Raw genomic sequence first — 51354 nt, forward strand, 5'->3', positions numbered from 1 at the left:
AGGTTTTTATTACTTCTTAAAGTTACGGATTACACGGATTCTTTCTCCATAAAAATGTTTTCTCGTGGAGATGATCATGCGGAGATGTTTAAGCATGTAAAACAAGGTCTGTGGATTAAGGCACGGGGAAGTATTCAAACAGATAATTTCACAAGCGAACTCACCATGATGGCTAATGACATTAACGAAATTAAACCGATCCTGCGCAAAGACGAAGCTCCAGAAGGAGAAAAACGAATTGAGCTTCATTCTCATACGACTATGAGTCAAATGGACGCTCCGGTTTCTCCAGGGAGACTTATCGCTAAGGCGGCAGAATGGGGACATGAGGCAATCGCGATTACAGACCATGCTGTGGTCCAGGCTTATCCGGATGCTCATGCAGCTGGTGAAAAAAACGGGATTAAAGTTATTTATGGTCTTGAGGCAAATCTGGTCGATGATGGGGTTCCGATTGCATATGAAGAACAGGACCGGGATCTTGAGTCTGATGTTTATGTCGTCTTTGACGTAGAAACAACGGGTCTATCAGCTGTTTATGATAAAATCATTGAGCTTGCTGCTGTTAAAGTGAGGGGCGGAGAAATTATTGATCGGTTCGAATCCTTTGCAAATCCTCACCAGGCTCTGTCTCAAACGACGGTGGATTTAACTGGAATTACAGATGACATGGTCAAAGATGCTCCTGAGATTGAAGAGGTATTAAAAGACTTTCATCAATGGATGGAAAACGATATTCTCGTTGCTCACAATGCAAGCTTTGACATGGGATTCCTAAATGCAGGCTTCACGACGATTGGATATGAGAAAGCTCAAAATCCGGTTATTGATACGCTTGAACTGGCGAGGTTTCTTGTACCAGAGCTTAAGAACCATCGATTAAATACGCTGTGTAAAAAGTTCGATATTGAATTAACCCAACACCACAGGGCTATTTATGATGCAGAAGCTACCGGTTATCTATTGTGGAAGCTCCTTAAACGAGCGATGGAGCGTGGTATTACCAATCATAAGAACTTAAATGATTATATGGGCGAAGGAAAAGCATATCAGCGGTCACGTCCTTCTCACTGCACTCTCCTCGCTACAAACAGCACCGGTCTTAAAAACATTTATAAATTAGTTTCAGAGGCGCATGTGGATTACTTTTATCGTGTGCCAAGGATACCAAGGTCACGCTTAGCTAAACTGAGAGAGGGCATTCTTGTAGGCTCTGGGTGCGATAAGGGTGAAGTGTTCGAAACGATCATGCAAAAGTCAGAGGAAGAAGCAGAAAAGGTTGCTGACTTTTATGACTATATCGAAATTCAGCCCCCTGGTAATTACTATCATCTACTCGAGAAAGATCTGGTTCAGAACGAAGCTCAAATCTATGACATTCTGAAAAGACTGGTTGCAATGGGAGAACGGCTTGGAAAAACAGTGGTTGCCACGGGGAATACCCACTATGTCGAGCCTCATGAAAAGCAATACCGGCAAATTATGATTGCTTCACAAAGCGGAAACCCGCTTAATCGACAAACTCTGCCTGACGTTCACTTCAAAACCACAAATGAGATGGTGGGAGAGCTGTCATTTTTCGGTGACGCCAAGGCTAAAGAGCTCGTAGTAACGAATACCCGCAAAATCATGTCTCAAATTGGGGAAGTAACTCCAGTGAAAGAAGATCTTTTCACCCCTAATATTGAAGGTGCAGATCAGGAAATTCGAGAGATGTCCTATAATAAAGCAAAAAGCCTATATGGCGATCCAATACCGGAGCTTGTTGAAAAAAGACTGGAAAAAGAGCTGGAGAGTATAATTGGGCATGGTTTCGCTGTCATCTATTTAATCTCCCAGAAGCTCGTAACCAAATCTCTGGAAGACGGATATCTCGTAGGTTCACGTGGTTCTGTAGGATCTTCGTTTGTGGCAACGATGACGGACATTACCGAAGTAAACCCTTTACCGCCTCATTACGTATGTCCAGCATGTCAGTACCATGAATTTTTTACTGACGGATCTGTGGGAAGTGGGTTTGATCTCCCAGAGAAAGATTGTCCTGAGTGTGGTACAGCTTTCCGTAAAGATGGACAGGACATCCCTTTTGAAACATTCTTAGGATTTAAAGGGGACAAAGTACCGGATATCGATCTGAACTTCTCAGGTGAATACCAGCCTCAAGCTCACAATTATACGAAATATCTATTTGGTGAAGACAATGTGTTTCGTGCAGGAACCATAGGAACTATAGCTGAAAAAACCGCTTATGGTTATGTGAAAGGGTATGCGGGCGATCATCAGCTGCAGTATAAAAATGCAGAAATTGACCGTTTGGTGCAAGGGTGTACAGGCGTTAAGCGTACCACTGGTCAGCACCCTGGAGGAATTATCGTAGTACCGGATGATATGGAGATTTATGATTTTTCTCCCATTCAGTTTCCAGCCGACGATACAAAGTCGGAATGGAGGACCACACACTTTGACTTCCACTCGATTCACGATAACCTCCTGAAGCTTGATATACTTGGGCACGATGATCCCACGGTTATTCGTATGCTTCAGGATCTAAGTGGAATTGATCAGAAGGAAATCCCTGTGGACGATCCAGAAGTGATGAAAATATTCAGTGGCCCGGAAGCACTGGGGGTTAATGCTGAACAGATTATGTGCAAGACAGGGACGCTTGGCGTACCAGAATTTGGAACAAGATTTGTGCGGCAGATGCTAGAGGATACGAAGCCTAGTACGTTTGCTGAATTAGTCATTATATCGGGTCTGTCTCATGGTACGGATGTTTGGCTTGGAAACGCGGAACAGCTGATCAATGATGGGATTTGTACGCTTCCTGAAGTTATAGGCTGTCGTGATGACATTATGGTATATCTCATGCATAAAGGTCTTGAGCCTTCTCTGGCTTTTAAGATTATGGAATTTGTTCGTAAGGGCCGGGGGCTACAGGACGAATGGATTGAAGAAATGAAGAAACATGGTGTACCAGATTGGTACATTGATTCTTGTAAAAAGATCAAGTACATGTTCCCTAAAGCTCACGCTGCTGCTTACGTACTGATGGCTGTACGTATTGCTTACTTTAAAGTTCATTATCCTATCTATTTTTATGCGGCTTATTTTACAGTAAGAGCCAGTGACTTTGAGTTAGATACTATGGTTAAAGGATCAGAAGCCATCCGAAAGCGCATAGAGGAAATTCAGGCTAAAGGGCTGGATGCAACACCAAAGGAAAAAAACTTAATGACTGTATTAGAACTTTCCCTGGAAATGTGTGAAAGAGGATATGGCTTTAAGAATGTGGACCTGTATGAATCAAGTGCAACTGACTTTATTGTGGAAGGCAACCAATTGATTCCGCCGTTTAATGCGGTTGATGGATTGGGCACGAATGCGGCTATTAATATTGTTAAAGCGAGAAAAGAAGGAGAATTCTTATCTAAACAGGATCTAAGAGAAAGAAGCCGAATTTCAAAAACTGTCCTTGAATATTTGGACAACTTCGGTTGTTTGGAAGGAATGCCGGACGAGAACCAGCTCTCCCTCTTTTAAGTGAAAGCAAAGGAAGTGTGTACACCTCTAAAGAGTGGTGTCGCTCTTCCTCTATTGCATATTTTAAGCATCTATGGTATATTTTTTTATGGTGAGAAGAGCGATATGAACGACCAGAAGAGTGGGGCAACCCACTCTTTCGTCATATTTAACGCTGATGACTGTCAAGAAACCGGAACCATTAGAGGCTTCAAGCCCGTTTGACTCGACCGCTATGATTTAATTCATAGCGGTTTCTCGTGGACCTTCTTTAGTCTTCACCGCTTAAGCAGAATTGAAATGAAATCAATGATTGAATGCCATACTAAATTAAAATGTATGAAAGTGTTTTTAAAGGAGGGAAGATCATGAGTCATCATCATGTAACATCCGTTACAGAAAAGCTCGTGCAGCCAATTTTGGAAGATATGAACCTGGAGTTGGTAGAGGTCGAGTATAAACAGGAAGGGAAGAACTGGTACCTTCGTGTCTTTATCGATAAACCTGAAGGCGTAGATATTGAAGAGTGTGGTCAGGTTTCTGAAAAACTGAGTGAAAAACTTGATGAAGAAGACCCTATTGAGTTTCCATACTTTTTAGAAGTAGCCTCACCCGGAGCTGAGAGACCTTTAAAAACTCAAGAAGATTTTAAAAAGTATGTAGGCGAACATGTATATATGAAACTATACGAACCCATTGATCAAGAAAAAGAGTTCGAAGGAACGCTCGTTTCTTTTGAAAATGAAACAGCAATAGTAGAAATTCGAATAAAAACAAAAAAGAAACAGCTGGAAGTACCATTCAGCAAAATTGCTAAGGCGAATCTGGCTGTCACGTTTAACTAAGGGGGAGAAAACTGTTGAGTAGTGAACTATTTGATGCCATGAATTATTTAGAAAAGGAAAAGGGCATCGACAAAGGTTTGTTGTTGGAAGCACTTGAAGCTGCGTTAATTTCTGCTTATAAGAAGAACTTTAATTCAGCCACTAATGTTCGGGTAGATATTAATGAAGATGAAGGCAGCATGAAAGTATTTGCCAGAAAAACAATTGTGGATGAAGTAATGGATCCCCAGCAGGAAATTTCTTTAGAAAGCGCGAAAGAAATTGATCCTAACTATGAAGAAGAAGATGTCATTGAAGTTGAAGTTACACCTATGGACTTCGGACGTATTGCAGCTCAGGCAGCGAAACAAGTAGTGACTCAGCGTGTCCGCGAAGCTGAGCGCGGTATTATTTATGGTGAATATGTGGATCGTGAGGAAGATGTCATGACAGGCATTATTCAGCGGAAAGATCCACGATTCGTGTATGTTAACCTTGGAAAAATTGAAGCTAGGCTGCCTGAAGGGGAACAAATGCCAACGGAAACTTATGAAGTTCATGATCGTTTAAAAGTATTCGTTACGAAGGTGGAAAATAGTAACAAGGGTCCTCACATCTATGTCTCCCGCACACATCCTGGACTATTGAAGCGGTTATTTGAAATGGAAGTTCCTGAAATTTATGATGGCACCGTAGAAGTACGATCTGTGGCACGTGAAGCTGGGGACCGCTCAAAAATCTCTGTTTACGCTGAAGACCAGGAAATTGACCCCGTCGGCTCTTGCGTTGGTCAACGAGGACAGCGTGTACAGGCTATCGTTAATGAACTAAAGGGTGAGAAAATTGACATTGTTCAGTGGTCGGAAGACCCGGTTGAATATGTTTCTAACGCCCTGAGTCCTTCCAAAGTTGTGGAAGTTCTTGTCGACGAAGATGAAAAAGCTACAACGGTTATCGTTCCTGATTATCAACTATCACTCGCAATAGGTAAACGTGGACAGAATGCACGTCTTGCAGCGAAGTTAACTGGCTGGAAGATTGACATTAAGAGTGAAAGTGAAGCACGTGATCAGGGTCTGCTTGATGAAAGTGACCATACTGATGTTGACGAAGAAATAGAAGATGAATTGTTTGATGAGTAAGGAGGGGTACTTATGGCCCGTTCTAAAAAACAACCACTCAGAAAGTGTATAGTTACTCAGGAAATGTACCCAAAGAAACAGTTGATCAGGGTCGTCCGAAATAAAGAAGGAGAAGTCTTTGTGGATGAATCCGGTAAAAAAAACGGACGAGGAGCATACCTCTCAAGAGACCTTGATGTTATAGAAAAAGCAGAAAAACACCAGGTGTTAAATCGACATTTGAATACATCCGTAGACGCAGCCGTTTATGAAGAACTAAAAGCTACAATTAAGGCAGACGAAAAATGAACAAACGTTATTTGAATTTATTAGGTTTAGCTTTCGGAGCCGGAAAGTGTACACTTGGAGAAGAAGCGATTGTTCGTGATATCCAAAAAAACAGAGCAAAAATCGTTCTTATCGCTTCTGACACAGGAAAACAAACAAAAAAAAAGCTGACAGACAAATGCAGCTTTTATGATATACCTTGCTATATGGTGGATGATCGGGAAACACTATCACATGCCATCGGAAAGGCAGGGAGAGTCGCGATCGCAGTTCTTGACCAAGGATTTGCGAAAAAGTTGCAATCGCTACTCGATGAATCTATTCGGGGGTGAAGATATATATGACTAAAATGCGCGTATATGAATATGCCAAGAAAAATGAATTAGCTAGCAAACAAGTAATTGAGCAATTGAAAAAGATGAATGTTGAAGTTTCCAACCACATGTCAACCGTAGAGGATGATGTGGCGAAACAATTGGATCAGGCTTTTGGCAAGAATCAGCCAAATACTGAAGCCAAAAAGACAGATAGCCAGAAGAATAATAAATCTTCTAACAAGCAGCAAAAACCAAATCAGAAAAACCAGAAAAACAATAAGAATAAAAACCAGAAAAATCAAAAGCCTTCCAACCAGCAGCAGACTCCGCAGAAAAAGCAGAAGAAACAAACTCCAGAAAAAGTTACCTTTTCTGGGAGCTTAACTGTAGGAGAACTGGCTGAAAAGCTAAACAAAGATTCTTCTGAAATCATCAAAAAATTAATGTTTCTCGGTGTAATGGCTACAAAAAATCAGGAGCTTGAGGCTGATTCCATTGAATTGATCTGTGATGAATTTAATGTGGAAGTAGAAGAAGAAGTGATCGTTGACGAAACGGACATTGAAAACATGACATTTGATGATAATCCTGAAGACTTGAAAGAACGTCCAGCTGTCGTAACCATTATGGGTCACGTAGACCATGGTAAAACTACGTTGCTCGATCAAATTCGTCATACGAAAGTAACTGAAGGAGAAGCTGGCGGAATTACACAGCATATCGGTGCTTATCAAATCGAACATGATGAGAAACAAATTACCTTCCTTGATACACCAGGTCACGCTGCCTTTACCAGCATGCGTTCCCGTGGGGCGCAGGTTACGGATATTGCCATCTTAGTAGTAGCAGCGGATGACGGCGTTATGCCGCAGACGAAGGAAGCCATCAGCCATGCAAAAGCGGCTGGAGTTCCTATTATCGTTGCGGTTAATAAGATGGATAAAGAAGGGGCAAACCCTGATCGTGTCATGCAGGAATTAATGGAATATGAGTTAATTGCTGAAGACTACGGTGGAGAAACCATTTTTGTGAAAATGTCTGCCGTTCAAGGAGAAGGAATCGACGAGTTAGTTGAAATGATTGTCCTCGTTTCTGAAATGGAAGAATTGAAAGCTAATCCTGACCGTCTTGCATATGGAACGGTTATTGAAGCAGAGCTAGACAAAGGTCGTGGCCCTGTTGCAACCCTTCTCGTACAAAATGGAACGCTTAATGTAAGTGACTCCGTAGTTGTTGGAAATACTTACGGACGTGTACGTGCCATGGTTAATGACATCGGACGCCGTGTGAAAGTGGCAGGCCCGTCAACTCCTGTAGAAATAACTGGCTTAAATAATGTACCTCAAGCAGGCGATCGCTTCCTCGTATATGAAGATGAGAAGAAAGCACGCTCCATCGGCGAAGCACGCGCTCAGAAGGCTCTTGAACAAAATCGGAGCTCTACAGCTAAAGTCAGCCTGGACGATTTGTTTGAACAAATCAAACAAGGAGATATTAAAGATATTAACCTGATTGTTAAAGGTGATGTTCAAGGTTCCGTAGAAGCTCTTGCAGGTTCTCTTGAGAAAATTGATGTTGAAGGCGTTAAAGTTAAAATCATCCATACTGGGGTGGGCGCTATAACAGAATCGGACGTTGCCCTGGCCGCTGCTTCTAATGGTATCATTATCGGATTTAATGTTCGTCCAGATGGAAATGCCCGAAAAGCTGCTGAATCCGAAGATGTACAGATTCGTCTTCATAACATTATCTATAAAGTAATGGAAGAGATTGAAGCAGCCATGAAAGGAATGCTTGATCCTGAATATGAAGAAAAGATCATAGGTCAAGTTGAAGTTCGTGAAATCTTCAAAGTTTCCAAGGTGGGCACAATAGCCGGTTCTTATGTAACCGATGGAAAGATATCCCGTAACTCCGGAGTACGTATTATCCGCGATGGAGTCGTTATATTCGATGGGGAAATCGATGCTCTTAAACGTTACAAAGATGATACGAAGGAAGTCCAGCAAGGATACGAGTGTGGAATTACGATTAAGAACTTTAACGATATTAAAGTAGGAGATATTATTGAGCCATATGAAATGCAGGAAATCGAACGCACATGATTTTGAGTGCTGAGATCGAGTGCATCATTTATGATGCTCAGTCGCTGAAGGAAAAAAGGTCGGTCCTCAAGCGTGTGAAAACAAGGATTCAAAACGAATTCAATGTAGCTGTAAGTGAACTTGATTATCAAGATCTCTGGCAGCGCACATGTATCGGTTTAGTTACGATAGCCAGTGATAAGGTTATAGCCGAACAAACCATTCAAAGGACCCTGTCCTTCATCGATTCTTTTCCAGAATTGGAAAGAACGGAAACCGTTCTGGAATGGCTATAACGTTCGTTCAGAAGAGGTGAAGAAGTTATGAATGATTTACGTGCTAATCGTGTCGGAGAACAAATGAAAAAAGAATTAAGCGATATTATCGGCAAAAAAATCAAGGACCCTCGTGTGGGCTTTGTGACAGTGACGGAAGTAAAAGTCACTGGCGATTTGCAACAAGCTAAAATTTACATTTCTGTATTAGGAGATGAAAAACAAAAACATGATACCCTTGTTGGGTTAGCCAAAGCTAAAGGGTTCATACGCTCTGAGATCGGTCAGCGTATTCGTCTTCGTAAGACTCCGGAAATTATGTTTGAGTTTGATGAGGCGATTGAACATGGGAATCGTATTGAAACGATTCTTCGCGATTTAAATGACACAGATAGCTGAAATTATGACGAATCCGTGCTCCTGCAGCACGGATTCTATGTGTATAAAAAACTTACTTTGAGGTGGTTTCATGGATGGGATTCTTCCATTATGGAAGCCTAAAGGATTTACTTCCCATGATTGTGTAAGTAAAGCTAGAGGGATGTTAAAAACTAAAAAAATTGGTCATACGGGAACGCTTGACCCAGAAGTAGAAGGAGTATTACCTTTATGTGTAGGAAAAGCTACTAAGATCGTTCCATTTTTGACAGATACGATCAAGGTATATGAAGCTACGGTGAGGATTGGGTACTCCACAGCAACAGAAGATTCTGAAGGTGAAATAATCGAGAGAAAAGCAGTAAGTCCTTCACTAAGCTTAGAAAAAATTAAAGAAGAAATACCTTCTTTCCAGGGGGATATTATTCAGATTCCTCCTATGTATTCAGCTGTTAAAGTAAAAGGGAAGAAGTTATACGAGTATGCTAGAGAAGGCATTGAAGTCGAAAGACCTAAGCGTCAGGTTAGAATTGAACAAATAGACGTCACGAGTCGTGATTTAGTATTTGAAGAAGAAACCGCTTCCTTTTCTATTCGGGTTGTATGTTCAAAAGGAACCTATATCCGAACGCTTTGCGCGGATTTGGGACGAGCACTTGGGTATCCTTCTCATATGTCTTCCCTTGTGCGTACTCAAACAGCTGATATTTCTGAGCAAGAGTGTTATCGATTTGAAGAAATTCAACGTAAAGTGGATGAAAATAAACATCACGAGCTGCTATTACCCATTAAAAGAGGGCTTTCTCATATGCCATCTTGGGAGGTAACGAAAGATATGAAGACGCTGATTCAACATGGGAGGGTATTAGACAAACCTGAACATCTTGATGCGGATAACTTTTTAGTACTGTGTGGAGAAGAAGCGTTAGCCATATATCAGCAGCATCCAACCAAGGCTGGATATATCAAGCCCTTACGAGTCTTTTAATAATAAGTAATAAAGCAGGTGAGTGAATTGAAAACGTTTCGTCTGTCGCAATCGTCATCGGACTCAATAGATTTGGAACCAAACGTGACAGCTGTAGGTTTCTTTGACGGGATCCATAAGGGGCATCAGCAGGTGATTAGTACGGCTATAAAGAAAGCCCATGAATTAAGCTTAAAAAGTGCAGTGATGACCTTTGACCCACATCCTTCTGTAGTTTTAAAAAAAGAAAAACAGCATGCCCACTACATTACTCCCCTTAAAGAAAAAGAGGAGATTCTTGAAAATATGGGAGTAGATTATTTATTTGTTATCCATTTTGATAAAGATCTTGCTGCATTATCTCCTCAATCATTTGTAGATGAATATTTTGCTAGTTTAAAAGTGGAGCACGTCGTAGCAGGATATGACTTCAGTTATGGCCATAAGGGGAAGGGATCGATGGAAACGCTACCTGAACATGCTAAGGGACGGTTCACTCATACAGTAGTTAGAAAAGTTGCCCAGGATGAGGATAAAGTCAGTTCTACAAGAATTCGTGCCTTACTTGATGAAGGAAATGTTTCTGAAGTTCAGAAGCTTTTAGGACGAAAGTTTTCGGTTAGAGGAGAAAGAAGTGAAAAGACTTCGAAAACGTGTTTTTCCATCGATATCAGCTCCTCTTATTACCTTCCTCACCCCGGCATTTATGCTGTAACGATCTCGAATGATCAAAGGGACTACAAAGGAATGGCGATTATCGAGCATGATCAGCTTACAAGAAGTGAAACAACGAATCAGAAAATTTGTCTTCACTTCCTTGAAAGTTCAGACTCTAATGTCCCTGCAGAGTTTATCGTTTATTTTCATCAATTGATTAGAGAAGAAAATCTCTCTGATCAATTGAGTGAACGAAGCAGCCAAAGGGAAAAAGCCAAAGAGGATATCCGACAGTTTTTTCGCATAGGTTAAAGGTTATCCTTGCATTTTGCCTTCAAAAATTGTACTCTTTACTATGGAACCTTCGCTTGGCGGCACGTAACTCCGACGTCCGCTCGGGGAATGGGAATTTTAAATTTTTTCAGGAGGTGTAGCTATAATGGCTATCACACAAGAACGTAAACAAGAACTAATCAATGAGTACAAGACTCATGACAATGACACAGGATCTTCTGATGTACAGATTGCTGTACTTACAGCTAAGATTAATGCATTGAATGAGCATTTACGTACTCACAAGCAGGACCACCACTCTCGTCGTGGCTTGCTTAAAATGGTAGGTAGACGCCGTAACCTATTGAACTACCTGCGTAATAATGACATTACACGTTACCGTGATTTAATTAAAAGTCTTGGCTTGCGTCGTTAATGATGGTAGAAAAAGCGGGAGTATTCCCGCTTTTTCTGTATGTTTACATACATAAGGGTGTAAACTGAGTTTAAACCCTTACTTGTACTAATGAGTTATTTTTGAGAGGAGTTAAGTTTTATATGGCAGATGAAAAGCAAGTGTTTTCAATTGATGTGGCCGGCCGTACTTTTTCTGTGGAAGTAGGCGAATTAGCGAAACAAGCTAATGGTGCCGCACTTATCCATTATGGAGATACAACCGTTCTTTCTACAGCAACGGGGTCCAAAGAACCGAAGGACCTTCCATTTTTCCCGTTAACAATTAATTATGAAGAGCGTTTATACGCGGTTGGTAAAATCCCAGGAGGTTTTATTAAGCGAGAAGGGCGTCCAAGTGATAAAGCTGTCTTGGCTTCCCGTTTGATCGACCGTCCAATTCGTCCTCTTTTTCCTGAAGGTTTCCGTAATGATGTTCAAGTCATCAGCTCGGTAATGAGTGTGGATCAGAATTGTTCGTCAGAAATGGCAGCGATGCTTGGTTCGTCTATCTCCCTGGGCATATCTAACATTCCTTTTGAAGGACCTATCGCCGGGGTTATTGTTGGCCGAGTAGATGGAGAATTTGTTATTAATCCGACTGTTGAAGAACAAGAGAAAAGTGATATTGACTTAACAGTAGCCGGAACGAAAGATGCGATCAACATGGTAGAAGCAGGGGCTCAGGAAGTTCCGGAAGCAGACATGTTAGAAGCGATTATGTTTGGGCATGAAGAGATTAAACGACTAGTTGAGTTTCAGGAAGAAATCATTGCAGCTGTTGGCCGTGAAAAAATGGAAGTCCATTTGTTCGATCTTGAATCTGAACTGAAACAAAAAGTTGAAGAAGAAGCAACAGCTTCGATCGTTTCTGCTATTAAAACAGAAGAGAAAAAAGCCAGAGAAGATGCGATCGAGCAGGCTAAAAGCGACGTAATTGCTTCTTATGAAGAACAAGAAGCAGATGAGGAAACGATCAAACAAGTGGGAGCCATTCTGGAGAATATCGTGAAAACCGAAGTGCGCCGCTTAATCACGAAGGATAAAGTTCGTCCAGACGGAAGAGGCGTAGATGAAATTCGCTCCTTGACTTCCCGTGTAGGTTTACTCCCTCGGACGCATGGCTCAGGGTTGTTTACAAGAGGACAAACCCAGGCTCTTAGTGTATGTACCTTAGGTGCCTTAGGTGATGTTCAAATTCTAGATGGACTGGATTTAGAAGAATCCAAGCGTTTCATGCACCATTATAACTTTCCAAAATTCTCTGTGGGCGAAACTGGTCCTATCCGTGGACCTGGCCGCCGTGAAATTGGACATGGTGCTTTAGGTGAGCGTGCTCTAGAAGTAGTAATTCCATCAGAAACTGAATTTCCTTACACAATCCGTCTGGTATCAGAAGTTCTGGAATCTAATGGTTCTACATCACAAGCAAGTATTTGCGCTAGTACACTGGCCATGATGGATGCAGGTGTTCCTATTAAAGCTCCGGTAGCTGGAATTGCCATGGGCCTTGTAAAATCCGGCGATGATTATACGATATTGACGGATATCCAGGGAATGGAAGATGCACTTGGAGACATGGACTTTAAAGTAGCTGGTACTGAAAAAGGTGTAACCGCTCTTCAAATGGATATTAAAATTGAAGGGTTATCCCGTGAAATTCTTGAAGAAGCACTAGGTCAAGCTAAAAAAGGCCGTATGGAAATTCTGGGTCATATGCTTGAAACACTGCCAGAAACACGAAGCGGTCTTTCTCAGTATGCTCCGAAGATTATGACAATGAAAATCAATCCTGATAAAATCCGTGATGTTATTGGACCAAGCGGAAAACAAATTAATCAGATTATCGAAGACACTGGCGTTAAAATCGATATCGAGCAGGATGGAACCGTCTTTATATCTTCTACGGACGCTGATATGAACGCTAATGCACAGAAGATCATTGAAGACATCGTTCGCGAAGTAGAAGCAGGCGAAGTTTACGATGGTAAAGTTAAGCGCATTGAGAAATTCGGAGCCTTTGTAGAATTATTCAAAGGAAAAGAAGGTCTTGTGCACATTTCTGAAATGGCGGAAGAGCGTATCGGTAAAGTTGAGGATGTTGTCTCTATAGGTGATATTATTAAAGTGAAAGTCAAAGAAATTGACAATCAGGGACGAATCAATCTTTCTCGTAAAGCGATTCTTGTAGAAGAGAAGAAAAAACAGGAAGCTAACACAGAGCAGTAGCTCCAATTTAAATGAAAATAAAGATGCTGGCTTGCCAGTTTCTTTTTTTTCGTTGTAAGGGTCTAACTAGTTTTTTACTTTCATACACTTTTTTTAGGAGTGGATCTTATGAAAGTAAGAAAAGTTGGACTTTTTTTTATGGTTATTTTTTTCATTGCAGGAGTTGGACTGGCTTATCAGACAGCTGGAAGGACTGAAGTTCCGGTTTCAGGAAGTGATGCTCTTTATCAGAAGATCGAAGAACAAAAAAGTAATTTTGAATGGAAAGCTGAAGATGCACGAATTGACTCTGTATGGAAGAAAACCCCTGGTATTATTGGTCGTTCTGTGGATGTGGAAGCTTCATATTTAAAGATGAAAGAAAAAGGGAAGTTTGATCCGAAACTTCTCGTGTTTAAACTGGTTAAGCCTAAGGTTTCACTGAGTGATTTACCCCCTTCTCCTATCTACAGGGGGCATCCGGAGAAGCCAATGGTTTCATTTCTCATCAATGTATCCTGGGGCGAAGAATATATTCCAGATATGATTGAAACTTTAAATAAGCATCAAGTGAAAGCTACTTTCTTCGTTGACGGAGCATTTGCGCAAAAATTTAATGAACTGGTTCAAATGATTGAAGAAGAAGGGCATACAATTGGCACTCATGGGTATAACCATAAAGATATGGGTCGGATGACGAAAGAGGAAGCAAGAAACAATCTGGAACAAGCTGATGAATGGTTATTTGCACTGACCAAGACGAAAGTTAAATACTTTGCACCCCCGTCAGGCAGTTATAACATGGCGGCGGTTGAAGCAGCTCACGAGATGGGAATGGAAACTGTACTGTGGACTGTGGATACCATTGACTGGAAAAAACCGACTCAAGACGTTCTGGTGAACCGAGTGATGGGACGCATCCATAATGGAGCTACTATTTTAATGCATCCTACAGAAGTTACTGCCGACAGTCTGCCTGATCTTATTGAATCGATTAAGAAAGAAAATTACCGGATCGGTTCTCTTCCGACATTGCTCAGTGAAGAACGTTAAGGAAAGGGTGGACCATAATGAGGTTAAAATCACTAGCTAAAAAAGAAGTAATTGATGTAGAAAATGGCCAAAAACTGGGTGTACTTGGAAGAGCGGACCTTATATTTGATCCGAGCACAGGGAGAATACAATCTATTGTTATTCAAAATAACGGAATCACAGGCATCGGTCCTGCTAGAAAAGAATTAATCATTGATTGGGAACAGATCCAGACAATTGGCGAAGATACGATTTTATTAAAAAAATAGCTTTATAAATGTTAATTCTCAGGCATGCTTCTGATTTTGCAGAAATCCGTTTCGGATTGCTATTGAAATCGTTGGCTTGCCACCACCTCATAGCGCAGAGGGGTAGAAAGCCAGACAATTACATCAAAATCCAAGGCAAGTAAACCTTAAAGTGAATACAAGAAAACCATCTTATCAATTATAAGATGGTTTTTTTAGTGATTTTTATTTCTTAGAAATACCCCCATTGATTTGCTTTCACTAACTGCATGGTACGGCATAGGATACAAGGAGATGAGATCATAGAAAAAAGGAGACATCCGGCATGCTGACAGGATTTCATGTAGCGGTTATAGGGGGCGATGCCCGACAGATCGAAATCATTCGAAGGTTGAATGGTTGGGGTGCAACTGTTTATATAGCCGGCTTCAATCAGTTGAATGAAAGTTTTACTGAGGCCATCGACCTTGACTTTGAAAGTGATCAGGTAAAACAATTGGATGCGATCATCCTCCCCATTCCTGGAATGGATGAAGAAGGGAATGTGGACGGGATTTTTTCAAACCGTCTGATATCAATATCGGAAGATTGGCTGAAGAAGACCCCTGAACATTGCTTGATTTTTACAGGGATTTCAAATAACTATCTAAATGATTTAACCAAACGTGTCAATCGATCACTTATTCCATTAATGGATCGTGACGATGTCGCTATATTTAACTCCATCCCCACTGTAGAAGGTACACTCATGCTGGTGATTCAGCATACGGACTTCACCATTCATGGATCGAGAGTAATCGTTCTTGGATTAGGACGCGTGGGAATGGGGCTTGCCAGAACATTTGATCACCTTGGGGCGGAGGTCTCCGTAGGTGTGAGATCTTCTAAAAGTGCAGCAAGGGTTTATGAGATGGGCTTAACTCCAATTGACATGACAAACCTTCAAGATGTAGACCTGGAGTGCGATATTCTGTTAAATACTGTTCCTCAACTTGTTGTTGACGCTTCCATGATAAAGCAGCTTCCTTCCCATGCCTTAATTCTGGACCTTGCATCCAAACCAGGGGGAACCGACTTCTCCTATGCAGATAAAAGAGGAATTAAGGCTATTCTTGCACCCGGTCTCCCTGGTATTGTAGCCCCCAAAACAGCAGGGCAGATCATCGCTGATGTGGTCTATCGCTTATTAAGTAAGAACATTAGAAAGGAGATCGATCATGACGCATAGTTTAAAAGGAAAAACAATAGGGTTCGGTCTGACTGGCTCTCATTGTACGTATCACGAAGTATTTCCAGTCATGCGTGAGCTTGTAAGTTTGGGAGCGATCGTAGTTCCAATTTTATCGTATACTGTTCAAAAAACGGATACTCGTTTTGGGGATGCTGCCGATCACTTGAAAACAATTGAAGAGATTACCGGGGAGAAACCGATCATGACCATACCAGACGCTGAACCACTGGGGCCTAAACGTCCGCTGGACTGTATGGTAATCGCACCTATGACGGGTAATTCCACCAGTAAATTCGCTAACGCACTAACGGATTCGCCTGTACTAATGGCTGCGAAAGCAACTCTTAGAAATGAAAGTCCAGTAGTTGTAGCTATTTCGACAAACGATGCTTTAGGGTTGAACGGTGTAAATGTGATGCGGTTGATGGCCACGAAGAATATATATTTTGTGCCACTTGGGCAGGATCATCCATATAAAAAACCAAACTCTTTAGTAGCTGATATGACACTTATCCCGAAGACGATTGAGAAAGCGATCGAAGGCAAACAGCTTCAGCCTTTATTAATTGAACGTTATAAAGAGTAAATTTCCTGTTTCACGCCAACTTACGGTGGTAATATGATAAAATAGCAAAAATAGTGACAAATGCAACTATTCTAATAATAAATATAGAAAAGGGGTTAATAATGATGAGCCAATCCAACACATATAACGTTGCTGTAGTAGGTGCTACAGGAGCAGTCGGTCAAAAGATGCTTGAAACACTTGCAGATCGAGACTTTCCAATTAATCAATTAAAACTTTTATCATCCAGTCGTTCTGCTGGACTCAAGACAACATTTAAAGGAAAAGAGTACGTGGTAGAAGAAGCGACTCCTGAAAGTTTCGCAGATATAGACATTGCACTATTCTCAGCTGGTGGATCCGTCTCAAAAAAACTAGCTCCGGAAGCCGTAAAAAAAGGTGCTGTAGTCATCGATAATACGAGCGCATACCGTATGGCTGAAGATGTACCTCTTGTGGTTCCTGAGGTGAATGAAGCAGACATTAAAAATCATAAAGGCATTATAGCCAACCCGAATTGTTCCACGATTCAAATGGTCGCTGCTTTGGAACCTATCAGGAAATCATTGGGGATTAATCGGGTGATCGTTTCCACTTATCAGGCCGTTTCAGGTGCTGGAAATGAAGCTAATGATGAACTGAGAGAACAATCTCAGGCGTTCCTAAACGGGGAGGAGCTTGAAGCTAATATTTTACCTGCTAAAGGAGATGAAAAGCATTACCCGATTGCCTTTAACGCCCTGCCACAAATTGATGTTTTTCAAGATAATGGATACACATTTGAAGAAATGAAAATGATTAATGAAACTAAAAAAATCATGCATATGCCAAAGTTATCTGTTGCAGCCACATGTGTTCGTTTACCGATTTTCACGTCTCATGCGGAAAGTGTATATATTGAGATTGAACAAGACGGTGTATCAGTGGAAGAAATCCAGCGTCTATTAGCAGAAGCTCCAGGTATTGTGCTGCAGGATGATCCTGCTACGCAAACCTATCCAACTCCATTAAGTTCTGCTGAAAAGAAGGATGTATTTGTTGGACGCATTCGTAAAGATTTGGATGAAGACCGAGGATTCCATCTATGGGTAGTCTCCGATAACCTCTTAAAAGGGGCCGCATGGAATTCAGTTCAAATTGCAGAGCGAATAGTTGCTAATCAATGGCTGTAAACTTTTTATGAGTTGAGGTGGCCGAATGAAGCTGCTTGTACAAAAATTTGGAGGAACTTCGGTCCGGGATCGGGAAAGCAGGTCCCGGGCCATCACTCATGTCAAAAAAGCCCTTCATGAAGGATATAAAGTGGTCGTTACTGTGTCGGCAATGGGAAGGAAAGGAAGCCCCTATGCGACAGACACGATCTTAAGTTTGGTTAATTATCCGGACACTCTGGTGTCAGAGCGAGAACAGGATCTCCTGATGTCGTGCGGGGAGACCATCTCCTCCATTGTTTTTACACATGAGTTAATGAATGAAGGGATTTCAACTGTTTCTTTAACAGGAGCGCAGGCAGGATTTCTAACGAATGATGATTTTACAAGAGCTAAAATTATTCGAATGAATCCGGCAAGAATATATAAAGAGCTTGAATCTCATGACGTTGTAGTAGTGGCCGGTTTTCAGGGACAGACGGATAAAGGAGAAACGACTACGATCGGCCGAGGAGGCAGTGATACCTCTGCTGCAGCACTTGGAGCAGCATTATCAGCTGAGTTCATTGATATATTTACCGACGTAGAAGGAATTATGACTGCAGACCCACGAGTGGTTACATCTGCTCGGGCTTTAAATGTGATTACGTATAATGAAATCTGTAATTTGGCCTATCAAGGAGCGAAGGTTATCCATCCTAGAGCAGTTGAAATTGCCATGTACGCTAAAGTGCCTCTTCGTGTTCGTTCAACCTATTCAGACTTGCCAGGAACGCTGGTAACTGGAATAAAGGAACCACCTGCGGGTAAAGATATTTCCGATCGCGTTGTGACGGGAATCGCCCACATGACGGGACTGACTCAAATTAAAGTTCTCTCAAAAGAAGATCCCTCAAAATTACAATCCGATGTATTTAAGTCCATGGCTGCTGCCAACATTTCAGTTGACTTCATCAACATTTCTCCAAGCGGTGTCATTTATACCATCAATCATATTTATACAAAAAAAGCGGTCAGCATCCTTGAGGATTTAGGGTATGAACCTGAAATTAAAGAAAAGTGTGCAAAAGTTTCTACGGTAGGAGCGGGAATTGCCGGTTTTCCTGGCGTTACGGCTAAAATCGTTCAGTCTCTAACAGACTCCGGTATCCAGATTCTCCAATCAGCCGACTCTCATACTACAATATGGGTGCTGATTAAAGAAGAGGACCTTGTTCAGGCTGTTAATGCGCTTCACGAATCTTTCCAGCTCAACGTAGAAATGGTGAAAGGGGAAAGAACATCATGAATTTCGGGAAAGTCTTAACAGCCATGGTTACCCCTTTTGATAATCATGGGAAGATCGATTTAAAGAAAACAGCGGAACTGGTCGATTATTTATTAGCCAATGGAACAGATGGATTAGTAGTGGCGGGTACAACAGGTGAATCGCCCACACTCTCAGCGGATGAAAAAGTGGAAATTTGGAAACAGGTGGTTCAGGTAGTTAAAGGGCGTGTACCTGTGATTGCGGGTTCTGGAAGCAACAGTACAGATAAGTCCATTCATCTATCCAAACGGGCAGAAGAAGCAGGAGTCGACGCAGTCATGCTGGTAACTCCTTATTATAATAAACCGGACCAAAGAGGACTTTATCAACATTTTAAAACCATTGCGGAAGCTATTGACTTACCCGTAATGATCTACAATGTTCCAGGAAGATCCGTCGTTCGGCTGACTCCGGATACTGTTGTATCTCTTTCCCATATTAAAAATATTGTTTCTGTGAAGGAAGCGACGGGAGATCTGGACGGAATGTCGGAAATTATTTCTCGAACAGACGATTCTTTCTCGTTATATAGTGGCGATGACAACCTTACACTGCCTTCATACGCAATCGGAGCTCATGGCATTATCTCTGTTTCCAGCCATATTATTGGAAATGAAATGCAGACAATGCTTAAGCTTTATGAAGAAGGAAGGGATAAGGAAGCTGCTGCTCTTCACCGAAAACTCCTACCCTTAATGAAGGGGATGTTTAGTGCACCCTCTCCTACACCGGTGAAAGCTGCTTTACAGATGATTGGAATCGATACCGGAGGAGTTCGCTTACCTTTAGTACCTTTGTCAGATAAAGATCTCGAGTCCATTCAGCAGATTATCAATAATGTAAAGTCAAATTGAACCGAAGAGGGAGTGTAATCCCTTTTCGGTTTCTTTATTGGCAGGAGTGGAATGGGTGCTTTTAAGTTAATCACATGTATGAGAGCAGCATGCTTGAGTCATACTACGTGAAAAGAGCGAAAGGAGCCCTGCCTTATGAAAGAATCTCCTCAAGAACAGGAAAAGGATAAATCCAAAGGGCAATCGTCCATTGTTGATAAGATCCAGCAGCTTGGTCAATCTAATGTACCTCAGCCGGCTGATTCCAATATTCATGTGCTTCCGATAATTGGTCAAATTGAAGGTCACGTCCAACTGCCTTCTCAAAACAAAACTACGAAATATGAACATATGATTCCCCAGCTTATAGCAATTGAGCAAAATCCAAAAATCGAAGGATTAGTCGTACTATTAAATACTGTGGGTGGAGATGTGGAAGCGGGACTTGCGATTTCTGAAATGATTGCTTCTTTGTCTAAACCTACTGTTTCCATCGTTCTCGGTGGTGGGCATTCCATTGGCGTTCCAATTGCTGTTTCCGCTGATTATTCATTTATTGCTGAAACAGCTACTATGACCATTCATCCGATCCGCATGACCGGACTAGTCATAGGTGTTCCGCAAACATTTGAGTACATGGATAAGATGCAGGATCGAGTAGTTAATTTTGTTACTAGACATTCCAATGTGGACGAGGAGAAATTTAAAGAACTCATGTTTGCAAAAGGTAATCTTACACGTGATATAGGCACAAATGTTGTCGGTCAACAAGCCGTAGACAATGGTCTTATCAATGCTGTGGGCGGAGTTAAAGAAGCAATGAGTAAACTGAATGAATTAATTGATCATAATAAAGAAAATGAGAAGAAGGTCGTTCAATGATTCATTATACGCCACTTAGTGAATACGATATTTTCCCTTCCCATGAAAAAGAGCAGCAAATTATTTACAATCAGGTCAAAAAGTGTTCTGTAAAATGTCAGGATATGGGCGATGGAAAAAAACAAATTGTGCAAGTTTTGTCCACGGATCCAGCGCATTATATGGATCCATCCCTGCAGCCAGGACAATGGTTGGACTCGTAACACACTCTTTTCATGTGGTATAATAATAATGGTTAGTCAGGATGTCGAACATGTTTTCTTCTCCTTCTCAGAAGAGACAGTCGGCATCCTTCTCTTTTCAAGCTGCTTCTATTATTCTTTGAAACTAATTGGTGTGCATAGATGAATAAAAGGGTGCCCGGCGTGCAGAAGTAAAAACAACTAATATGGAGGTGTCTATTTAATGGCTAGAAAAAGAAAATCTTCTTCAAAATCTAAGAAAAAGCAATCAGGATTAAAACAGCAAGTTAAATTTGAATTGATGGGACTGCTGTTTATCTTAATTGCTGTCTTTGGAAGTGGAGCTTCAGCTATCAGCGATGGAGCTGTACCTGGTGGACTTGAGCGTATCTGGCAGTTTTTCTTCGGGGTCTGGTATTTTGTAGCTTCACTATTTTTTCTAATACTTGGTGTCTTCTTAATGGTTAAGAGGAGTTGGCCGTCTTTCCTACATAAACGTTTAATTGGAGTATATATTGTATTTGTCTCGCTTTTATTGTTTACTCACTTAGAAACTTTATCCGATGAACTGGCAGCAGGTGAAGGTTCGATTTTAGCTATGACCTGGGAACGGATTACCGGAATGATGCGGGGAGAGTTGTCTTTCTATAGTATCGGCGGCGGACTTTCCGGGGCCTTTCTGCTATCCATAACCTATTTTCTCTTCTCAGGTACTGGAGCTGCTATTTTGTCGTTCTTCCTATTTTTAATCGGGATAATATTTATTAGTGAATGGTCAATTGGCAACTTCGTAAGTGTAGTTGGAAACAAAGGAAAAGACATATTACAGGACCAGGTCAAGCGCATTAAAGAATCAAGGTCTCATCCTAAAGAAAAAAAATCCCAGCGAGAACAACCTGAAGAAACGACGGTTATTGAAATGAATGAGCCTGAGACTAGTGAATATGAAAATTCAGCTGAACCAATTATTCAGGACTTTACAGATCATGCTTACGCAAATGAAGATAAAACGGAAACACAATTATTATCCGAAAATATTTCTCCTAAAGAAGATTATGAGGGAGAGGAACCCGGTCTGGAGAAATCCATGCCGACCGCTGAATTAGAAAATTTCGATTATCAACTGCCTAGTATGGAGCTTTTGGATGAACCCACTTCGAGTCCCCAAAGTCAAGGTCGTTCCCACATTCAGGCAACGGTTCGCAAACTTGAAAAAACGTTTCAGAGTTTCGGGGTCAAAGCGAAAGTGACCAAAGTGCATGTCGGTCCTGCCGTTACGAAGTATGAGGTTTATCCAGATACCGGTGTTAAAGTAAGTAAAATAGTTAATTTAAATGATGACCTGGCTCTTGCACTGGCAGCAAAGGATATTCGTATTGAAGCTCCCATTCCCGGGAAATCTGCTGTAGGAATTGAAGTTCCTAATCAGGAAATATCCATGGTTTCTTTGAGGGAAGTTTTGGAAACAGGGAAGTCCAACACAGAAGCAAAATTAAGTTTTGCTCTGGGCAGAGATATTTCCGGTGAGGCTGTTATGTCTGAGTTAAACAAGATGCCACACCTGCTTGTAGCTGGAGCCACAGGCAGTGGTAAAAGTGTATGTATCAACGGTATTATTACAAGCATTTTAATGCGAGCGAAACCTCACGAGGTAAAAATGATGATGATCGATCCGAAAAAAGTAGAGTTAAATGTATATAATGGGATTCCTCATTTACTGGCTCCAGTGGTAACTGATCCTAAAAAAGCGTCACGTGCACTTAAAAAAGTTGTATCAGAAATGGAACGCCGCTATGATTTATTTTCAGAAACAGGTACGCGAAATATCGAAAGTTATAACGAATATATAAAAAAACACAATAAAGAAAGTGAAGATACACAGCCACAGCTTCCTTATATCGTGGTACTGGTGGATGAACTGGCTGACTTAATGATGGTTGCGTCCAATGAGGTTGAAGACGCAATTACCCGGTTGGCCCAAATGGCACGTGCGGCCGGCATTCATTTAATTATCGCTACTCAGCGTCCTTCCGTTGATGTTATTACAGGGGTTATTAAGGCTAACATTCCCTCACGTATTGCCTTTAGCGTATCCTCACAAACAGATTCCAGAACTATTTTGGATTCAGGAGGAGCAGAGAAACTGTTAGGCCGAGGGGATATGCTCTTTACGCCGGTTGGATCTAATAAGCCAACCAGGGTACAGGGGGCTTTTCTTTCAGATGAAGAAGTGGAACGTGTGGTCAATTTCTGCGTAGAACAGCAGAAAGCTCAATATCAGGAAGAGATGATTCCTGAAGAAGAAAATGAAGTGAAGCAGGAAGTAGATGATGATCTTTATCCTGAAGCGGTACAGATGGTTATTGAGATGCAGAGTGCCAGTGTATCTATGATTCAGCGAAGATTCAGGGTAGGCTATACACGAGCTGCCCGGTTAATTGATGCGATGGAGGATAATGGTATCGTAGGCCCCTATGAAGGAAGTAAGCCAAGATCTGTACTCGTCTCACAAGTATCGGAAGAACAGTCCTCTTAATTGCTCATCAGAGCAGCTAATATAGCTGAAAATAGTTATTAAGTCATAAATAGAGTTAGGACAAAACAGAAAAATGTCCTAACTCTATTTATTTATTTGCGGAATAGTGTTATATTAATTAAAAATTATGATGTGTCAAACGTCAGATGTCAGATCACTTAATTGCAGTTTAATAGACTTGGGGTGTAGATAATGTCCATAAAGCACGATACACGTCACCTGTACTTGCAGGTGATTGAACAGATAAAAAAAGATATTGAAAACGGTATCTTCATCGAAAAGCAGAAATTACCCTCTGAGTTTCAATTATCCAAATCTCTTGGAGTTTCAAGAGCGACATTAAGAGAAGCACTTCGAATCCTGGAAGAAGAAGGAGTTGTAACTAGAAGACATGGCGTGGGGACATTTGTTAATCCTAAGCCGCTTTTTACTTCCGGAATAGAGGAACTTGATAGTGTAACAGGGATGATTGCAAAGTCGGGCATGCGTCCAGGGACGCAGTATCTAACAGCTGAACTTGTGGAGGCTACTATAGAAGACCGTAAACGATTCGCTGTTATGGATCTACATAATTTAGCAAAAGTGGAACGTGTCCGCACAGCAGACGAGGAGCCGGTCGTTTATTGCATTGATAAAATTCCTGAGGGACTTCTGCCCCTTGACCAAATTCGTGAAGCAGACTCTATGTTTGGAATCCTTGAAGCATACACAGGGAAATCGATTAGTTATGCGGTCACTCACATCGAACCTATTGGTTATCATGAAAAAATTTCACCAATCTTAAATTGCGAACCAGAACAAGCTTTACTTTTATTAAAACAAATGCATTACACCGTGGATGATGAACCAATGCTGCTGTCTTCCAATTACTTTAGGGCTGATAAATTCAGTTTCCATGTTTTAAGAAAAAGAGTGTAAGCGTTTTCAATAGTGTGTACCAATGACTATTTTTGGGAGGTGAGGCTTGCTGAAAAAGGGTAAAAGAAACACTCCAAAGGGTTTCAGGCGTCAAACTTAATAAATTAGGGGGAGTTATTTTGTTTAAAAATCGTCGTTTTCTTTTAGTTTTTTCACTCTTATTAGTCATTGGTTTAGTTCTTGGAGCATGTGGTGCTTCTGATGATGGAGGAGACTCAGCAGAGGATTCAGGAGGAGATAGTGAGAACAACACGGAAAACTCTTCTGAAAATGGCAATAACGAAGATTTCTCAGTAGCTATGGTTACAGATGTAGGCGGCGTGGACGACAAATCGTTTAACCAGTCTGCTTGGGAAGGGCTGCAAGCATTTGGTGAAGAAAACGGAATGTCGAAAGGTGAAGGTTTTGATTATGCTCAATCAGAAAGTGATGCAGACTATACGACAAACCTGAACCGCCTGGTTCGTCAAGATTATAACTTAATTTTTGGAATTGGATACTTATTACAGCCAGCTATTGAAGAAGTTGCTGCACAATATCCTGATACAAATTTTGCGATCGTTGACTCTGGCGCAGAAGGTGACAACGTTGCGAGTATTCTTTTTAAAGAACACCAGGGTTCTTTCCTGGCGGGCGTGGCCGCAGCAAAGAAAACCAAGTCCAATAAAGTTGGATTTGTTGGTGGAGTAGACGGAGCTTTAATTAACAAATTTGAAGCTGGCTTCGTGGCCGGTGTTAAATCTGTAAATGCTGATATTACAGTGGATGTACAGTATGCAGAGGCGTTCGACGCCCCGGATGATGGGAAATTGATTGCTTCCGATATGTATTCTAAAGGAATAGATGTTATATATCACGCTTCTGGTGCAACGGGCAACGGGGTTTTTGCTCAAGCCAAAGACCTTAAGAAAAATAACCCAGATGAAGACGTATGGGTGATAGGTGTTGACCGTGACCAACATGAAGAAGGTGCAATTGGAGACAATAATATAACGCTTACTTCTATGGTGAAGCGGGTGGATATTGCCGTACAGGATGTGGCTAAGCAGGCCATGAATGGTGAATTCCCAGCTGGAGAAACCATTGAATACGGCCTGGATGATGACGCGATCAGCCTGGCACGTACGAATGAAGAAGCTCTATCAGACGACATTATTACAGCTATTGAAGATTGGAAAGAGAAAATTATCAATGGCGAGGTAGATGTACCAAGTACTCGTGAAGAATTAGAAACTTATGTGAATACCTTATAAGTATGAAAAAAAGGCTGGTGTAAGCCGGCCTTTTTTTACTGTATAGACCAAAAATCATCAAATGAAGAGTTGTTAAACCCGGCCCTCTTCATTTGATGATTTTTAAAGAGAGTATTTGGACTGGAGCATAGATGGATTCATCTAAGACAGAAAAGGAGTGAGGGGCAGCAATGGAATACGTTATTGAAATGCTTAACATCCGGAAGGAATTTCCAGGAATCGTGGCTAATGATAATATAAATCTTCAAGTAGAGAAAGGCGAAATCCATGCTTTGCTTGGTGAAAACGGAGCAGGAAAATCTACCTTAATGAATGTTTTATTTGGTCTTTACCAGCCGGAAAAAGGCGAAATAAAAGTAAAAGGTGAAAAAGTTAAAATAACAGATCCGAACGTTGCCAATAAACTTGGCATCGGAATGGTTCACCAGCACTTTATGCTGGTCGATACATTTACGGTAACGGAGAACATCGTTCTGGGTAGTGAACCTAAAAAGGGCGGCACTGTAGATATAAAGAAAGCTGAAAAAGAAGTAAAGGAGCTTTCAGAACGGTATGGTTTAAATGTGGACCCAGGCGCTAAGATCCGCGACATTTCCGTTGGAATGCAGCAGCGTGTTGAAATATTGAAAACGCTTTATCGTGGGGCCGAAATATTAATTCTTGACGAACCTACTGCAGTTTTGACTCCTCAGGAAATCAAGGAGCTAATAGGGATTATGCACAGCCTTGTTAAAGAAGGGAAGTCCATTATTCTGATCACTCATAAACTAAAGGAAATAATGGAAGTCTGCGACCGGTGCACTGTAATTAGAAAAGGAGAAGGAATTGGAACCGTTAAAGTAGCCGATACAAACCCTACCGAATTAGCTTCGTTGATGGTGGGACGTGAAGTAAGCTTCTCTACTGAAAAAACTCCAGCGAATCCGAAGGAAACCTTCTTATCCATCAAGGACTTGTTTGTAAAAGATGTGCGCGGTGTGGATATGGTTAAAGGATTAAATCTTGAGGTGAAAGCAGGAGAAATTGTCGGGATCGCCGGTATTGATGGCAATGGACAATCTGAGCTCATCGAAGCGATTGCAGGTCTGAGAAAAAGTGAATCGGGGAGCATAACACTTCATGATCAAGTGATTACGAACTTATCACCCAGAAAAGTAACTCAGTCCGGCGTTTCTCATATACCTCAGGATCGTCATAAATTCGGGCTGGTACTCGATTTTCCGGTTGGGGAAAATATGGTTCTTCAAAGTTATTATCAACAGCCTTTTTCCAAAAAAGGGGTTATGAACTTTAAAAATATATACAAAAAAGCTCAAGAACTAATTGAAGAGTATGATGTGCGAACTCCGAATGCTTATACGAAAGCTAGAGCGCTGTCAGGCGGAAACCAGCAAAAAGCCATTATTGGACGGGAAGTCGACCGCTCTCCGGATTTAATTATAGCGGCACAGCCTACACGAGGACTTGACGTAGGAGCAATTGAATTCATTCATAAGAAATTGATTGAGGAACGCGATAAAGGAAGAGCTGTACTATTACTATCTTTTGAACTGGAAGAGATTATGAATTTAAGTGATCGAATTGCGGTCATGTTCGATGGAAGAATTATTTCAGAAGTCAAACCGGAAGAGACAAATGAACAGGATCTCGGTCTTATGATGGCAGGGAACACTCCACAGAAAGCAGGTGGAAGCTAAATGTTTGCCAATCGAACAGTTAATATTTTAATTCCTATAATATCCGTACTGCTCGGATTATTATCAGGGGCTGTTATCATGCTCGTTTTTGGTTACAATCCTTTGAAAGGTTACGCTGCTTTATGGACAGGGGCTTTTGGTGATGCTTATTTCTTAGGCGAAACCCTGAGACAGGTTACGCCTTATATTCTTTCAGGGCTCGCTGTCGCCTTTGCTCTTCGTACAGGTCTTTTAAATATCGGTGTGGAAGGTCAGGTCTTTGTGGGCTGGGTAGCTTCTGTATGGGTGGGCGTTGCTTTTGAACTGCCTATGATTATTCACCTTCCGCTAGCTATACTGGCCGCTGCATTAGCAGGTGCATTTTGGGGGTTTATACCCGGAATTTTAAAAGCTAAACTTGGCGTTCATGAAGTTATTGTCACGATTATGATGAATTACATCGCACTATATTTATCAAATGAGATTGTTAGAAATGTCATAACAGATGGTAAAGACCGCACCGATTCTATTGCTCCCACGGCTTCACTGGCCTCTGAATGGCTGGCTGGAATGACATTTTTTTCACGCCTTCACTGGGGATTATTGATTGCACTATTTATGGCCCTGGTTATGTGGTTTCTTCTAAATAAAACGACCCGAGGTTTTGAATTGCGTTCAGTAGGTTTTAATCAGCATGCATCGAACTATGCGGGGATGAATGTGGGTAAAAACATTGTGCTTGCAATGGTTATCTCGGGAGCTTTCGCAGGGTTAGCGGGTGCGATGGAAGGATTGGGAACTTTTGGCTACATGTCTGTTAAATCGGGATTTACTAATATCGGTTTTGACGGAATCGCTGTGGCGCTTCTTGGAGCAAACACGGCGCTTGGAGTAGTACTCGCAGCCTTCTTGTTCGGTACCCTTAAAATTGGTGCCCTGAACATGCCTACCGTAGCGGGAGTTCCTACAGAGTTAGTAGAAATCGTCATCGCCCTTATCATTATTTTTGTAGCATCAAGCTATATGATCCGCTGGATTATTTTACGTTTTAAAAAGGAGGGGAAATAAATGGAATTCATAGATATCCTTGCTCGAATCATTCCACCTGCCATTTTCTTTGCATCCCCTCTGATTTTTACAGCCCTGGGTGGTGTATTTAGTGAACGTTCTGGAATTATTAATATAGGACTCGAAGGTCTTATGGTTATGGGAGCATTTGTAGGTATTGTTTTTAATTTAACCTTTCATGAGGTTTTAGGTGACGCAACCCCCTGGGTTTCGATTTTTGTGGCAATGATCGTCTCCGCTATTTTTGCACTTGTTCACGCGGTAGCATCGATCACCTTCCGTGCCGACCAGGTGGTTAGTGGAGTGGCCATAAACTTTCTTGCCTTAGGAGTCGGTCTGTTTCTTACAAAGCAATGGTATGATAAAGGCCAAACCGATATGGTGGATCGTCCTTTCTATACCATCGACATTCCTGTATTGAATAAAATTCCAATCCTGGGTGACCTGTTTTTCTCAGGGTGGTATTTAACCTCTTATTTAGCGATTATCCTAGCTTTTGCTGCCTGGTTCATCATTTATAAAACTCCATTTGGCTTACGTCTGAGATCGGTTGGAGAGCATCCAATGGCTGCCGATACGAATGGTATCAATGTCTATGCTATGCGTTATGTAGCCGTAATGATCTCAGGAGCGCTTGGTGGTCTAGGCGGTTCCGTTTATGCTTTAACCATAGCACTTAACTTTTCTCATGCTACTATTGTAGGTCAAGGATTTATGTCCCTTGCAGCTGTTATTTTTGGAAAGTGGCACCCATTGGGAGCATTAGGAGCAGCTATTTTCTTTGGACTAGCCCAAAGTTTAAGTATTGTTGGATCCAGTTTGCCTTTATTGGAAGACGTTCCTCAAATATTTTTATTAATTGCCCCTTATGTCTTGACCATCCTGGCCCTGGCTGGATTTATAGGACGAGCGGAAGCTCCTAAGTCTCTGGGTGAGGCATATGTTAAAGGAAACCGTTAGAATAAATTAAGTCCGGTTCTTGCACCGGGCTTAATTTTTTACATTTTGAAACATATACCTTAGCATAGGACGTAGCTTTCTATGGATGAATTATGTGGAGTGAGTCTATAATAGTAAAGAAACGACAAGGAGGATGGGAAATGAAAATTAAGGAAGAAGTATTGCTTGAAAAACAAGGATATCGATTACATATTCTACCTAGTAAAAAATATAAAACCATTTCAATTGTGGCTAAATTTAAAACCCCACTAAGAAGAGAGGGCATTACAGAGAGGGCTTTGCTTCCTCATGTTCTGCAAAAAGCAACCAATAATCATCCGAATGTAAGAGAATTCCAATCATCGTTTGAAAATTTATATGGAACGGTACTATCCAGTGATGGGTCGAAAAAAGGCGAGAATCATGTTATCAGTTTCCGGATGGAAGTGGTTAACGAAGCTTACCTCAATGATCAGGAGCCTATATTGGAAGAAGCTCTAAAACTTTTCAATGAAGTTCTTTATGCTCCTAAAGTAGAAGGGGAAGGGTTTGATTCGTCCATTGTAGAACGTGAAAAACAAACGCTAGAGCAGAAGATCACGTCTGTAAAAGACGAAAAAATGAGTTATGCTAATATGCGTTTAATGGATCACATGTGTAAAGATGAACCTTACTCTCTACACGTAAGCGGTTATCAAGAAGATATCTCTTCGATTACTCCGGAAAGTCTTTATACTTATTATCGGTCAATGATAAAAAATGATCTGCTTGATGTTTATGTTATTGGAGACATCGATCAAGCTGAAATTGAGAAAATGACAGATAAATATTTCATCCGGGAGAACAGCAGCAATCAGGATAACGATCAGGTATCTACTTCCAAAGACGTAGAAGAGGTAAATGAAGTTGTGGAACGTGAAGAAGTGAATCAGGGTAAACTCCACATTGGATACCGTACGTATACCAAGTTTGGGGATCCCGATTACTATGCCTTACAGATTTTCAACGGATTATTTGGTGGATTTCCAAGCTCTAAGTTATTTATGAATGTGCGTGAGAAACACAGCCTGGCTTACTATGCAGCCTCTCGTTTCGAAAGTCATAAAGGTTTACTTCTTGTTTTTAGTGGTGTTGATCCAAAAGACTACAAACAAGCAAAATCCATTATTTTAGAGCAGATGGATGCTATGCAAAACGGAGATTTCACCGAAGATCAGGTAGAAGAAACGAAGGAACAAGTGATTCATCAACTGCAAGAAACGATGGATAATGCCAATGGGATTATTGAAGTCCTGTATCACCAAATGCTATCCGGAGCTGAGATGCCAGTTAATGATTTAATTGAACATATCCGAAAAGTGACCAAGCAGGATGTTGTTGCTATGGCTAATAAGATTAAACTAGATACAATTTACTTTTTAACCAGCCTTGAGGGAGGGGAATAACTGTGGAAGAACTAGTCTATGACCAAATCAATGAAACCGTCTACACAGAAACAATGGGTAATGGATTGAAGGTTTTCCTGCTCGCAAAACCTGAGATGGCAAAAACATTCGGTATATTCACCACAAATTATGGGTCTATTGACCAGACCTTTACACCTATTGGACAGGATGAGAAAGTGACCGTTCCAGAAGGGATTGCACACTTCCTGGAACATAAACTGTTTGAAAAAGAAGATCGTGATGTCTTTCAGGACTTCACGAAGCTTGGGGCCTCGGCAAATGCTTTTACTTCTTTTACAAAAACGGCTTATTTATTTACAGCCACCAGTCAAATAGAAAAAAATGTGGAGACTTTGCTTAATTTTGTGCAGGACCCATATTTCTCAGAGGAATCAGTGGAAAAAGAAAAAGGCATTATTGCTCAGGAAATCCGGATGTATGATGATCAGCCGGACTGGCGTTCCTTTTTTGGAACCATTCAAAGTTTGTATCATCATCACCCTGTAAAAGTAGATATCGCAGGAACAGTGGATTCCATTCAAAACATCACAAAAGATGACCTTTATACTTGCTATGAAACATTTTATCATCCTTCTAACATGGTCTTATTCGTAGCTGGTAATATAGAACCAGAAGCGATGATGAAGCAAATTCGCGAAAATCAAGATAGTAAAGAATTTCCGGCTGCTCCGGAAATTAATCGATCCTATCCGGATGAGCCGACGGAAGTCGCGAAAGCCCATAACTCGATTACTATGCCTGTTACCACTGCTAAAGCAATGGTTGGGGTAAAAGAAAAAGTTACTCATTTAACAGGGAAGGAATTACTTCGAGCCGAGCTGCTTTCCAGCATGATCCTTGATTACTACTTCTCTAAAAGTGGTGCGTTTTATGAGGAACTATACCGCAATGATTTAATTGATGACAGCTTTCAGTTTGAAACAGAACTGGATCGTCAATTCGGATTTACTATCCTTGGCGGAGATACACGTAAGCCGGAAGAAATGACTAAACGTGTAAAAGAGATGCTTCATGAACTAAAAGAAAATAGTATTTCTGATGAAGACTTCACCCGAATGAAGCGTAAGAAAATCGGCCAGTTCATGCGAGCTTTAAATTCCCTTGAATTCATTGCTAATCAGTTCACTCATTACCACACGCTTGGCGTAGATCTGTTTGACGTTCTGCCTGTTATTGAATCTCTTACCTCCAAAGATGCAGAGGAATACCTGCAACACTGGATTAATGAAGAAGCTATTTCGGTCTTCCAGGTCAAACCTCAGGAAGATGAGTAAACGTTGTCTGATCATTGGAGCAAGCGGTGAAATTGGATATAGTGCCACCCAAACTCTTGTAGAAAAAGGATATCGTGTCGGTCTGCAGTATTACTCGAATTTGCGCAGAATTGAAAGACTGGAAAACCATATTCCAGCAGGCCAATGGCTCGGTGCTCAGCAGGCTGATTTAACTACTACAGAAGGAATTCAAGCTTTTTTACAAATCATTTCTAAAGAATGGGAAGCTATTGTATTTTGTGGAGGTCATCTATGGAAAGGCCTTTTCCAGGACATGACAGACGCGGAAATGGATGAACTATATCATGTCCATCTTAAAGCTCCCTGGATGATTTCACGGCACGTTCTTCCCTTTATGATCCATAATAAAGCAGGCAATATCGTGACCGTTTCCTCCATATTTGGCGAAGAAGGAGCAAGTATGGAAGTTGCCTACAGCTCTGTAAAAGGCGCACAAATAAGCTTTGTTAAAGCATTGTCTAAAGAAGTGGCTCCAAGTGGAATTCGAGTTAATGCAGTGACACCGGGTATTATTGCAACAAAAATGAATAACATGCTCTCTCCTGAAGAATGGAATACTCTAGAAGGTGAAATACCTCTTGGGAGAGCCGGGCAGCCTTATGAAATAGCTGACGCCATCAGCTATTTATTGAGTGATCAATCGAGTTATGTTACAGGACATGTACTGCGGGTAAATGGCGGTTGGTAATAAAAATGTGTGCATAAAATGTTTGTTTCCTCTCATACTAAGTATGAAAAACTTAGAGGAGGTAACAACAATGTCTGTTCTTGAAAATTTTGACTCTTGGAAAGACTTTCTTGGCGATCGTTTGCATCAGGCACAAGGGCAAGGAATGGATCAACAAGCTGTATCAGACCTTGCATACGAAATTGGAGGATATCTTGCCAATTCAGTAGATGCAGAAAATGATCAGGAAGCTGTTCTTCGTGATCTTTGGAACGTAGCTGACCAAAAGGAACAACACGCTATTGCTAATATGATGGTGAAACTCGTACGTAACGAAGGAAATCAAGCTTAATTTGCTAAAAACCGCACATTTCATTGTGCGGTTTTTGTTATTTTTCAAAGATAATCCATTTCCTGACTTTCCTATTCATTAAAAATCCTTTATGATAGATAGTGTGTTGCGCAGTCCTTAAAGGACAAAAAATGACATTTTCCAGAGGAGTTTTGTCATGGAGAAAAAAGAATGGTACTTAGAATATGAAATACAGTATAATCGGCCAGGTCTGCTTGGAGATATCTCTTCTTTGCTCGGGATGATGGCGATTAACATTGTTACAATAAACGGGGTAGAAAACTCCCACAGGGGCATGCTGCTCTTATGCAAAGATGAAGAGCAGATTATTCGATTAAAATCAATTCTAGATACAATGGATACCATTAAAGTAACAAAATTACGCCGTCCTAAATTAAGAGATCGTCTTGCCGTTAGGCACGGACGCTACATACATAGCGATGTGGATGACCGTAAAACCTTCCGATTCAATCGTGAAGATTTAGGAGTACTCGTTGATTTTATGGCTGAGCTGTTCATGAAAGAAGGGCATAAGCTTGTAGGAATTCGGGGAATGCCGCGAGTTGGTAAAACAGAGTCTGTAGTAGCGGCAAGCGTATGTGCTAATAAAAGGTGGCTTTTTGTCTCAAGTACTCTTTTAAAGCAGACAGTCAGAAGTCAGTTAATTGATGAAGAATATAGGGAAGATAACCTTTATATTATTGATGGAATTGTTTCTGCCAGACGTGCAAGTGAACAGCACTGGCAGCTTGTGAGGGAAATTATGAGGCTTCCAGCTACCAAAGTGATTGAACATCCAGACATTTTTGTACAGGAAACAGAGTATAAACTCGATGATTTTGATTACATTATTGAATTAAGAAATAACGATGATGAAGTAATCACGTACGAAACGGTGGAAAAACCAGACATGTCGATGAGTGACGGGTTTTCCATGTTTGATTTTTAACTTAATGGATGGTGTTTTACATGGAGAAGGAGATTGGAGCTCGATTAAGGAATGCCCGCGAGTCTAAAGGGATGTCACTCGAACAAGTGCAGGAAACAACCAAAATTAAAACACGCTATCTTCATGCCATTGAAGAGAATGATTTTAATGTTCTGCCGGGTAAGTTTTATACACGTGCTTTTATAAGAGAATACGCATCAGCTGTAGGTATTGATCCTGAACAGATGATGGAAGAACATAAAGATGAGATGCCTTCGTTTGAAAAAGAGGGAGCAGCTCAGTATAAACGCGTACAGCACTCTTCAAAAGAGCCTGTTGTGAAAAGAGCAAATATTAACAGGTACTTACCGACCGTCATGACGTTTGTTCTTATAATTGGTATATTGTTTGTCGCTTACACCTTTATCAAGAATGGAAATAATGATTTGGGAAGCGGGGCCGCTGACCAGGAAGTATCAAACAACGATATTAATATTCCGGAAGCGTCTGATGCTCAAGACAGCGAAAGTACTCCGGTCAGTTCAGAATCATCAGGTGAAGACACGGCGGATGATGAGAAAGACACAGATAAAGAGCAGACTGGGGAAGAAGGAAGTTCTTCAAGCGAGAAGGAAAACCCGAGTGAGAAGGCTGACCAGGAAAGTGAATCCTTCGAAATTTCCCTGGCGGAAAAAGGAACGGGTAACTTTCCACAACATACGTATAACATCTCAACGGCTGAAAAGAAATCGTTGACTATTGAACTGGAAGGTACTGCCTATTTAGAAATACAAGGCGAAGAAAAGGGTGAGAACTTAATATCCCCTATTGAATACAGCCCGGCGGATTCTCCGGTTAAGGTTGATGTTTCGAATAAGAAACAAGTGTTTATTAAAACAGGGAATGCTCTTGGGACTATTGTGAAAATCAATGGTGAACAAATAGATTTTCAAACCCAGCAGGCTACCCAAAAGCTTTTGCTTAACTTTAAGTGAAATTATTCGAAAAGGCTGTCCTGAAGGTGGATCATAGAGGAGATGATCATCTTCAATCTTTAAAAGGGCAGCCTTTTATTTTAGTGCAATTTAGGAGTGTGACAAAAAATGAACTTACCGAACAAAATTACGATTTCAAGAATTCTACTTATCCCCATTTTTATCATTTTAATGAGTGTCCCGTTCGAGTGGGGATCTATTCAAATGGGTGATCGGGAATTACCCGTTGCTCATCTGGCTGGAGCCATACTATTTATTTTGGCTTCAACGACTGATTGGATTGATGGGTATATTGCAAGAAAATATAATCTGGTAACTAACCTTGGGAAATTTTTAGATCCGCTCGCTGATAAACTCTTAGTAAGTGCCGCCTTAATCATACTGGTCGAGATCGGTCTTGCTCCAGCATGGATTGTAATTGTTATTATTAGCCGGGAATTCGCGGTCACGGGGCTTAGGCTTGTTGCGGCAGGCGAAGGAAGTGTTTTAGCTGCAAGTCAAATGGGAAAATTGAAAACCTGGATACAAATTATTTCCATTTCTCTTTTGCTGCTTCACAACTGGCCTTTTGCTTACCTAAATCTGCCCCTCGGAATAATTACTCTTTACCTAGCACTAATTATTACTTTTTATTCTGGATATGAATACTTCCAGAAAAACTGGCATGTTATGAGGGATTCCAAATGAAGGCTGAAGTTATAGCAGTAGGTACTGAATTGTTACTCGGACAAATAGCTAATACGAATGGACAGTGGATTTCTAAAGAATTTGCAAGCCTTGGTATACCTGTTTATCAGCATAGCGTCGTTGGTGATAACATGAAAAGAGTGGAAGATATTTTCGAGGCGGCTCACAGTCGATCGGACGTTATCGTTGTCACAGGTGGCCTTGGTCCAACCGAGGATGACTTAACAAGAGAAGCTGCTCAGAAAATAATTGGGCAGGAACTCATGGAAGATCAACAAGCGATGGAAAAAATAGCTCTTTATTACGAAAAAAACAAACAAACCATGACAGCGAACAACCGAAAACAATCGTTAGTCTTTGAAGAGGGTATCGTACTTCAAAACCAAGAAGGGATGGCGCCAGGTCAAATTGTAGAACATGACGGAAGAGCGTGGATCTTTCTTCCGGGAGTTCCCTCTGAGATGAAATCCCTTATGAAAAGCGGAGTGCTGCCTTATCTGCAGCGTTCTTATAAACTGCAGTCTGATATCGTTTCCGAAATGATGTACTTCATAGGTATCGGTGAATCAACCTTGGAAAGTAAACTCTCTGCATTAATTTCACACCAGACCAACCCTACACTCGCCCCGCTTGCTAGTGAAGGGGAAGTGGGACTGCGAATCACCGCAACTGGAGAGACAGGCGATGAGGCAAGAGAGAAAATTTCCGTAATGAAAGAGACCGTATTAGAGATCGTGGGCTCGTATTATTATGGAAGTGACGATGTATCTATTGAGAGCACGGTGCGGGACCTGCTAAAAAAACGCGGCTACCGTCTCGGAGCAGCTGAAAGCCTTACAGGAGGTAAATTTATCGAGCAGCTAATAGCCCTGCCTGGTGCTTCTACTGTAACTCAGGGAAGCCTTGTGGCCTATACACCATTAATGAAAGAGAAAGTGATTGAGGTAGCTCCTTCTCTCATTAAGCAGCATGGAACGATCAGTAATGAATGTGCTGAAACTATGGCTATAAATGCTAAAAGGATTTTAGAGGCAGATGTTGCAATTAGCTTTACAGGGGTGGCCGGACCAGAATCCAGTGAAGGACATGAACCGGGCACTGTGTTTATCGGACTGCAAATCGCAGATGAGCGTCCTTCTGTGTATCATTTTCAATTTGAAGGAAGCAGAGATAAGATTCGTTCCCGTGCTGTGAAAAAAGGATACGAATTAATTTTTCACCATATCAAAAATTTATAAATGACTAAGAAGACCCTATATAATAATTCATTTTTTCTTAAGAAGAAATAGCATTATTGATAGAAAAGCATTTCAAAAAAAGGGAACATTTATTCGCTTTTTAGTTGGCAAACTATCAAAAACAAGTTATGATAGGGATAGAAATTTTGAAAGGCGGTATATTTATATGAGTGATCGTAAACAAGCATTAGATTCAGCTTTGCGTCAAATAGAGAAACAATTTGGTAAAGGTTCTATCATGAAAATGGGAGATGGAAGCGAACAGAAAGTAAACACAGTACCCAGCGGGTCGCTGGCACTGGATGTTGCACTGGGAGTAGGCGGCTATCCTCGAGGTAGAATTGTAGAAATATATGGACCGGAATCGTCCGGTAAAACCACAGTAGCACTTCATGCTATTGCAGAAGCACAGAGAAAAGGCGGCACTGCAGCTTTCATCGATGCAGAGCATGCGCTTGACCCGGTGTACGCCCGCCGTTTAGGTGTCGATATCGAAGAACTTCTGTTATCTCAGCCTGATACAGGAGAGCAAGCACTGGAAATAGCGGAGGCGCTTGTACGAAGCGGCGCAGTAGATATGGTCGTTATTGACTCCGTAGCTGCCCTGGTACCGAAAGCAGAAATTGAAGGGGAAATGGGAGACGCGCATGTAGGATTGCAGGCTCGTCTAATGTCTCAAGCTCTTCGTAAGCTATCAGGTGCAATCAGCAAGTCTAAAACAACTGCAATTTTCATTAATCAGATTCGTGAAAAAGTTGGGGTTATGTTTGGTAATCCTGAAACGACTCCGGGCGGCCGCGCTCTTAAGTTCTACTCATCTGTTCGTTTAGAGGTGCGCCGAGCGGAAACCTTAAAACAAGGAAATGAAATGGTCGGTAATAAAACACGTCTTAAAGTCGTAAAAAATAAAGTTGCCCCTCCTTTCAAACAAGCAGAAGTCGACATCATGTACGGGGAAGGGATCTCCAGAGAAGGAGAGTTACTTGATATTGGTACCGATCTTGATTTGATACAGAAGAGCGGTTCCTGGTACTCTTACGAAGGTGAACGATTAGGTCAGGGAAGAGAGAATGCTAAACAGTTCCTTAAGGAAAATAATCATGTATATGAAGAAGTTAAGCGCATTATTCGTGATCATTACCAAATGGAGCCTAAAGAAGAAGAAAAGGAAGATAATAAATCAGACAGTCAGGAAACTCTCGACGTATAACCTGTTTGATTATCTAATCTGAGTTGGCTTTGGGCGAACGATATCTGATTCCATAAACACTTACAAATAGAAGCAGTGGCTATCATGCACTGCTTCTGTCTTTTTATACATAAGTCTAAACTTGATAGCGGGAACGACAAACAAGAAGTATAAAGACTGACTGTTTGAAATATTTCAAATAATCTATGGGCTGGATTGGACGTTTCCTTGACATTCCCTATTGGCAGGCATAAAATGAATGTGTATCATTTTCATCTTTATAACCTTATTTAAATTTAATCACACATTGAAAATGAAACGTTTGTACTACCGACAAACGGACCAAGTTCATAGCAAGAGGAGGTGAAAATATGGATATAATATCCTCGCTCATCTTCATTTTGCTTGCCCTTATCGTCGGTTCTGTTGTTGGTTATCTTATTCGGAAATCGATTGCGGAGGCGAAAATTTCAAGTGCTGAAGAACTTGCAAAACAGATCGTAGAAGAAGGTCGACGTAATGCAGATTCAGCTAAAAAAGAGGCTCTTCTGGAAGCTAAAGAAGAGAATCAGAAACTACGCCAGGATGCGGAAAGTGAAAACCGCGAACGCCGCATGGAACTGCAGAAAACTGAAAATCGTTTAACACAGAAAGAAGAGAATCTCGATCGTAAGAGTGATATGCTTGACCAGCGTGATCTTTCACTCGAAAAGAAAGAAGGAACTCTTGCCGAGAGACAACAACAAATTGAAGAAATGGAAAGCAAAGTGAATGCTATGCTTCAAGAGCAGCAAACCGAGCTTGAACGCATATCAGGCTTGACATCAGACCAGGCGAAACAGGTTATTTTAGAACGAGTTGAGCAAGAAGTATCACACGAGTCAGCTCTTATGATTAAAGAAGCAGAAAACCGTGCTAAAGAAGAAGCTGATAAAAAAGCGAAAAGCATTCTTTCACTTGCCTTACAGCGATGTGCTGCCGATCACGTGGCAGAAACAACGGTGTCAGTAGTCAACTTGCCAAATGATGAGATGAAAGGACGTATTATCGGCCGTGAAGGTCGTAATATCCGTACTTTAGAAACGTTAACAGGTATTGACTTGATTATTGATGATACACCAGAAGCTGTCATTCTCTCAGGTTTTGACCCAATCCGCCGTGAGACTGCCCGAATGGCTCTCGAAAAACTTGTGCAGGATGGTCGAATCCACCCGGCACGTATTGAAGAAATGGTGGACAAGTCACGCCGAGAGGTAGATGACTACATTCGTGAAGTAGGGGAAGAAACTACCTTTGAAGTTGGAGTGCATGGTTTACACCCTGACCTTGTTAAAATTCTTGGTCGCTTGAAGTATCGTACAAGTTACGGGCAGAATGTCCTTAAACACTCAACAGAGGTTGCTTACTTATCAGGTTTACTTGCTGCAGAGTTAGGTGAAGATGAAATGCTTGCCCGCCGGGCAGGATTACTTCACGACATAGGTAAAGCGATTGACCATGAAGTCGAAGGAAGTCACGTAGAGATTGGAAAAGAACTGGCTACCAAGTATAAAGAAAATGAAACGGTAATCAATGCGATTGCTTCACACCACGGTGATGAAGAGCCTACCTCAATCATTTCTGTACTAGTAGCAGCTGCGGATGCTTTATCAGCGGCTCGTCCGGGTGCTAGAAGTGAGACACTTGAGAATTATATTAAGCGTCTTGAAAAACTAGAAGAAATCTCTGAGTCCTACGAAGGGGTCGAAAAATCATTTGCCATTCAAGCTGGTCGTGAAGTACGTATAATGGTTCGTCCTGATGAAATTGATGATCTTGAAGCTACTAGATTAGCCCGAGATATTCGCAACCGAATCGAGGGAGAACTCGATTATCCAGGTCATATTAAAGTAACAGTTATTCGTGAAACACGTTCGGTGGAGTATGCGAAATAAAAGATATGAAGCGGCCCGCGCGGCCGCTTCATTTATGTTTTCAATAAAATGATAATAGAAATAGAGAGGGATTAATGATGAAGATATTATTTATAGGAGACGTTGTAGGGTCACCAGGCCGAGATATGGTGGATGAGTATCTGCCAAAACTGAAACAGAAATACCAGCCGACTGTAACGGTAATTAATGGAGAAAATGCTGCCTCAGGTAAAGGAATTACAGAAAAAATCTATCGGCGTTTTCTGGAGAAAGGAGCTCAGGCTGTAACTTTAGGAAACCACGCTTGGGATAAAAAAGAGATTTTTGACTTTATAGACGATGCACAGTATCTCGTTCGTCCGGCTAATTTTCCAGAAGGAACTCCTGGAAAAGGTCTAACTTTTGTTAAAACCCCTAAAACTGAGGTAGCCGTCATTAATTTGCAAGGGCGCACTTTCCTGTCTCCAAATGATGATCCTTTTAGAAAAGTAGATGAATTAATAGAAGAGGCAAAAAAGCGTACGTCCATTATTTTTCTGGACTTTCATGCTGAAGCTACTAGTGAAAAGCAAGCGATGGGCTGGTATGTGGATGGGAGAGTAAGTGTAAATGTTGGGACCCATACTCATATTCAAACCGCAGATGAAAGAATCCTTCCTGGGGGTACGGCTTATATATCGGATGTGGGAATGACGGGTCCTTACGATGGAATTCTTGGTATGGATCGGGAGGCTGTACTTAAACGCTTTCTAACAAATTTACCTGTACGTTTCGAAGTTCCAAAAAAGGGAAGATCACAATTAAGTGGATTTTTGGTAGATGTGGACGAGCGGACAGGAAAAGCTAAAAAGGTAAATCGAATTCAGATCAATGATGATCATCCTTTCTTCGAATGATTATTTGAATTTTGTGACAAATTGATTCATAATGAAAAGGTAATATTCTACATCTCCAAGAATATAGTAGTTATGGAACAACTATAGTGATTGAAGGAGGAGCTAGTAATGGATGTATTAAAAGTATCAGCTAAATCCGTACCTAATTCAGTAGCAGGAGCTTTAGCAAACGTTGTGAGAGAACGTGGCACTGCTGAAATTCAAGCCATTGGTGCAGGTGCATTGAACCAGGCAGTTAAAGCAGTGGCAATTGCTAGAGGGTTTGTAGCCCCTAGTGGATTAGACTTGATTTGCATTCCAGCCTTTACTGACATTATGATCGACGAGGAAGAACGTACGGCGATCAAATTGATCGTCGAGCCTCGATAGTATTAATATAAAGCTTACCTTCATACAAGCCGAAGTCGTACTCTATTGGAGTACGGCTTTTTTTTGTGTGCACATGTGTTTTCAGAGTGGACAAGTGAGGTTGATAATAAAACTAATCATGTTAAAATTGTGATGTATGCAGCTTTTATAACTTGTATTAATGATTAGGGGTGTTCACTGTGAATGGAACAATGAAAGCAATTGTTAAACACCATCGCGGTAAAGGAGCAGAGCTTAAGGAAGTAGCGATTCCTTCAATTCGTGATGATGAAGTATTAATACGTGTCCAGGCAACTTCCATATGTGGAACAGATGTTCATATATATAATTGGGATGAGTGGTCAGAGAGCCGGGTACAGCCGCCTTATGTTTTCGGACATGAATTTGCAGGTGAAATTGTTGAAGTTGGAGAAAAAGTAAATAACTTCACAGCAGGTGATTATGTAAGTGCAGAGACACACTTAGTATGCGGTCACTGTCCTCAGTGCCTGACGGGTAAATCCCATATTTGTGAAAATACTAAGATTATTGGAGTAGATACGCAAGGATGCTTTGCAGAATATGTAGCACTTCCTGCTAGTAACCTATGGCGCAACCCTAGTGATCTCCCGACAGATATAGCCTCTATCCAGGAGCCGATGGGCAATGCTGTACATACTGTCCTAAACGGCGATGTGGCAGGTAAATCTGTGGCTGTTATTGGGTGCGGGCCTATTGGTTTAATGGCTGTGGGTGTAGCTAAAGCAGCGGGAGCGTCCCAGGTCCTGGCTTTTGATCTCAACAATTATCGTCTGGAATTAGCTAAAAAAATGGGAGCTACTACAACGATTAATTCAAGGGAGGAAGATCCTGTAGTTAAGGCTAAAGATTTAACCGATAGACATGGAGTGGATGTGGTTTGTGAAATGAGCGGCCATCCTGTAGCCATGGACCAGGGGTTTAAAATGATCACAAACGGAGGGCGTGTGTCTATTTTAAGCCTGCCCACCACAAGAGTGAGCCTTGATGTAACGAATGATATTGTTTTTAAAGGAATAGAAGTTCAAGGCATAACAGGCCGCAAGATGTATGAAACGTGGCAGCAAGTTTCCCGGCTGCTTCAATCAGGGCAGGTTGATGTTAAACCAATGATTACTCATCACTTAAAACTGGATGAGTTTGAAAAAGGATTTGAATTAATGAATCAAGGCGAATGCGGGAAAGTTGTACTGCATCCATAATTGTGAAGGAGGAGTTATCATGAAGGGTTTTGAATATTTACAAGAACAATTAGATGAAATGAAGGGTGAAGGAACATTCAGAAGCTTGATCCCTTTGGAATCAGCTCAAGGATCAAGAGTGAAGATTAAAGGAAAAGAAGTCATTCAGCTTTCTTCCAATAATTATTTAGGGTTAACATCTCATCCAAAGATGAAGAAAGCTGCGGAAGAAGCTAACGAAGAATTTGGTGTTGGAACAGGCTCCGTTCGTACCATTGCGGGAACATTGCAAATGCATGAAGAATTTGAAAAGAAACTTGCAAAATTCAAGCACACGGAAGCAGCTCTTGTGTTTCAATCCGGATTCACTACCAATCAGGGTGTACTTTCTTCCATTTTAGGAAAAGAAGATGTAGTTATTTCTGATGAATTGAACCACGCCTCCATTATCGATGGCATTCGCTTAACGAAGGCGGATCGAAAAATTTATAAGCATGTGGACATGAAGTCTTTAGAAGAAGCACTGCAGGCAAGTTCTGAGTACCGTACACGCTTAGTCGTAACGGACGGGGTGTTTTCCATGGATGGTAATATTGCACCGCTCCCGGAGATTGTCGAACTTGCAGAAAAGTATAACGCCCTCATTATGGTTGATGATGCCCATGCCAGCGGTGTCCTGGGAGATAACGGACGCGGAACGGTAAATCATTTTAATCTTGATGGTCGTGTGCATATTCAAGTGGGTACCTTAAGTAAAGCAATCGGTGTACTGGGGGGGTATGTGGCCAGTACGCAAACACTCAGGGAATACTTAATTCATAAAGGGCGTCCATTTTTGTTCAGCACCTCTCATCCGCCTGCAGTTACAGCGGCTAACGACGCAGCTATCGATGTACTTCTGGATGAGCCGGAGTTAATTGAAAAGCTATGGGATAATACGAAATATTTTAAAGACGGACTCTCTTCTCTCGGGTTTGATACAGGCATCAGCGAGACCCCAGTCACACCTGTTATGATTGGAGACGATGCTCTAACCCATAAGTTCTCCGATGAGTTATTTGAGCACGGGGTATTCGCTCAAGGAATTGTCTTCCCGACTGTACAGCGCGGAAAGGGAAGAGTTCGTACCATCGTAACAGCTGAACATTCAAAGGAAGAGCTTAAAGAGGCCTTGAATGCATTTGAAGCCGTTGGTAAAAAATTAGGGATTATATAATTTTGTGTTAAGCCGCTATGACCATCAGTCATGGTGGCTTTTTTTCGTAAAAACTGATACTATTTTGGAGAATGAAGAGAAATTCTCTATTCTACTTAAAATTCAGAGAAAAACTTGATATAATAAGACAGTTAGAAGGCTCGGCTTGAAAGGAGATCGCAATGAACGAACAACAGCGTAAAAACATGTCGCAAATTCGTCAGGTTAATCCCGAAGAAGCGACATCAGATAAAAATAATTTGAATCGTCTGAAAGAGAAATCTAGTGAAGATTTCATGAAATATTTTGAAACTACTTACCAGCCTCCGAATATGAGGGATGCGCAGCGCAGGAAGAAGAAAGAAACAGATGTGCATTATGATTTTACAATACCTGAAGATATGGATCAGTCTGGTAAAGGGAAAAAATATATGATCCGTACATACGGGTGTCAAATGAATGAACATGACACAGAGGTTATGGCCGGAATATTTGAAGAAATGGGATATGAGTCCACTTCGGATACGAAAGAGGCGGATATCATCCTTCTTAATACTTGTGCGATAAGAGAGAATGCCGAGAACAAGGTATTTGGTGAAATTGGTCACTTAAAACCATTAAAAATGGAAAACCCGAATTTAATCATCGGTGTTTGTGGATGCATGTCTCAGGAGGAATCCGTTGTGAATCGCATCCTGAAGAAGCATCCATTTATCGATTTGATTTTTGGGACACATAACATTCACAGGCTGCCCCAGCTTGTAAAAGAAGCTATGTTTGGAAAAGAAATGGTTATTGATGTATGGTCCAAAGAAGGGGACATTATCGAAAACCTCCCACGTTCCCGTAAAGGCAAGATCAAAGCATGGGTTAATATCATGTACGGTTGCGATAAATTCTGCACGTACTGCATTGTTCCATATACACGAGGTAAAGAACGCAGCCGATTGCCAGCCGATATTATTCAGGAAGTAAGGCACCTTGCTGCTCAGGGATATAAAGAAGTCACTTTGCTTGGTCAAAACGTGAACGCTTACGGTAAAGACCTTGACTTAGAATATGGCCTTGGTGACTTGATGGATGAGCTTCGCAGCATCGATATCCCGCGCGTCAGGTTTACGACCTCCCATCCACGTGACTTTGATGACCGGCTTATTGAGGTGCTTGCTAAGGGAGGTAATATGCTCGATCATATACACCTGCCTGTCCAATCAGGTAATACAGATGTTCTTAAAATCATGGGGCGTAAATATTCAAGAGAAGAATATCTGGAGCTTGTTAAGAAGATCCGGAAAGCTATGCCGGGCGCTACTCTTACTACAGATATTATCGTTGGTTTCCCAAATGAAACAGAAGAACAGTTCCAGGATACCCTGTCACTTGTAGAAGAAGTTGGATTTGAAGCGGCTTACACATTTATTTATTCTCCGAGGGAAAACACACCGGCCGCTAAAATGAAGGATAACGTTTCTATGGAAGAGAAAAAAGATCGTCTGCAACGTTTGAATAAGCTGGTTAATGAACAGTCAGCACAAGCGATGAAGCATTATGAAGGCGAGATTGTCCACGTGCTTGTAGAAGGTGAAAGTAAGAATAATGAGGAAGTACTGGCTGGATACACGAAGCGGAACAAACTAGTCAATTTCCGTGCTCCTAGATCATCCATCGGGCAGATTGTACCGGTGAAAATAACTAAAGCGAAAACCTGGTCTCTAGATGGATAAATGGTGGAAGCAAGCGTAGAGGTGAAGTAAATGGCAGAGTACACTAGAAAGCAAGTAGTAGATGAAGCTCACAAACTAGCCAATATGATGGCGAATATAGAAGAAATCGACCGCTTTAAGCAGTTGGAAGCGAAGTTGAATGAGAACCAGAAAGTTCAATCTCATATAAAAAAGATTAAAGCGCTACAAAAACAAGCTGTAAACTTTCAAGCTTATGGAAAGTCAGAAGCATTAGAGCGTGTAGAAAAAGAAATTGATCGTCTGCAGAATGAGCTGGATGAAATTCCTGTAGTAGCAGAATTTAAAGAAAGTCAAACCGTCATTAATGATATCCTGCAAATGGTTTCAAGTACCATTTCTCGTGAAGTGACAAACGAAGTTATTCGCTCCACAGGTGGAGACCTGCTTAAAGGTGAAACGGGATCAAAAACAAAAGGAAGCAGCTGCGGCTAATTCCCTGATTTGATATCACAAAAAAATATTTTTTACGCTCAAATACATGTCCGCCATAGGGTTTATCCCTTTGGCGGATTTTTTTTCGTACAGTTTTTTGGGCTCTTGCATAGAATAAATTAAACACGTCCTTAGGTCTTTATCATGTTAGTAACCATTCGCCCAACCCCTGCATAGGATGGGTGGTAGAATAAGGAGGAGTGAAACCCTATGTCTTTTTTTGAGCGTGATTACAGGGAGATCATTACTAAAGCTGTAATTGGGAAAGGTAAAAAGTTTACAGAATCCACGCACACGATCAGCCCCTCGCACCGCCCGACAAGTATCCTGGGTTGTTGGGTCATCAATCACATTTACAATGCAAAGAAAAAAGGGGAGCATGTGGAGGTCTCGGGAAGCTACGATGTGAATGTCTGGTATTCGTATAATGATAATACGAAAACCGAAGTAGTCACAGAACGAGTGAACTATTGTGATCTTGTTAAACTCTCTATCAAAGATGACAACTGTATTCATGACGACGTGGAAGTAATTGCAAAAGTTGTTCAACAGCCGAATTGTTTAGAGGCAAATATAACGGCCAATGGTCAAAAAATCGTTGTAGAAGTGGAAAGGGAATTTATAGTCGATGTTATTGGAGAAACTAAACTTTGCGTAAAAGTCGACCCGCATGGCTGTGATAAGGACGAAGATTATGAATATGAGCTATCATCTGATGATTTTTCAACTATTGAAACTGATTTTCTTCCTTCTTCCAGCAGTGACGACGATAAGCATGATTAAATACAGATTCCTTGCTGACTTCAGCGAGGATTTTCTTTTTTTTTAATACAGTTAAAGCATTGGATAGATGTATATATGCTTTTCTAGGAATTTTCTAAAAGTCGGCGGTAGGATTTTTTTAAATGGTGAGGGTAACTTTTTCCTTCTTTCAGTTGAGTATGCTTTCGTTCAAGAGAGTTAAGGTTGTGTGCTATAATTGGAACAGTATGAACACAGAACGTTTTGGAGGATTGACTTTATGGCACAATATACACCTATGATGCAGCAATATTTAAAGATTAAAGCAGAAAATAAAGATGCTTTTCTTTTCTTTCGTCTTGGAGATTTTTATGAAATGTTTTTCAACGATGCGCTCCGTGCTTCCAAAGAGCTCGAAATTACATTAACAAGCCGTGACGGTGGAGCTGAAGATCGGATACCCATGTGTGGAGTGCCTTATCATTCAGCTGAAAATTACATAAAGCAACTAGTTGAAAAAGGATTTAAAGTAGCGATCTGCGAACAAGTTGAAGATCCAAAAGTGGCCAAAGGAGTGGTGAGGCGTGAAGTAGTTCAGCTCATTACTCCCGGGACAGTCATGGAAGGCAGTATGCTTGAGGAAAAGGAAAATAACTATCTTGCTTCCCTCAGTGAGTTTAATGATGGTACGTACACGGTTAGCTACAACGACCTGACCACAGGAGAAAACAATGTGGCATTAATCACTGGAGGGTTTGATGCAGCAATCAGTGAATTGTACAGCCGTCCTGTTAAAGAAATTGTTGTAGCAAGTGACTTTAATCACGAACAGCAGGAAATCCTTGAAGATCGACTCGGCTACACCATTTCTCATCAGGATGAGACATCCATACAAGAAGAATTTCAAGAGTTAGTAAAAGAGGTACGACAGGAGAAGCTTCTTATCGGCTTTGGTCGTCTGCTACAATATATTCAATTGACGCAAAAACGCTCCCTTGATCACTTGCAGCCTGTTCGAGTGGTTGAATTAAACCAGTATATGACCCTTGATATGTATTCAAAAAGAAATTTGGAGTTAGTCGAAACTCTCAGGAAGCAAGGAAAGTCTGGCAGCTTATTGTCGGTTGTAGATAAGACAATTACGGCTATGGGAGCAAGGATGTTAAAGAAATGGATGGAACGTCCTCTTCTTACAAAGCAAGCGATAGAAGCTCGGCATGATCAGGTAGAAGGCTTATTGGATCAGTTTTTCGAGAGGGAAACACTTCGAGAGCAATTAACTTCTGTATATGACCTCGAACGGCTCGCCGGTCGTGTAGCCTACGGCAATGTGAATGCCAGAGATCTAATTCAAGTGCGAAATTCGTTAAGAAAAATACCTGAAATTCTGGAAACGCTGGGGTCTTTCAATCATCCTTCAATGAAGCGCCTCTACGAAAAAATAGATCCGCTAAATGAACTCAAAGAATTATTAGAAGGAAGTATAGCAGAAGATCCGCCAATTACGATTAAAGAAGGTGGATTGATTCAAGACGGTTTCAACCAGCAGCTGGATGAATACCGTGATGCTTCTAGAAATGGAAAGCAATGGATCGCTCAACTGGAGAAGAAAGAAAGAGAAGCCACGGGAATCCGGTCTCTTAAAATCGGTTACAATCGTGTGTTCGGATATTATATTGAAGTAACGAAGGCGAATTTGCGTCACCTGCCTGAAGGAATGTACGAACGGAAGCAGACATTGACGAATGCCGAACGATTTATTACACCTGAGTTAAAAGAAAAAGAAACCATGATTCTTGAAGCCCAGGAGAAAAGTGTAGATTTAGAATATGAACTTTTTCTTGAAGTAAGGGAAAAAGTAAAAACGTATGTTCAGGAACTTCAGCGATTAGCTGAACAAATCAGTCGTATTGATGTACTTCAGGGGTTTGCTCAAATTGCTGAGACAAATGGATACGTGCGACCTGTATATGGAGAAGCCAGATTAGTGGACATCAAGCAGGGGCGTCACCCTGTGGTAGAGAACGTACTTAAAGATGAAACCTTCGTTCCGAATGATATTTATATGAATGAAGAAACCGATGTGCTTCTTATTACGGGGCCGAATATGTCTGGTAAAAGTACGTACATGAGACAGCTTGCATTGATCGCAATTCTTGGCCAAATGGGTAGTTTTATACCATGTGAATCTGCTACTCTTCCAATATTTGATCAAATATTTACAAGAATAGGAGCGGCTGATGATCTTGTTTCCGGTCAAAGTACCTTTATGGTTGAAATGCTTGAAGCGAACCATGCTCTTAGTAATGCGACAGAACACAGTATGATTCTGCTTGATGAAATAGGACGTGGTACAAGCACCTACGACGGTATGGCACTTGCTCAATCGATCGTGGAGCATATCCACGAGCATATCCGTGCAAAAACATTGTTTTCCACTCATTATCATGAGTTAACTTCATTGGAAAACCAGCTTGAGCGATTGAAAAATGTCCACGTTCGTGCAGAAGAATACGAGGGAAATGTGGTGTTTCTTCATCAGATTAAAGATGGACCGGCAGATGAAAGTTACGGTATTCATGTAGCAAAACTTGCTGATCTCCCCTCCTCTTTAATAAATCGCGCCACCGCTCTTCTTACCCAATTTGAAAGTTCCAATTCGTCTGCTGAAGAGACGAGCGCTTCATTAGAAGAAGAGCAGCTTACCATGTTTGTAGAAGAGCAGAAACCCAATGCGAAAAAAGGAACGAAATCAAAGTCAAATGTAGAATCCTATCTTAAAGGACTGGATTTAATGGAAATGACTCCAATGGATGCTATGAATGAACTATATCAATTACAAAAACGGATCAAATCATAAAGGAGGAACAGAGATGGCGCATGTTCAACTTATGCCGGACCATTTATCTAATAAAATAGCTGCTGGAGAAGTTGTGGAGAGGCCAGCCTCTGTTGTCAAAGAACTCGCTGAGAACAGTATAGATGCAGGAGCTTCTTGGATTACGATTGAACTAATGGAAGCTGGTTTACAAAAGATACGCATTACAGACAATGGGGCAGGGATGGAAGAGGGAGACTGTGAAAGAGCTTTTTACCGTCATGCCACGAGTAAAATCAGTAGTGAGAATGATCTATTCCACGTACGGACATTGGGCTTCCGTGGGGAAGCCTTGGCCAGTATTGCAGCTGTAAGCCGCCTGAGGGTTCAAACATCTACAGGAGACCAAGCAGGAACGAAACTCGACTTGGAAGGCGGGAAATTAATGAACAAAAGCAAAAGTGATGCCAGACAGGGAACGGACATCACCGTCGAAGAACTGTTCTTTAATACTCCTGCCCGTTTAAAATATATGAAGACGATCCACACAGAGCTTGGCCATATTACGGATGTGCTAAACCGTATGGCACTCGCTCATCCAGAAATTAAATTTAAATGCACTCATAATGATAAAGAAATATTTCAGACCAACGGCAGGGGAGACCTGCTACAGGTAATTGCAAAAATCTATGGTGTGAATGTAGCAAGGAAAATGGTCCCTATACAAGCAGAGACTCTGGACTTTAAAGTAACGGGATATATTGCAAAACCTGAAGTGTACCGTGCTTCCCGTAGTTATATGTCGACTATTATTAATGGACGTTTTATTCGCAGCGTTCCCTTGAACAAAGCAGTATTACAGGGTTACCACACATTACTCCCGATTGGGAAAAGTCCAATCGTGGTGCTTAATATTGAAATGGACCCAATACTTGTAGATGTGAACGTGCATCCAGCTAAATTGGAAGTCCGATTCAGTAAGGAAAAGGAATTGTTTGAAGCCCTGCAGGAATCCATTACGAAAGCTTTCCGAGAGCAAAGACTCATACCTGAGGTTCAGCATGCCAACCCTAAACCGGAAAAGAAAGAAAAATCCACACAGGGTTCTTTTGATTTTTATACGGGACAGAAAAGGACAGCTCAAGATGCTGGAAGACATTCAATGGATTCTATTACAGATGAGGGCTCAAACCTTAACAATGCCGAGGAGGAAGTTTCCCTTTACAGACGACAGGATACTCTAGTGAAAGAAGAGGTGCCTGTTTTTGAAGCAGAGGAAAGTCCTGTCAATGAAGAACAGGATCGCGAGGACATTCCATTAAAAGAAGAGAAGGAACCGAGCCGTGTACCGGCAATGCATCCTGTTGGCCAGGTGCACGGAACATATATCATTGCTCAAAATGAAGATGGGATGTACATCGTGGATCAGCACGCCGCACAAGAGAGAATTAAATATGAATTTTTCAGAGATAAATTAGCAGAAGTAGATCATGAGGTTCAAGAATTACTAGTGCCGCTCACTTTTGATTTTAGTAAACAGGAATCATTAAAAATTGAGGAATATAAAGAAGAGCTTGAAAAAGTTGGTCTATTCTTTGAGACATTCGGAGAGCAGAGTTATATTATCCGGAGTCATCCTCAGTGGTTTCCGAAAGGATTCGAAGAAGAAGTTATTCATGAAATAATTGATCAGTTAATGAATGAAGATCGCATTAATGTTCTTAAATTAAGGGAAGAAGCAGCTATTCTAATGTCCTGCAAACGATCCATTAAAGCGAATCATTATTTAGATAACGCAGGAATGGCGCGCCTATTAGAAGATTTAAGAACGTCGACTGATCCATTTACATGTCCGCACGGACGACCGATTATTGTTCACTTTTCAGAGTATGAAATGGAGAAAATGTTTAAAAGGGTTATGTGAGGTACTTTTAAAAGGCCAACACCTATACAAAGGTGTTGGCCTTTTCAGGCTGTTGAGAATCTTTCCTCAATAGCCTTATTTTTCTATTTATTTCGACAAATTCGTTATATAATAT

Annotated in this window: 46 protein-coding genes; all 46 read left to right on the forward strand. The window is 41.2% G+C overall.

Features of this window, described 5'->3' with window-relative positions; all coding sequences use genetic code 11:
• On the forward strand, nucleotides 1-3543 hold a 3543-nt coding region (locus WAM07_RS13705; RefSeq protein WP_422167702.1), incomplete at its 5' end, for a PolC-type DNA polymerase III.
• Nucleotides 3544-3890: 347 nt separating this feature from the next.
• On the forward strand, nucleotides 3891-4367 hold the full coding sequence (rimP, locus tag WAM07_RS13710; protein ID WP_422167704.1) for a ribosome maturation factor RimP: 477 nt from the start codon (nucleotides 3891-3893) through the stop codon (nucleotides 4365-4367).
• A gap of 14 nt (nucleotides 4368-4381) precedes the next feature.
• Nucleotides 4382-5488 carry a transcription termination factor NusA gene (nusA, locus tag WAM07_RS13715; RefSeq protein WP_422167706.1) on the forward strand — a complete coding sequence of 369 codons (1107 nt, stop codon included), beginning with the start codon at nucleotides 4382-4384 and terminating at the stop codon, nucleotides 5486-5488.
• Nucleotides 5489-5500: 12 nt separating this feature from the next.
• Complete coding sequence (gene rnpM, locus WAM07_RS13720; protein WP_422167708.1) at nucleotides 5501-5776, forward strand: RNase P modulator RnpM; 276 nt, start codon at nucleotides 5501-5503, stop codon at nucleotides 5774-5776.
• The gene (locus WAM07_RS13725) at nucleotides 5773-6087 is read left to right on the forward strand and encodes a YlxQ family RNA-binding protein (RefSeq protein ID WP_422167710.1); all 315 of its coding nucleotides are present in this window, start codon (nucleotides 5773-5775) and stop codon (nucleotides 6085-6087) included. The genes rnpM and WAM07_RS13725 overlap by 4 nt, the downstream gene beginning before the upstream one ends.
• Nucleotides 6088-6095: 8 nt before the next feature.
• Nucleotides 6096-8177: a translation initiation factor IF-2 gene (gene infB, locus WAM07_RS13730; protein ID WP_422167712.1), complete on the forward strand. Its 2082-nt coding sequence runs from the start codon at nucleotides 6096-6098 to the stop codon at nucleotides 8175-8177.
• Complete coding sequence (locus WAM07_RS13735; protein ID WP_014643318.1) at nucleotides 8174-8452, forward strand: DUF503 domain-containing protein; 279 nt, start codon at nucleotides 8174-8176, stop codon at nucleotides 8450-8452. Before infB ends, WAM07_RS13735 begins: the two co-directional genes overlap by 4 nt.
• 27 nt (nucleotides 8453-8479) lie before the next feature.
• Nucleotides 8480-8830, forward strand: coding sequence for a 30S ribosome-binding factor RbfA (gene rbfA, locus WAM07_RS13740; RefSeq protein ID WP_422167715.1), 351 nt, complete (start codon nucleotides 8480-8482; stop codon nucleotides 8828-8830).
• 70 nt (nucleotides 8831-8900) lie between these two features.
• Nucleotides 8901-9797 (forward strand): tRNA pseudouridine(55) synthase TruB, encoded by an 897-nt coding sequence (gene truB / locus WAM07_RS13745; protein ID WP_422167716.1) that lies wholly within the window; start codon nucleotides 8901-8903, stop codon nucleotides 9795-9797.
• Nucleotides 9798-9824: 27 nt separating this feature from the next.
• Nucleotides 9825-10745 (forward strand): riboflavin kinase, encoded by a 921-nt coding sequence (locus tag WAM07_RS13750; RefSeq protein ID WP_422167718.1) that lies wholly within the window; start codon nucleotides 9825-9827, stop codon nucleotides 10743-10745.
• A gap of 127 nt (nucleotides 10746-10872) precedes the next feature.
• On the forward strand, nucleotides 10873-11142 hold the full coding sequence (rpsO, locus tag WAM07_RS13755) for a 30S ribosomal protein S15 (protein ID WP_014643322.1): 270 nt from the start codon (nucleotides 10873-10875) through the stop codon (nucleotides 11140-11142).
• Between the two features lie 122 nt (nucleotides 11143-11264).
• Nucleotides 11265-13388 carry a polyribonucleotide nucleotidyltransferase gene (gene pnp / locus WAM07_RS13760; RefSeq protein WP_422167720.1) on the forward strand — a complete coding sequence of 708 codons (2124 nt, stop codon included), beginning with the start codon at nucleotides 11265-11267 and terminating at the stop codon, nucleotides 13386-13388.
• A gap of 108 nt (nucleotides 13389-13496) precedes the next feature.
• On the forward strand, nucleotides 13497-14420 hold the full coding sequence (locus tag WAM07_RS13765; protein ID WP_422167722.1) for a polysaccharide deacetylase family protein: 924 nt from the start codon (nucleotides 13497-13499) through the stop codon (nucleotides 14418-14420).
• Nucleotides 14421-14437: 17 nt separating this feature from the next.
• Nucleotides 14438-14668: a YlmC/YmxH family sporulation protein gene (locus WAM07_RS13770; RefSeq protein ID WP_422167724.1), complete on the forward strand. Its 231-nt coding sequence runs from the start codon at nucleotides 14438-14440 to the stop codon at nucleotides 14666-14668.
• A 304-nt stretch (nucleotides 14669-14972) separates the two neighbouring features.
• Complete coding sequence (gene dpaA / locus WAM07_RS13775; protein ID WP_422167726.1) at nucleotides 14973-15875, forward strand: dipicolinic acid synthetase subunit A; 903 nt, start codon at nucleotides 14973-14975, stop codon at nucleotides 15873-15875.
• Nucleotides 15865-16464, forward strand: a complete 600-nt coding sequence (locus WAM07_RS13780; RefSeq protein WP_422167728.1) for a dipicolinate synthase subunit B — start codon at nucleotides 15865-15867, stop codon at nucleotides 16462-16464. The genes dpaA and WAM07_RS13780 overlap by 11 nt, the downstream gene beginning before the upstream one ends.
• A gap of 104 nt (nucleotides 16465-16568) precedes the next feature.
• The gene (asd, locus tag WAM07_RS13785; protein WP_422167730.1) at nucleotides 16569-17615 is read left to right on the forward strand and encodes an aspartate-semialdehyde dehydrogenase; all 1047 of its coding nucleotides are present in this window, start codon (nucleotides 16569-16571) and stop codon (nucleotides 17613-17615) included.
• Nucleotides 17616-17640: 25 nt separating this feature from the next.
• Complete coding sequence (gene dapG, locus WAM07_RS13790; RefSeq protein WP_422167732.1) at nucleotides 17641-18882, forward strand: aspartate kinase; 1242 nt, start codon at nucleotides 17641-17643, stop codon at nucleotides 18880-18882.
• On the forward strand, nucleotides 18879-19757 hold the full coding sequence (gene dapA, locus WAM07_RS13795) for a 4-hydroxy-tetrahydrodipicolinate synthase (RefSeq protein WP_422167734.1): 879 nt from the start codon (nucleotides 18879-18881) through the stop codon (nucleotides 19755-19757). The genes dapG and dapA overlap by 4 nt, the downstream gene beginning before the upstream one ends.
• A 135-nt stretch (nucleotides 19758-19892) precedes the next feature.
• Nucleotides 19893-20618 carry a ClpP family protease gene (locus WAM07_RS13800; protein WP_422167736.1) on the forward strand — a complete coding sequence of 242 codons (726 nt, stop codon included), beginning with the start codon at nucleotides 19893-19895 and terminating at the stop codon, nucleotides 20616-20618.
• On the forward strand, nucleotides 20615-20821 hold the full coding sequence (locus WAM07_RS13805) for a YlzJ-like family protein (protein ID WP_422167738.1): 207 nt from the start codon (nucleotides 20615-20617) through the stop codon (nucleotides 20819-20821). The genes WAM07_RS13800 and WAM07_RS13805 overlap by 4 nt, the downstream gene beginning before the upstream one ends.
• 202 nt (nucleotides 20822-21023) lie before the next feature.
• The gene (locus WAM07_RS13810; protein ID WP_422167740.1) at nucleotides 21024-23336 is read left to right on the forward strand and encodes a DNA translocase FtsK; all 2313 of its coding nucleotides are present in this window, start codon (nucleotides 21024-21026) and stop codon (nucleotides 23334-23336) included.
• Nucleotides 23337-23528: 192 nt separating this feature from the next.
• Nucleotides 23529-24254, forward strand: a complete 726-nt coding sequence (locus WAM07_RS13815; protein ID WP_422167742.1) for a GntR family transcriptional regulator — start codon at nucleotides 23529-23531, stop codon at nucleotides 24252-24254.
• Nucleotides 24255-24373: 119 nt separating this feature from the next.
• The gene (locus WAM07_RS13820) at nucleotides 24374-25507 is read left to right on the forward strand and encodes a BMP family lipoprotein (protein ID WP_422167744.1); all 1134 of its coding nucleotides are present in this window, start codon (nucleotides 24374-24376) and stop codon (nucleotides 25505-25507) included.
• Between the two features lie 170 nt (nucleotides 25508-25677).
• Nucleotides 25678-27204 (forward strand): ABC transporter ATP-binding protein, encoded by a 1527-nt coding sequence (locus tag WAM07_RS13825; protein WP_422167746.1) that lies wholly within the window; start codon nucleotides 25678-25680, stop codon nucleotides 27202-27204.
• The gene (locus tag WAM07_RS13830) at nucleotides 27205-28251 is read left to right on the forward strand and encodes an ABC transporter permease (RefSeq protein ID WP_422167748.1); all 1047 of its coding nucleotides are present in this window, start codon (nucleotides 27205-27207) and stop codon (nucleotides 28249-28251) included.
• Nucleotides 28252-29211 (forward strand): ABC transporter permease, encoded by a 960-nt coding sequence (locus WAM07_RS13835; RefSeq protein WP_422167750.1) that lies wholly within the window; start codon nucleotides 28252-28254, stop codon nucleotides 29209-29211. It abuts the gene before it with no gap.
• A gap of 140 nt (nucleotides 29212-29351) precedes the next feature.
• A complete protein-coding gene (yfmF, locus tag WAM07_RS13840) occupies nucleotides 29352-30635 on the forward strand; it encodes an EF-P 5-aminopentanol modification-associated protein YfmF (RefSeq protein WP_422167752.1) in 1284 nt (427 codons plus the stop codon).
• A gap of 2 nt (nucleotides 30636-30637) precedes the next feature.
• Nucleotides 30638-31930, forward strand: coding sequence for an EF-P 5-aminopentanol modification-associated protein YfmH (gene yfmH / locus WAM07_RS13845; protein ID WP_422167753.1), 1293 nt, complete (start codon nucleotides 30638-30640; stop codon nucleotides 31928-31930).
• The gene (ymfI, locus tag WAM07_RS13850; RefSeq protein ID WP_422167755.1) at nucleotides 31923-32639 is read left to right on the forward strand and encodes an elongation factor P 5-aminopentanone reductase; all 717 of its coding nucleotides are present in this window, start codon (nucleotides 31923-31925) and stop codon (nucleotides 32637-32639) included. The genes yfmH and ymfI overlap by 8 nt, the downstream gene beginning before the upstream one ends.
• A 70-nt stretch (nucleotides 32640-32709) precedes the next feature.
• Nucleotides 32710-32970 carry a DUF3243 domain-containing protein gene (locus WAM07_RS13855; protein ID WP_422167757.1) on the forward strand — a complete coding sequence of 87 codons (261 nt, stop codon included), beginning with the start codon at nucleotides 32710-32712 and terminating at the stop codon, nucleotides 32968-32970.
• Nucleotides 32971-33127: 157 nt separating this feature from the next.
• Nucleotides 33128-33919, forward strand: coding sequence for a DUF3388 domain-containing protein (locus WAM07_RS13860; protein WP_422167759.1), 792 nt, complete (start codon nucleotides 33128-33130; stop codon nucleotides 33917-33919).
• A gap of 20 nt (nucleotides 33920-33939) precedes the next feature.
• Nucleotides 33940-34893: a helix-turn-helix domain-containing protein gene (locus tag WAM07_RS13865; RefSeq protein ID WP_422167761.1), complete on the forward strand. Its 954-nt coding sequence runs from the start codon at nucleotides 33940-33942 to the stop codon at nucleotides 34891-34893.
• Nucleotides 34894-35001: 108 nt separating this feature from the next.
• Nucleotides 35002-35580, forward strand: a complete 579-nt coding sequence (gene pgsA, locus WAM07_RS13870; protein ID WP_422167763.1) for a CDP-diacylglycerol--glycerol-3-phosphate 3-phosphatidyltransferase — start codon at nucleotides 35002-35004, stop codon at nucleotides 35578-35580.
• Nucleotides 35577-36818: a competence/damage-inducible protein A gene (locus tag WAM07_RS13875; protein ID WP_422167765.1), complete on the forward strand. Its 1242-nt coding sequence runs from the start codon at nucleotides 35577-35579 to the stop codon at nucleotides 36816-36818. The genes pgsA and WAM07_RS13875 overlap by 4 nt, the downstream gene beginning before the upstream one ends.
• Nucleotides 36819-36984: 166 nt before the next feature.
• A complete protein-coding gene (recA, locus tag WAM07_RS13880; protein WP_422167767.1) occupies nucleotides 36985-38028 on the forward strand; it encodes a recombinase RecA in 1044 nt (347 codons plus the stop codon).
• A gap of 350 nt (nucleotides 38029-38378) precedes the next feature.
• Nucleotides 38379-39941, forward strand: coding sequence for a ribonuclease Y (gene rny, locus WAM07_RS13885; RefSeq protein WP_224892456.1), 1563 nt, complete (start codon nucleotides 38379-38381; stop codon nucleotides 39939-39941).
• Between the two features lie 77 nt (nucleotides 39942-40018).
• Nucleotides 40019-40816, forward strand: coding sequence for a TIGR00282 family metallophosphoesterase (locus WAM07_RS13890; protein ID WP_014643351.1), 798 nt, complete (start codon nucleotides 40019-40021; stop codon nucleotides 40814-40816).
• 108 nt (nucleotides 40817-40924) lie between these two features.
• The gene (locus tag WAM07_RS13895) at nucleotides 40925-41185 is read left to right on the forward strand and encodes a stage V sporulation protein S (protein ID WP_014643352.1); all 261 of its coding nucleotides are present in this window, start codon (nucleotides 40925-40927) and stop codon (nucleotides 41183-41185) included.
• A 179-nt stretch (nucleotides 41186-41364) separates the two neighbouring features.
• Complete coding sequence (gene tdh / locus WAM07_RS13900; RefSeq protein ID WP_422167769.1) at nucleotides 41365-42405, forward strand: L-threonine 3-dehydrogenase; 1041 nt, start codon at nucleotides 41365-41367, stop codon at nucleotides 42403-42405.
• A gap of 19 nt (nucleotides 42406-42424) precedes the next feature.
• The gene (locus tag WAM07_RS13905) at nucleotides 42425-43600 is read left to right on the forward strand and encodes a glycine C-acetyltransferase (RefSeq protein WP_422167771.1); all 1176 of its coding nucleotides are present in this window, start codon (nucleotides 42425-42427) and stop codon (nucleotides 43598-43600) included.
• A 161-nt stretch (nucleotides 43601-43761) separates the two neighbouring features.
• Nucleotides 43762-45303, forward strand: coding sequence for a tRNA (N6-isopentenyl adenosine(37)-C2)-methylthiotransferase MiaB (miaB, locus tag WAM07_RS13910; RefSeq protein WP_422167772.1), 1542 nt, complete (start codon nucleotides 43762-43764; stop codon nucleotides 45301-45303).
• Nucleotides 45304-45333: 30 nt separating this feature from the next.
• Entirely contained in the window at nucleotides 45334-45756 is a 423-nt protein-coding gene (locus WAM07_RS13915) for a RicAFT regulatory complex protein RicA family protein (RefSeq protein WP_422167774.1), read from the forward strand.
• A 210-nt stretch (nucleotides 45757-45966) separates the two neighbouring features.
• Nucleotides 45967-46539 carry an outer spore coat protein CotE gene (locus tag WAM07_RS13920; RefSeq protein ID WP_422167776.1) on the forward strand — a complete coding sequence of 191 codons (573 nt, stop codon included), beginning with the start codon at nucleotides 45967-45969 and terminating at the stop codon, nucleotides 46537-46539.
• Between the two features lie 238 nt (nucleotides 46540-46777).
• Entirely contained in the window at nucleotides 46778-49357 is a 2580-nt protein-coding gene (mutS, locus tag WAM07_RS13925; protein ID WP_422167778.1) for a DNA mismatch repair protein MutS, read from the forward strand.
• A 13-nt stretch (nucleotides 49358-49370) separates the two neighbouring features.
• The gene (gene mutL / locus WAM07_RS13930) at nucleotides 49371-51239 is read left to right on the forward strand and encodes a DNA mismatch repair endonuclease MutL (RefSeq protein WP_422167780.1); all 1869 of its coding nucleotides are present in this window, start codon (nucleotides 49371-49373) and stop codon (nucleotides 51237-51239) included.
• Nucleotides 51240-51354: the final 115 nt, after the last annotated feature.

Origin of the sequence: Halobacillus sp. (genome assembly GCF_049282395.1) — a bacterium.
Taxonomy (GTDB): domain Bacteria; phylum Bacillota; class Bacilli; order Bacillales; family Halobacillaceae; genus Halobacillus.

Bases quoted from the DNA above. Each gene is read 5' to 3' on its own strand.
- dapG (WP_422167732.1), top strand. From the start codon at position 17,641: ATGAAGCTGCTTGTACAAAAATTTGGAGGAACTTCGGTCCGGGATCGG.
- WAM07_RS13890 (WP_014643351.1), top strand. From the start codon at position 40,019: ATGAAGATATTATTTATAGGAGACGTTGTAGGGTCACCAGGCCGAGAT.
- dpaA (WP_422167726.1), top strand. From the start codon at position 14,973: ATGCTGACAGGATTTCATGTAGCGGTTATAGGGGGCGATGCCCGACAG.
- truB (WP_422167716.1), top strand. From the start codon at position 8,901: ATGGATGGGATTCTTCCATTATGGAAGCCTAAAGGATTTACTTCCCAT.
- WAM07_RS13855 (WP_422167757.1), top strand. From the start codon at position 32,710: ATGTCTGTTCTTGAAAATTTTGACTCTTGGAAAGACTTTCTTGGCGAT.
- mutL (WP_422167780.1), top strand. From the start codon at position 49,371: ATGGCGCATGTTCAACTTATGCCGGACCATTTATCTAATAAAATAGCT.
- WAM07_RS13815 (WP_422167742.1), top strand. From the start codon at position 23,529: ATGTCCATAAAGCACGATACACGTCACCTGTACTTGCAGGTGATTGAA.
- WAM07_RS13825 (WP_422167746.1), top strand. From the start codon at position 25,678: ATGGAATACGTTATTGAAATGCTTAACATCCGGAAGGAATTTCCAGGA.
- rimP (WP_422167704.1), top strand. From the start codon at position 3,891: ATGAGTCATCATCATGTAACATCCGTTACAGAAAAGCTCGTGCAGCCA.
- WAM07_RS13765 (WP_422167722.1), top strand. From the start codon at position 13,497: ATGAAAGTAAGAAAAGTTGGACTTTTTTTTATGGTTATTTTTTTCATT.
- rny (WP_224892456.1), top strand. From the start codon at position 38,379: ATGGATATAATATCCTCGCTCATCTTCATTTTGCTTGCCCTTATCGTC.
- pgsA (WP_422167763.1), top strand. From the start codon at position 35,002: ATGAACTTACCGAACAAAATTACGATTTCAAGAATTCTACTTATCCCC.
- WAM07_RS13725 (WP_422167710.1), top strand. From the start codon at position 5,773: ATGAACAAACGTTATTTGAATTTATTAGGTTTAGCTTTCGGAGCCGGA.
- infB (WP_422167712.1), top strand. From the start codon at position 6,096: ATGACTAAAATGCGCGTATATGAATATGCCAAGAAAAATGAATTAGCT.
- WAM07_RS13920 (WP_422167776.1), top strand. From the start codon at position 45,967: ATGTCTTTTTTTGAGCGTGATTACAGGGAGATCATTACTAAAGCTGTA.
- WAM07_RS13800 (WP_422167736.1), top strand. From the start codon at position 19,893: ATGAAAGAATCTCCTCAAGAACAGGAAAAGGATAAATCCAAAGGGCAA.
- WAM07_RS13830 (WP_422167748.1), top strand. From the start codon at position 27,205: ATGTTTGCCAATCGAACAGTTAATATTTTAATTCCTATAATATCCGTA.
- WAM07_RS13735 (WP_014643318.1), top strand. From the start codon at position 8,174: ATGATTTTGAGTGCTGAGATCGAGTGCATCATTTATGATGCTCAGTCG.
- WAM07_RS13805 (WP_422167738.1), top strand. From the start codon at position 20,615: ATGATTCATTATACGCCACTTAGTGAATACGATATTTTCCCTTCCCAT.
- mutS (WP_422167778.1), top strand. From the start codon at position 46,778: ATGGCACAATATACACCTATGATGCAGCAATATTTAAAGATTAAAGCA.
- rpsO (WP_014643322.1), top strand. From the start codon at position 10,873: ATGGCTATCACACAAGAACGTAAACAAGAACTAATCAATGAGTACAAG.
- WAM07_RS13895 (WP_014643352.1), top strand. From the start codon at position 40,925: ATGGATGTATTAAAAGTATCAGCTAAATCCGTACCTAATTCAGTAGCA.
- WAM07_RS13875 (WP_422167765.1), top strand. From the start codon at position 35,577: ATGAAGGCTGAAGTTATAGCAGTAGGTACTGAATTGTTACTCGGACAA.
- WAM07_RS13905 (WP_422167771.1), top strand. From the start codon at position 42,425: ATGAAGGGTTTTGAATATTTACAAGAACAATTAGATGAAATGAAGGGT.
- asd (WP_422167730.1), top strand. From the start codon at position 16,569: ATGAGCCAATCCAACACATATAACGTTGCTGTAGTAGGTGCTACAGGA.
- rbfA (WP_422167715.1), top strand. From the start codon at position 8,480: ATGAATGATTTACGTGCTAATCGTGTCGGAGAACAAATGAAAAAAGAA.
- WAM07_RS13780 (WP_422167728.1), top strand. From the start codon at position 15,865: ATGACGCATAGTTTAAAAGGAAAAACAATAGGGTTCGGTCTGACTGGC.
- ymfI (WP_422167755.1), top strand. From the start codon at position 31,923: ATGAGTAAACGTTGTCTGATCATTGGAGCAAGCGGTGAAATTGGATAT.
- dapA (WP_422167734.1), top strand. From the start codon at position 18,879: ATGAATTTCGGGAAAGTCTTAACAGCCATGGTTACCCCTTTTGATAAT.
- WAM07_RS13770 (WP_422167724.1), top strand. From the start codon at position 14,438: ATGAGGTTAAAATCACTAGCTAAAAAAGAAGTAATTGATGTAGAAAAT.
- WAM07_RS13860 (WP_422167759.1), top strand. From the start codon at position 33,128: ATGGAGAAAAAAGAATGGTACTTAGAATATGAAATACAGTATAATCGG.
- pnp (WP_422167720.1), top strand. From the start codon at position 11,265: ATGGCAGATGAAAAGCAAGTGTTTTCAATTGATGTGGCCGGCCGTACT.
- recA (WP_422167767.1), top strand. From the start codon at position 36,985: ATGAGTGATCGTAAACAAGCATTAGATTCAGCTTTGCGTCAAATAGAG.
- WAM07_RS13810 (WP_422167740.1), top strand. From the start codon at position 21,024: ATGGCTAGAAAAAGAAAATCTTCTTCAAAATCTAAGAAAAAGCAATCA.
- WAM07_RS13835 (WP_422167750.1), top strand. From the start codon at position 28,252: ATGGAATTCATAGATATCCTTGCTCGAATCATTCCACCTGCCATTTTC.
- miaB (WP_422167772.1), top strand. From the start codon at position 43,762: ATGAACGAACAACAGCGTAAAAACATGTCGCAAATTCGTCAGGTTAAT.
- WAM07_RS13865 (WP_422167761.1), top strand. From the start codon at position 33,940: ATGGAGAAGGAGATTGGAGCTCGATTAAGGAATGCCCGCGAGTCTAAA.
- yfmF (WP_422167752.1), top strand. From the start codon at position 29,352: ATGAAAATTAAGGAAGAAGTATTGCTTGAAAAACAAGGATATCGATTA.
- rnpM (WP_422167708.1), top strand. From the start codon at position 5,501: ATGGCCCGTTCTAAAAAACAACCACTCAGAAAGTGTATAGTTACTCAG.
- WAM07_RS13915 (WP_422167774.1), top strand. From the start codon at position 45,334: ATGGCAGAGTACACTAGAAAGCAAGTAGTAGATGAAGCTCACAAACTA.